This is a genomic window from Candidatus Poribacteria bacterium, assembly GCA_009839745.1.
Lineage (GTDB): Bacteria > Poribacteria > WGA-4E > WGA-4E > WGA-3G > WGA-3G.
Window position 1 is genome coordinate 1 of the sequence record VXPE01000050.1, and the last position, 57,671, is coordinate 57,671.

51 protein-coding genes and 1 tRNA gene (1 of these 52 running past the window's edge) are annotated in these 57,671 nt (G+C 49.6%); 39 read left to right on the top strand and 13 right to left on the bottom strand.

The window, feature by feature from the left end:
- Window positions 1-145 precede the first annotated feature (145 nt).
- From F4X88_08210 to F4X88_08360, 31 genes are all read left to right on the top strand, one after another.
- The gene (locus tag F4X88_08210) at window positions 146-586 is read left to right on the top strand and encodes an aspartyl protease (protein ID MYA56262.1); all 441 of its coding nucleotides are present in this window, start codon (window positions 146-148) and stop codon (window positions 584-586) included.
- Window positions 587-599: 13 nt separating this feature from the next.
- Window positions 600-2,000: an L-seryl-tRNA(Sec) selenium transferase gene (gene selA / locus F4X88_08215; GenBank protein MYA56263.1), complete on the top strand. Its 1,401-nt coding sequence runs from the start codon at window positions 600-602 to the stop codon at window positions 1,998-2,000.
- Window positions 1,997-2,803 carry a formylglycine-generating enzyme family protein gene (locus tag F4X88_08220; protein MYA56264.1) on the top strand — a complete coding sequence of 269 codons (807 nt, stop codon included), beginning with the start codon at window positions 1,997-1,999 and terminating at the stop codon, window positions 2,801-2,803. The genes selA and F4X88_08220 overlap by 4 nt, the downstream gene beginning before the upstream one ends.
- 183 nt (window positions 2,804-2,986) lie before the next feature.
- A complete protein-coding gene (locus tag F4X88_08225) occupies window positions 2,987-4,072 on the top strand; it encodes an ABC transporter ATP-binding protein (GenBank protein MYA56265.1) in 1,086 nt (361 codons plus the stop codon).
- Between the two features lie 254 nt (window positions 4,073-4,326).
- Window positions 4,327-7,872: an AAA family ATPase gene (locus F4X88_08230; protein MYA56266.1), complete on the top strand. Its 3,546-nt coding sequence runs from the start codon at window positions 4,327-4,329 to the stop codon at window positions 7,870-7,872.
- Between the two features lies 1 nt (window position 7,873).
- A complete protein-coding gene (locus tag F4X88_08235) occupies window positions 7,874-8,587 on the top strand; it encodes a hypothetical protein (GenBank protein ID MYA56267.1) in 714 nt (237 codons plus the stop codon).
- Window positions 8,588-8,696: 109 nt separating this feature from the next.
- Window positions 8,697-9,857 carry a Gfo/Idh/MocA family oxidoreductase gene (locus tag F4X88_08240; GenBank protein ID MYA56268.1) on the top strand — a complete coding sequence of 387 codons (1,161 nt, stop codon included), beginning with the start codon at window positions 8,697-8,699 and terminating at the stop codon, window positions 9,855-9,857.
- Window positions 9,827-11,575, top strand: a complete 1,749-nt coding sequence (locus tag F4X88_08245) for a CRTAC1 family protein (GenBank protein ID MYA56269.1) — start codon at window positions 9,827-9,829, stop codon at window positions 11,573-11,575. The genes F4X88_08240 and F4X88_08245 overlap by 31 nt, the downstream gene beginning before the upstream one ends.
- Before the next feature lie 101 nt (window positions 11,576-11,676).
- Window positions 11,677-12,183 (top strand): ImmA/IrrE family metallo-endopeptidase, encoded by a 507-nt coding sequence (locus tag F4X88_08250; GenBank protein MYA56270.1) that lies wholly within the window; start codon window positions 11,677-11,679, stop codon window positions 12,181-12,183.
- Entirely contained in the window at window positions 12,180-12,854 is a 675-nt protein-coding gene (locus F4X88_08255) for a DUF4411 family protein (protein MYA56271.1), read from the top strand. The genes F4X88_08250 and F4X88_08255 overlap by 4 nt, the downstream gene beginning before the upstream one ends.
- Window positions 12,761-16,027: an ATP-binding protein gene (locus F4X88_08260; protein MYA56272.1), complete on the top strand. Its 3,267-nt coding sequence runs from the start codon at window positions 12,761-12,763 to the stop codon at window positions 16,025-16,027. Before F4X88_08255 ends, F4X88_08260 begins: the two co-directional genes overlap by 94 nt.
- A gap of 97 nt (window positions 16,028-16,124) precedes the next feature.
- Window positions 16,125-16,382: a hypothetical protein gene (locus F4X88_08265; GenBank protein ID MYA56273.1), complete on the top strand. Its 258-nt coding sequence runs from the start codon at window positions 16,125-16,127 to the stop codon at window positions 16,380-16,382.
- A 37-nt stretch (window positions 16,383-16,419) separates the two neighbouring features.
- Complete coding sequence (locus F4X88_08270) at window positions 16,420-16,644, top strand: hypothetical protein (GenBank protein ID MYA56274.1); 225 nt, start codon at window positions 16,420-16,422, stop codon at window positions 16,642-16,644.
- Window positions 16,645-16,663: 19 nt separating this feature from the next.
- Complete coding sequence (locus tag F4X88_08275) at window positions 16,664-16,888, top strand: hypothetical protein (GenBank protein ID MYA56275.1); 225 nt, start codon at window positions 16,664-16,666, stop codon at window positions 16,886-16,888.
- A 3-nt stretch (window positions 16,889-16,891) separates the two neighbouring features.
- Window positions 16,892-19,678 (top strand): DUF1156 domain-containing protein, encoded by a 2,787-nt coding sequence (locus tag F4X88_08280; protein MYA56276.1) that lies wholly within the window; start codon window positions 16,892-16,894, stop codon window positions 19,676-19,678.
- 136 nt (window positions 19,679-19,814) lie between these two features.
- Complete coding sequence (locus tag F4X88_08285; GenBank protein ID MYA56277.1) at window positions 19,815-20,243, top strand: hypothetical protein; 429 nt, start codon at window positions 19,815-19,817, stop codon at window positions 20,241-20,243.
- Between the two features lie 114 nt (window positions 20,244-20,357).
- Window positions 20,358-20,735: a GIY-YIG nuclease family protein gene (locus F4X88_08290; GenBank protein MYA56278.1), complete on the top strand. Its 378-nt coding sequence runs from the start codon at window positions 20,358-20,360 to the stop codon at window positions 20,733-20,735.
- Window positions 20,736-21,093: 358 nt separating this feature from the next.
- Window positions 21,094-22,143, top strand: a complete 1,050-nt coding sequence (locus F4X88_08295) for a transporter substrate-binding domain-containing protein (GenBank protein MYA56279.1) — start codon at window positions 21,094-21,096, stop codon at window positions 22,141-22,143.
- Window positions 22,144-22,291: 148 nt separating this feature from the next.
- Entirely contained in the window at window positions 22,292-23,488 is a 1,197-nt protein-coding gene (locus F4X88_08300) for a Gfo/Idh/MocA family oxidoreductase (protein MYA56280.1), read from the top strand.
- Between the two features lie 99 nt (window positions 23,489-23,587).
- On the top strand, window positions 23,588-24,397 hold the full coding sequence (locus F4X88_08305; GenBank protein MYA56281.1) for a hypothetical protein: 810 nt from the start codon (window positions 23,588-23,590) through the stop codon (window positions 24,395-24,397).
- Window positions 24,398-24,621: 224 nt separating this feature from the next.
- Window positions 24,622-25,758: a mandelate racemase/muconate lactonizing enzyme family protein gene (locus tag F4X88_08310; GenBank protein MYA56282.1), complete on the top strand. Its 1,137-nt coding sequence runs from the start codon at window positions 24,622-24,624 to the stop codon at window positions 25,756-25,758.
- A gap of 63 nt (window positions 25,759-25,821) precedes the next feature.
- Window positions 25,822-27,012, top strand: coding sequence for an aspartate aminotransferase family protein (locus F4X88_08315; GenBank protein MYA56283.1), 1,191 nt, complete (start codon window positions 25,822-25,824; stop codon window positions 27,010-27,012).
- 1 nt (window position 27,013) lies between these two features.
- A complete protein-coding gene (locus F4X88_08320) occupies window positions 27,014-27,877 on the top strand; it encodes an outer membrane lipoprotein-sorting protein (protein ID MYA56284.1) in 864 nt (287 codons plus the stop codon).
- 9 nt (window positions 27,878-27,886) lie between these two features.
- Window positions 27,887-28,771: a 4-(cytidine 5'-diphospho)-2-C-methyl-D-erythritol kinase gene (locus F4X88_08325; protein ID MYA56285.1), complete on the top strand. Its 885-nt coding sequence runs from the start codon at window positions 27,887-27,889 to the stop codon at window positions 28,769-28,771.
- Window positions 28,772-28,775: 4 nt separating this feature from the next.
- A tRNA-Gln gene (locus tag F4X88_08330) sits at window positions 28,776-28,847 on the top strand.
- 76 nt (window positions 28,848-28,923) lie between these two features.
- Window positions 28,924-29,598 (top strand): 50S ribosomal protein L25, encoded by a 675-nt coding sequence (locus tag F4X88_08335; GenBank protein MYA56286.1) that lies wholly within the window; start codon window positions 28,924-28,926, stop codon window positions 29,596-29,598.
- Window positions 29,599-29,711: 113 nt separating this feature from the next.
- Window positions 29,712-30,899 carry a hypothetical protein gene (locus F4X88_08340; protein MYA56287.1) on the top strand — a complete coding sequence of 396 codons (1,188 nt, stop codon included), beginning with the start codon at window positions 29,712-29,714 and terminating at the stop codon, window positions 30,897-30,899.
- A 176-nt stretch (window positions 30,900-31,075) separates the two neighbouring features.
- Window positions 31,076-31,666: a GerMN domain-containing protein gene (locus tag F4X88_08345; protein MYA56288.1), complete on the top strand. Its 591-nt coding sequence runs from the start codon at window positions 31,076-31,078 to the stop codon at window positions 31,664-31,666.
- A 144-nt stretch (window positions 31,667-31,810) separates the two neighbouring features.
- A complete protein-coding gene (locus F4X88_08350; protein ID MYA56289.1) occupies window positions 31,811-32,392 on the top strand; it encodes an aminoacyl-tRNA hydrolase in 582 nt (193 codons plus the stop codon).
- 146 nt (window positions 32,393-32,538) lie between these two features.
- Complete coding sequence (locus F4X88_08355) at window positions 32,539-33,612, top strand: 3'(2'),5'-bisphosphate nucleotidase (protein ID MYA56290.1); 1,074 nt, start codon at window positions 32,539-32,541, stop codon at window positions 33,610-33,612.
- A gap of 50 nt (window positions 33,613-33,662) precedes the next feature.
- Window positions 33,663-34,628 (top strand): zinc-binding dehydrogenase, encoded by a 966-nt coding sequence (locus tag F4X88_08360; GenBank protein ID MYA56291.1) that lies wholly within the window; start codon window positions 33,663-33,665, stop codon window positions 34,626-34,628.
- 304 nt (window positions 34,629-34,932) lie between these two features.
- Here F4X88_08360 and F4X88_08365 read toward each other — a convergent pair whose 3' ends face one another.
- The gene (locus F4X88_08365) at window positions 34,933-35,982 is read right to left on the bottom strand and encodes a Gfo/Idh/MocA family oxidoreductase (GenBank protein ID MYA56292.1); all 1,050 of its coding nucleotides are present in this window, start codon (window positions 35,980-35,982) and stop codon (window positions 34,933-34,935) included.
- 217 nt (window positions 35,983-36,199) lie between these two features.
- On the opposite strand from F4X88_08365, the gene F4X88_08370 reads away from it, so the two are divergent.
- Window positions 36,200-36,838, top strand: coding sequence for a hypothetical protein (locus tag F4X88_08370; protein ID MYA56293.1), 639 nt, complete (start codon window positions 36,200-36,202; stop codon window positions 36,836-36,838).
- 30 nt (window positions 36,839-36,868) lie between these two features.
- Here F4X88_08370 and F4X88_08375 read toward each other — a convergent pair whose 3' ends face one another.
- The 8 genes from F4X88_08375 to F4X88_08410 all read right to left on the bottom strand — a co-directional run bounded on the left by F4X88_08375 (window position 36,869) and on the right by F4X88_08410 (window position 45,515).
- Window positions 36,869-37,357 (bottom strand): hypothetical protein, encoded by a 489-nt coding sequence (locus F4X88_08375; protein MYA56294.1) that lies wholly within the window; start codon window positions 37,355-37,357, stop codon window positions 36,869-36,871.
- Window positions 37,344-38,810: an AAA family ATPase gene (locus tag F4X88_08380; protein ID MYA56295.1), complete on the bottom strand. Its 1,467-nt coding sequence runs from the start codon at window positions 38,808-38,810 to the stop codon at window positions 37,344-37,346. Before F4X88_08380 ends, F4X88_08375 begins: the two co-directional genes overlap by 14 nt.
- 130 nt (window positions 38,811-38,940) lie before the next feature.
- The gene (locus F4X88_08385) at window positions 38,941-39,729 is read right to left on the bottom strand and encodes a LamG domain-containing protein (GenBank protein ID MYA56296.1); all 789 of its coding nucleotides are present in this window, start codon (window positions 39,727-39,729) and stop codon (window positions 38,941-38,943) included.
- 117 nt (window positions 39,730-39,846) lie between these two features.
- Window positions 39,847-40,617, bottom strand: coding sequence for a LamG domain-containing protein (locus F4X88_08390; GenBank protein MYA56297.1), 771 nt, complete (start codon window positions 40,615-40,617; stop codon window positions 39,847-39,849).
- A gap of 110 nt (window positions 40,618-40,727) precedes the next feature.
- A complete protein-coding gene (locus F4X88_08395) occupies window positions 40,728-42,362 on the bottom strand; it encodes a thiamine pyrophosphate-requiring protein (protein MYA56298.1) in 1,635 nt (544 codons plus the stop codon).
- 309 nt (window positions 42,363-42,671) lie between these two features.
- On the bottom strand, window positions 42,672-43,484 hold the full coding sequence (locus F4X88_08400; GenBank protein ID MYA56299.1) for a phytanoyl-CoA dioxygenase family protein: 813 nt from the start codon (window positions 43,482-43,484) through the stop codon (window positions 42,672-42,674).
- A gap of 26 nt (window positions 43,485-43,510) precedes the next feature.
- Window positions 43,511-44,323, bottom strand: coding sequence for a phytanoyl-CoA dioxygenase family protein (locus tag F4X88_08405; GenBank protein MYA56300.1), 813 nt, complete (start codon window positions 44,321-44,323; stop codon window positions 43,511-43,513).
- A gap of 157 nt (window positions 44,324-44,480) precedes the next feature.
- Window positions 44,481-45,515, bottom strand: coding sequence for a Gfo/Idh/MocA family oxidoreductase (locus F4X88_08410; protein MYA56301.1), 1,035 nt, complete (start codon window positions 45,513-45,515; stop codon window positions 44,481-44,483).
- A 196-nt stretch (window positions 45,516-45,711) separates the two neighbouring features.
- Here F4X88_08410 and F4X88_08415 point away from each other — a divergent pair, with 196 nt between their 5' ends.
- The 4 genes from F4X88_08415 (at window position 45,712) to F4X88_08430 (ending at window position 50,541) form a co-directional block, all read left to right on the top strand.
- The gene (locus F4X88_08415; GenBank protein ID MYA56302.1) at window positions 45,712-46,839 is read left to right on the top strand and encodes a mandelate racemase/muconate lactonizing enzyme family protein; all 1,128 of its coding nucleotides are present in this window, start codon (window positions 45,712-45,714) and stop codon (window positions 46,837-46,839) included.
- Between the two features lie 160 nt (window positions 46,840-46,999).
- A complete protein-coding gene (locus tag F4X88_08420; protein MYA56303.1) occupies window positions 47,000-47,800 on the top strand; it encodes a phytanoyl-CoA dioxygenase family protein in 801 nt (266 codons plus the stop codon).
- A 54-nt stretch (window positions 47,801-47,854) separates the two neighbouring features.
- Entirely contained in the window at window positions 47,855-48,925 is a 1,071-nt protein-coding gene (locus F4X88_08425) for a hypothetical protein (protein MYA56304.1), read from the top strand.
- 2 nt (window positions 48,926-48,927) lie between these two features.
- Window positions 48,928-50,541, top strand: a complete 1,614-nt coding sequence (locus F4X88_08430) for a Rieske 2Fe-2S domain-containing protein (protein ID MYA56305.1) — start codon at window positions 48,928-48,930, stop codon at window positions 50,539-50,541.
- Between the two features lie 101 nt (window positions 50,542-50,642).
- On the opposite strand, the gene F4X88_08435 is transcribed toward F4X88_08430, so the two are convergent.
- Complete coding sequence (locus F4X88_08435; protein ID MYA56306.1) at window positions 50,643-51,470, bottom strand: phosphoenolpyruvate hydrolase family protein; 828 nt, start codon at window positions 51,468-51,470, stop codon at window positions 50,643-50,645.
- 218 nt (window positions 51,471-51,688) lie between these two features.
- On the opposite strand from F4X88_08435, the gene F4X88_08440 reads away from it, so the two are divergent.
- From F4X88_08440 to F4X88_08450, 3 genes are all read left to right on the top strand, one after another.
- A complete protein-coding gene (locus F4X88_08440) occupies window positions 51,689-52,786 on the top strand; it encodes a hypothetical protein (protein MYA56307.1) in 1,098 nt (365 codons plus the stop codon).
- Between the two features lie 17 nt (window positions 52,787-52,803).
- Entirely contained in the window at window positions 52,804-53,184 is a 381-nt protein-coding gene (locus F4X88_08445; protein ID MYA56308.1) for a hypothetical protein, read from the top strand.
- Window positions 53,185-53,357: 173 nt separating this feature from the next.
- Window positions 53,358-54,989, top strand: coding sequence for a T9SS type A sorting domain-containing protein (locus tag F4X88_08450; GenBank protein ID MYA56309.1), 1,632 nt, complete (start codon window positions 53,358-53,360; stop codon window positions 54,987-54,989).
- A gap of 184 nt (window positions 54,990-55,173) precedes the next feature.
- Here the strand turns inward: F4X88_08450 and F4X88_08455 are convergent, their stop codons facing one another.
- The 3 genes from F4X88_08455 to F4X88_08465 form a co-directional block, all read right to left on the bottom strand.
- The gene (locus tag F4X88_08455) at window positions 55,174-56,235 is read right to left on the bottom strand and encodes a hypothetical protein (protein ID MYA56310.1); all 1,062 of its coding nucleotides are present in this window, start codon (window positions 56,233-56,235) and stop codon (window positions 55,174-55,176) included.
- 124 nt (window positions 56,236-56,359) lie between these two features.
- Entirely contained in the window at window positions 56,360-57,553 is a 1,194-nt protein-coding gene (locus tag F4X88_08460) for a hypothetical protein (protein ID MYA56311.1), read from the bottom strand.
- Window positions 57,554-57,556: 3 nt separating this feature from the next.
- Window positions 57,557-57,671: the 3' end of a hypothetical protein gene (locus F4X88_08465; protein ID MYA56312.1), read on the bottom strand. The gene runs 956 nt beyond the window's last position; 115 of the gene's 1,071 nt are visible here — the last part of the coding sequence; its start codon lies beyond the right edge, outside the window; the stop codon is at window positions 57,557-57,559.

Consider the following 57,671-nt stretch of genomic DNA (forward strand, 5'->3'; position numbering starts at 1 on the left):
AGAAGGTAGCAGACATCTCAGAATATGTCAACTTATTTTTGGGCTTCACTATAATGTTTATCGAATCAAACATCGTAGGGATGCCTATGATCGATAGAAAGATTATGTACTAATCAAGAAATCCAGAAACCTAAAAAACATAAAAATGGAACATACCACCCGAATTGAACTCGAAAATCTAAAAGACCTATATGCCGTAGAATTAGGTGCTATCAACTCCGAAGATGTACGCAGAATTACCATAGAAAACGCCCTCGTCGATACCGGCGCAACAGGACTCTGTTTACCTACATCACTGATTCACCAACTCGGGCTTACGCCGCTCCGAAACATCCGGGCACAGACTGCAAACGGCACCATAGATCGGACTGTTTATTCACAGGTCAAATATACGATGTTGGAACGAAGCGACTTCATCACAGTAACAGACCTTCCTGAAGACGCACCCGTTCTCGTCGGGCACATGGTCTTAGAAATGCTTGACCTCTGCGTTGACATACAAAACGGATTGATTTACAATCCCGCACATGACGGCGAATGGATGATAAAAATCCTCTTGAATATCCCGATCTCAATGGAGAAATAAGTTGACTCCGAACATGCCCAAAAACCTCCTACGGCATCTGCCTGCCATCGAAAAACTCCTGAACACACAGGAAATGCTTGACTTGCAAGCCATCTACACGCGTTCGCTTGTGACGGAGGCACTGCGCGCCGTCGTCGCCGACATCCGAAACGACATCCTGAGCGGAAATCATACGCAACTCCCAGAACACGCGGAATACGCCAAGCGGACACATCAGAAAATCCTGGAAAAGATAGGCGAGCGTATGCGTCCCGTCGTCAACGCAACAGGCACGGTCACACACACCAACTTAGGCAGATCGCTGCTAAGCACGGCTACCTGTGAAGCTATCCAGCAAGCCGCACAGAATTACGTCAACCTCGAATACGACATCGCAACGGGAAGACGCGGGCATCGAGATAGGATCACCGAACCCCTTTTACAACAATTGACCGGCTGTGAAGCTTCTACAATCGTCAACAATAACGCCGCGGCGGTTCTACTCGCACTTCAGACGATGGCACGCGGTAAAGAGGTCATCGTCTCACGCGGAGAACTCATCGAAATCGGTGGCGCATTTCGAGTTCCTGACGTGATGGCGGCAAGCGGTGCGATCCTCCGAGAAGTCGGCACTACCAATCGAACCCATCTCCGCGATTACGCCGAGGCTATCAATGAAAATACAGGCCTCTTACTCAAGGTGCATCCGAGCAACTACAAAATTCTCGGTTTCACTTCAACGCCTTCAATGGAAGAACTGACGGAACTCGGTGCGCAGCACGGCATCCCAACGATGGAAGACCTTGGGAGCGGTGCACTCATTGATATGACGACTTATGGACTCCCGCATGAACCGCTCGTCGGAGAACGCATCGCCAGTGGTGTCGACGTTGTCACCTTTAGCGGGGATAAACTCCTCGGTGGACCCCAAGCCGGAATTATCGTTGGTAAAACGGAATGGATCGAGAAGATGCGTAAAAATCCGATGATGCGGGCACTCCGCGTCGATAAACTCATCATTGCCGGTTTGTCAGCGACGTTGCAACTCTATCTCACAGCGGACGACGCCCTAACGGAACGGTTTCCGATGCTCAACCGCTATACCCGACCCATGGAGACACTCCACACCCTTGCGACCGAGCTCAAAGCGCAGTTAGAATCCCTCTTCGGAGAAAAAGTGGATATTCAGGTCTCAGACACCTATGGACAGATCGGGAGTGGGGCACTTCCTGTCGAGACATTACCGAGTATCGCCCTTGTCCTTGAACCCGCGGAAGTTTCCGCTGAAATGCTCGCTGCGCAGTTCCGAAACGCTACAATTCCCGTCATCGGTAGAATCAAGGAGGGTCTCTTCTGGTTGGATCTGCGGACAGTTTATGAAAGAGAACAGACGTGGATCGTCGAAACTGCTACACAGGTTGCAAAGGCGTTATGAGAGCCGTGGGGATCTTTCTCATTGGTATCATCAGCGTTGGCATGTCCGCCTGTGGGCAAAGCGAAGACGGTTCCTCCACGACTAAAAACGCAGCAGAAATCGTTTCTGGAGTCGATGGTGCAACAATGGTGCTGATTCCGGCAGGCACGTTTCAGATGGGTTCTACCATCGGGGATAGCGATGAACACCCCGTGCATACCGTCACCCTCGACGCATTTTACATGGACATCCACGAAGTAACGAATGCCCGTTATCAGAAGTTCGTCCAAAGCACAGGCTACCCTCAGCCACCGCTGTCGCATAACCCAAGATTCAATGCCCCCGATGCGCCTGTTGTTCGGGTGAATTGGCGCGATGCGGCTGCATACGCAGCGTGGGCAAATAAACGGCTACCTACCGAAGCAGAGTGGGAATACGCCGCACGCGGAGGTCTGACTGGTAAACGATACCCGAATGGTGATATAATAACCTATGCAGATGCCAACTTTGGCAATGTAGGCGGCGCGGATAGATGGAAATGGACAGCACCGGTTGGGAGTTTCCCACCCAACGGCTATAACCTCTACGATATGGCAGGCAATGCATGGGAGTGGTGCTTCGATGAATACAACAGCGAATTCTATAGCATCAGTCCAGAAAACAACCCTCGCTTCGGCAGAGAAATTGCGCCAGATACCGAAAATTTTCGTATCCTACGCGGCGGCGGTTGGGGTGGAAGTCCGGAAGACCTCCGTGTCGCAGACCGATGGTATCACCTTTCGTCTGGAAGCACTATTGGATTTCGATGCGTGAAAGATTTTTAATTTATGGGATTCTGGACTGCGCTCCGCTACGCTTACGCGCAGGTTTTCGCGTAGAACACAACCACAAGCCTGCAACAATACGCAAAAACACGCAGGGTTTTTGATAGGGTGTTTCTTCAACTCGAACACGAAAATCGTTAAAGCCTCAGACCCCGTTATTTATCCGCAAGGAAAATTAAAAGAATGGCAGTTGCAGTTCAATTAACCCATGTTACGAAGGCATTCGACACGACGATTGCGGTCAACGACGTGAGCTTGGAGATTGAGAAGGGGGAATTCTTTTTCCTTCTCGGTCCCTCCGGATGCGGCAAATCCACCTTCCTCCGAATCGTCGCCGGATTCTATAAACCCGACACCGGTGAACTCCGATTCGACGATACCGTCATGAACGACGTGCCACCACACCAACGCAATACAGGCATGGTATTCCAGAACTATGCCTTGTGGCCCCACATGTCGGTCGCCGAAAACATCGAATACGGGCTAACGCTTCGGAAACTCGAAAAAGCGGAACGCACCGAAAAAATCACGCGCGCACTGGAAATGGTCCAGATGGAAGATTTTCGGGACCGTGCTGTCAACACCCTCTCTGGTGGACAACAGCAGCGCATTGCCCTCGCCCGTGCCCTTGTGATTGAACCGAGTGTTCTCCTCCTCGACGAACCGATTAGTAACCTCGATGCCGCACTCCGACAGCAAATGCGCGACGAAATAAAGCAGATCCACGACCGCACCAATATTACAATGTTCTACGTCACACACGATCAGGTGGATGCCCTCTCTATGGCAGATCGAATGGCAATTATGCAGGACGGTGTTGTCATCCAAGTCGGCACGCCGCGCGAAGTATACCAGTTTCCAAAGAATGCTTTTGTTGCAAGCTTCGTTGGGGAAACCAATTTTATTTCAGGCAAGATCGAACAGGCATCAAATGGGAGTGCAACTATAGAAACATCCGCCGGCACCCTCCACTCTACGACGATTTATCACGAACTCACACAAGGGACACCCGTGCAGTGCTCCATTCGACCAGAGGCACTTGTGATTGACAACGGTCAGAATGGCGGAAACCCCATCGAAAACAGGATAACCGCGAAAGTGACTGCGGTCAACTATTTAGGCAGGGTAGAGGAATATCAACTGATGGTCTCCGAAGACCTTCCCCTTAAAGCCGTCCACCACAATCCCGGCACAGAAACAAAAAAGCCGGGAGACACCGTGCAACTGTCAATATCAGCAGACGCAGTTATCCCACTGCCCGATTTTTAATTATACCTTGCGGTTCGATAAGGAAGGTTGAAGAATCAACGATCCTTGACGTATATCCGCCTGCGTGTTTTTGCTTGGGGTTTTTGATAGGGGTCTTTGCTTGGGCATTTCTGCGTATTTCTGCGTATTTCTGCGTATTGTTGCAGGCTTGGCTCTTGACGCTATACTGTACATATCCTGATTTCAATCACGAATGCACCAGAAACCCGCTCGTAATGAAATGGAGAGCGGCCCAGAGGACCATAAATTAAAATATGCGACTAACATCCAGCCAACAAGATGCCCTTAATATAGAAAAACACATCTGCGTAACCGCTGGTGCCGGGTCTGGAAAAACCACGGTATTGGTCGAACGTTATCTCAAAATTTTGCGTGAAGGTAACGCCGACCCGCAAGAGATTGTCGCCATCACTTTCACTGACAAAGCCGCCGCCGAGATGAAGGAGCGAATTATTGAGGAACTCTCACTTCATGAAGAACGTGAACGTTCAGAACGGGACAATCCGCTACAAGGTCTCCGTGAAAAAATGAGCACGGCACACATCTCAACAATCCATGCGTTCTGCTCACGCATCCTACGAGAATTCCCTTTCCAAGCGGAGGTCCCAGCCAACTTCAGCATCCTACAAGGCATCGATCAGAAACTCTTACTACAGGAAACCGTGAAGCAAACCCTCAGAGACATTGCTACAGACGAGGAAGATAAACATCGGGACGCGTTTACCCGTTTGCTACAACGCTACGGAGGGCAGCAGAAACTGGTCGATCTCCTCTCCACTATGATAAATCAACGTGATGTCCTCGAACACCTCATGCAGGAAATCTATAGGCATCCAAACGATACAGAGATACGTGGAGCCTTACAAAAACGGGTTCGTGAAAGACAACAGGAGATTCAGGAAAGACTCATGTCAACAATTGACATCCCTGAATTCATCCGATGCTTAAATACCGTTTTGCAGATTGCAAGCGGCAAAAATGCAGCGGCAGTCAAAGACTTGACGCAACACTTAGAAACACTACATGGGCAAAACTTAGACCCATCTGACGCGTTGAACCTACTTACAGATACTGCATATCTCATTACAACGGCTCGCAATGACATTGCGAAAAGAGACTTTCTGGGGAGCCGCGTTACAACAACAGGTATTGAGGCTGAAATCAATTTTCTCGTATCGACTGCGAAAAAGATTAAAGCTGCACCGCCTATCAAAGACAACAAAAATACAGCAGATGAAGTTGAAACCGATGATGATTTTCTGCTTAGCACTATCCACGACCTACTCAAACTATACACCCGAATCTCAAAGGCATACAGAACCGCCAAACTCTCTCAAGGTAAACTCGATTTTACGGATCTGCAGCTGAAAACCCGCGATCTCGTTCGCGACAACGCAGAAATCCGACAGAAACTGGTGTCCCGGCACAAGTACTACATGGTAGATGAATACCAGGATACAAACGAACTACAGTACGAATTGGTGATGCTGCTCACGAACGAGCTCACAGCAGCGAATCTTTTTATCGTCGGTGATCCAAAACAGAGCATTTACGCATTCCGTGGCGCAGATGTCCGTGTATTTACAAAGACGAAGGAAAAAATCGTCGATAATGGAGGAGATGATATCCGTCTCACAGAGAATTTCCGATCCTTACGGGATACTGTCGGGTTCGTCAATTACTTTTTCAATCACTTGATGGGGGATGGAAAAGAGACCGAATTTGAAGTGGAATATGAAGCCCTTACCCAAGCTCGACCCGTCAACACAAACGGCAGCGTTGAAATTCTGCTCGGAAAACAGGATGAGGGTTTAGCAGATGAATACTCACTGATCGCACACCACATCAAAAGCATGAAAGCAAACGCAGAAACCATCTATAAGCGAGGCGCCAGTGAAGAGGGCAGGGGACAGGAAGCGGAACATCCGATTGAATATGGTGACATTGCCATCCTCATCCGCAGTAGAAGACATCTTCCGGATATTGAAAACGCCCTGCTTGAAGCCGACATCCCGTATCTCACCACTGGGGGTGTTGGTTTCTATCAACGACAAGAAATCTACGACATCTGGAACTATCTCAACTTCCTTAACGATCCAAAAGAAAACGAAACATCTCTTGCTGCTGTCCTTCGCGGTCCCGCTTTCGGTATCTCCGACACCGAACTCTACGAAATTTCACTCCAAAAAGGAGAAAATTTTTGGGAGCAAGCGCAGAACTATCAAGATCGGTCCCATAACCTCCGCACGGCGATAGCCACTTTAAAAAAGCATAAGCAATTCGCGCACCGAATGCCTGTAAACCAACTCATCGTAACCATCGTTAATGAAACAGGAATGATTGGGACACTGAAAACCGGAAAGCAGGGACAACAACGCTGGGTAAACTATCAAAAACTTTTAGAACACGCCAGAAACTTTGATGGCGATGAAACCAAGCAGATTCTTCCAGACTTTATCGAATTTCTGGATATTCTGATTGAGGAAGAGCGACGGGAGGGACAGGCACCCGTTGAGGCAAGCAGCGGCGCAGTAGAAATTATGACCATTCATGCCTCCAAAGGGAAACAGTTTCCAGTCGTCATCCTCCCAAGGCTTGATCGGCAAGGGCAAACAGACAGAGAGCCTTTCATTGATGAGGCATTCGGTATCGGTTTCAGTCCCCTTAATCCCGATAAAGACTACAACAAAACTGAGCCAGACATTGTTACACACATGAAAAACCGGACAAACGAGAAAGAAATAGCGGAAAAGAAACGCCTATTTTATGTCGGCACAACACGGGCTTGCGATCGGCTCATCTTATCAGGCACCCTTTCAGACAGCGGAAAACCACAGCAAATCCTTGAATGGCTCTACAAATATCTCGATATTGATGAAGAGGATCGTTTACTGGAACTGCCCGTCTCATTGGAAGTATTCACAGCAAACAGCAAAAACACTGAATCCTTCCAACTCCAAATCCCGATCCATCAGGGGGTTACAGAGACTGAATCCATAGATGAAATCTCCGATGAAACAACACCCGTTGATTTCCCTGAGCTGCCACGAAAACCGGAACTGACTGGGACTTCCGCAGCTTTCTCTGTCTCTGAACTCGCGAACTATGCCCGGTGTCCGCTACGCTATCAGTTACAAAACGTCCTACAAATTCCAACGAACGGGCAAGAAACACCGGATGTGGACGAAGACGAGATCAATGCCGCGCTCCGTTCCACACTGGCACGAATCAGGCAACAGTCAGATATAGAAGAACTTGACACTACGATTGACAAAGTTCTTGAGAATTATCCTGAAGTAACGACTGAATCGAAAATCGGGAATCAGAGTTCTCTCCTACAGCACGTTAACAATTTCATCAACTCGGAACTCGGTGAAACGGCATTCTCTGCATCCACGGTTCAGGTTAACCAGCACATTCACGCAGACATTAACGGGCATATCGTTGATGGCACGTTCGACAGACTCTTTAAAGACGAAACAGGAAACTATCAGATAATCAATTTTAAAACCGACGCGGCTCAAAATTTAGATACACCCGATCCAGAAATGGAACTTTACAGTCTACTCCTGCATCGGTGTTATCCAAATCAATCGACTGTGACAATTAATATCTTTTTTACCGAACAGGGTCAGTCGGAACAGAGGCACTTCAGTCCAGCACAATTGCAGGAACTCCAGGAACAGTGGGAGAAAAGAATCTTAGCACTGCAGGGCGGGGTTTATGAAAAGAATCTCGAACACTGTTGCTTTTGCCCCTATGCAGCTTCAGATGGACAGTGCATAATCACGGAGGCTTAAAATGAGAAAATTAACACCCATACTCGCGATCACTACAATCATCTGCCTTTCAGTCCAAGCATGGCACCCTGTCTTTGCGGGGACGTGGCGAGACGATTTTGAAGACAAAGACACCCGTGAATGGAAAATTTTTAATATCGACCGACAGGTTGAAAAATGGTGGGTTAGCAACGGCGAAGCAGTCGGAGAAATATTTTTGCCCGGTTTCATGAGCCTCTGGATTACCGGTGAACTCACGTGGAAAAACTATTCGTTCTCCTGCCGTGCAAAGTTAGTGGAAGACAAAAACGAACCTCCAAGTATCGGATTGACACTTCACGACAGAGGTGAGGAAGATACCCGTTACCTCTTTTTTATCGACTACGTTTTCGGCAACGCCAGAATCGTCAAAGCACTCCCAGACGACTGGTCCAGCGTCATCTTTGCTTTTGATGCCCAAATCGATACGTGGTATGAACTCACTGCCGCCGTCCACGAAGACGGCACACTTGAATTTAAAGTGAACGACGAAGTATTCAGTATCATTGACGACGATCCCTTGAAAGGTGGACAAGCCGGACTCGTCATCGCAGACGGGCAAGCCCACTTTGACGATGTCGAAATCACAGGTCCGAATATCAAGAATGGGGGCCCCGGAAGGGCACGTCCTGTCAACCCAAAAACCAAACTCGCAACCACATGGGGACAACTCAAGACAGGGAATCCAATCAGATAGTAGCATAGGCTGTTAGCCTGTGCAATGAGAAGGGTCCCGTTTTTTTATAGGGATCCGCCTAACAGAGCGTCATATCGCCAAAATTGCGCAAGACCTGTATAATTAAAAAATGGAAAAGAACACAATAGGCATTGGCATTATCGGCATGGGATGGATGGGCATGACACACGCCCGGGCATATCATCAGATCACGGATCGGTTCCACGACAGTCCGCTCCATCCGAGACTTGTCACCTGTGCCGATGATGTCGTCGAACGCACAACCGAGGCGAAAACACGTTTCGGGTTTGAACGCACAACCACCGATTTTCGACACATCATAGATGACGCAGATGTAGAGATCATCAATATCGCCGCGCCGAACAGCATGCACCTTGAGATCGTCGAGGCAGCGACAGCCGCAGGAAAACACGTCTTCTGTGAGAAACCCGTCGGACGGAACCCAGCAGAAACGAAAGCAATCTACGCAGCGGCACAGCGGGCAGGTGTAATCACCTGTGTCGGCTATAACTACAGATGGGCACCCGTCGTTCAATACGCACATCAATTGATTTCAGAGGGAAAACTCGGTACTTTAACCCACTATCGCGGTAGATTTTTCGCGGGTTACGCAAGTCACCCACGCGCGGTCCTTTCATGGCGTTTCCAGAAGGAAATCGCTGGATTAGGAACGTTGGGTGATCTACTTTCTCACGTCATTGACATGGCACACTTCATCGTGGGTCGTATTGACAGCGTTGTCTCACAACACGAGACCTTTATCCCGGAACGTCCTGTAGCAACAGCAGGCACCGGCACACACTTCACCCTCGGAACAGACGGCGAAACCGCTGCCGTCACGAACGAAGATTATGTCGGGGCATTGGTCAGGTTTGAGAACGGGGTCAGCGGCTCACTGGAGGCGTGTCGGATTATCACCGGTCCAAAATGCGAAATGGCGTTTGAGGTGCACGGGACAGCGGGTGCCTTGCGCTGGAACTTCGAGCAGATGAACGAACTTGAGGTGTACCTACCCGCCGAGGAGGGTTACCCAGACGGATACATCCGCGTATTAAGCGGTCCGAGCCACCCGTTTCACAGCTATTTTAATCCCGGTCCCGCCGTTGGATTAGGTTATGATGACCTGAAGACAATCGAAGCTTACCAGTTTTTGCAAGCCATCCACACAGGAAAACAGGGCAACCCCAGTTTCCGAGAAGCCGCCGCAGTCGCTGACGTGCAAACTGCCATCCAAACCTCATGGAAGGAGGGTCGATGGATTCTCATCTAATGGTAAAACAGGAACTATACTACGCCAAAAAGTTTGCAGGTGTACTAAAATCCGTAAAGTTAGAAAGTTGGTTTAATGCTGTAGCACTTTTAGCACACTTGATAACTTTCCTGATTTTTTTTTCTTTCAACGCCCTTGCACAATCCCTGCCGCAATTCACCGACATCACACACGAAGCAGGCATCGACTTCGTCCATAACACGGGTGCCTTCGGCAAGAAATACCTCCCCGAAACCATGGGATCCGGATGCGCCTTCATCGACTATAACACCGACGGTTGGCAGGACATCCTGCTCGTCAATGGAAAGGATTGGGAAGGCAAGGCAACCCAGAAGCGGCAAACCATGGCACTCTACCGCAACGACCAAGACGGCACCTTCACGGATGTCACCGAATCCGCGGGGCTCGCGACACCGCTTTACGGGATGGGGGTTGCCGTCGCGGATTACGATAACGATGGCGATCCAGATATCTATATTAGCACCCTTGAAACCGATCGGCTCTTCCAAAACAGGGGTGACGGCACCTTTGTCGACGTTACGGAAGCCGCTGGTATTGATAACCCCGGTTTCGGCACAAGCTGCGCGTGGTTCGATTACAACAAGGATGGACACCTGGATGTCTACGTCGCCAACTATGTCGAATGGAGCATCGAAAACGATCTGTTCTGTACCCTCGACGGCATCAATAAATCCTACTGCACCCCCGAATCCTACACAGGTCAATCCAGCAAACTCTTCAGAAATCGGGGCGACGGCACCTTCGCGGATGTCTCCCGTATCGCACGGATTGAGGACAATACGAGCAAATCCCTCGGTGTTTGCATCTTCGACTACAATGCCGATGGCTTACCGGACATCTTCGAGGCGAACGACACACAACCCAATAAACTCTATCAAAACAACGGCGACGGCACCTTCATCGAAAGCGGAATGCTTGCGGGAATCGCTTATAACGAAAGCGGGGTCGCAACCGGCGCAATGGGTATCGACGCCGCAGATTATGATCGCACCGGCAGAGAGAGCCTCGTTATTGGCAACTTTTCCAATGAGATGCTCAACCTCTATCACAACGAAGGCGACTTTTTCATCGATGATGCCCCTGCCGCGCATATCGGAAATGTCACCTTATTGACGCTCACCTTCGCATGTTTCTTCTTCGACTTCGACCTCGATGGCAACCTCGACATCTTCACCGCCAACGGACACGTCGAAACCGACATCAACGCCATCCAGACGCAAGTTACCTACGCCCAACCCCCGCATCTATTTCATAACGACTCCCAGGGCAAATTCACTGATGTGCTTCATCAAGTCGGCACGGATTTGGCAAAGCCAATGGTTGGCAGAGGGGGCACCTACGGCGATATCGACAACGACGGCGATTGGGATCTGCTCGTTACGACCTCTAACGGACCCGCACACCTCTTCCGAAACGAGGGTGGCAACCGCAAGGCATGGATTAAGATTCAACTCGTCGGACAAACGAGCAACCGCGACGGCATCGGCGCGCAGATCCGCATAACCTCTGCGCTCGGAACACAGACCCACACCGTCAAAAGCGGATCCAGTTACTGCTCACAGAGCGAACTCACTGCCATCTTCGGTATAAACGACGATACCATCATTGAAACAATTGAGGTAACGTGGCCCAGCGGTGCTGTCAGCACACGCACAAATATCAAACCCAACCAACAGATTCGCATTGAGGAATTTTAATTTTACCTTATTGTCAAAACCATCCTTTGACAATTCAGGTTTTTTGTGGTATACTTTAAGTCCTTTTTTTGAGTAGGATACGTTAAGCATATTTCGCCACTATTACCCTTATTCACGAATTGGTGCATATTGCACTCGGTGAAAGTGTTATCCAGAATACAGGTTTTGAAGCAACTCTCCCCTCCAATTTGGATCCAATTGAGGTTTTCTGCAATCAGGTAGCTGCCGAGGTTTTAGTTCCTGAAAATGAATTGTTAGAGATAGTAAATTTGGAGATGTTTAAAGAGGAACTACCCAGAATCACTAAGTTCTTTCATGTAAGCCCTGAAGTTATCATGCGTAGATTGTTGACACTTGGAAAAATTACACGACATGACTATCGAACGTACAGAAACCGCCAATTGGCAAAGTACAAGGACACCCCAGCGCGAACAGGTGGAGCCGTCCCTTATCATAATCGGCTTCTCAATACCTCCGGTGAGTACTTCGCACGAACTGCTTTTACAGCTTATTATGAGCAGAAAATCACACGTGCCGAGTTAGCTTCCGTTCTTTCCAATTGTGACACAAAACACCTTGCTAAAATTGAGGGTACTATCTTCGCATGAATTCATTTCTTAATCGTGATCAGATAATTTACAGTCTTGACACGAGCGCGTTAATTGCTGCCTTTCATGAACGATACCCAATCGAAAACTTCCCATCTTTGTGGCGTAAGATTGAGGAATTGATAAAAAACGATCGACTGAAAATGTCACAAATTGTTTTTGATGAAGCAATGAGAGATACGGATATAAAACAATGGTGCGACGAGTATCAATTAAAGCCATACTTTCAAGTACCAATCGATGAATTCGTGCAGGAGCAAGTCAGCAAAGTGTTATCGGAATTTCCAAGGTTGGTGGACAACCGAACTGGAAGATCAGGGGCTGACCCGTGGGTTATTGCTTTGGCGATGATTACTCAAAACTGTATCGTTGTGACAGAGGAAAATCCCACGAATAGCGAAAATAGACCAAAAATTCCCGATGCCTGTGCCCATTTTAACCTTCAATGCATCAAGGTAGTCGATCTAATAAAAGAGAAAACTGGATCTTTGAATAGACAAGGAGCAATCCCGCGCTTGACCGAAAACCGAAAACCTGCTATACTGCTGAAAAATTACGGAGACGGAGTTTCAAATACGTGGATTCGCCTAAACGTCCAAACCAAGACGCACTCTATCAAGCACTCAACATCTACCGCGATGCCATGCGCCCTTTTATTCTCAGAAACCTGAAAACAGTGCAAGGTTTATCCCCAGAAGATCGCTTCCAAAACGAAGCAGCTATAGATATTGGCGATTTCCCACACCTCTTCAGAAGATATTGGCACAATGCCTTTGAACAACGTTTCGATCCAGATCGCGATATTCGGAGTGCCGTCGGTATTGTAACGGAAGCACGAAATCAGGTTTCGCACCCTGGAACGGAAGACATCGATCTCAGCTACGCCCTTTCACGACTCCACGACATTGCAGATGTACTTGGGCAAATCAACGCCCCCGACCAGAAGCGAGAAGTTGAAGCCATTCGCGACACATTACTCACCCGCGCGGCATCAACTGTAGACCCGAAACCGAAACTACCGCGTAGAAAGACATCCGACCTCAAATCATGGCGTGATGTCATACGTCCCAATACGGATGTCATCGAAGGCACCTTCCGAAAATCGGAATTCGCCGCCGACCTTCAAGAGGTTTTTGAAGGAAACGCGAAAACGCCAGAATACGGTGAAACCGAAATATTCTTCAATCAGACATACATCACCCCCGGACTCCGAGAATTGTTAGTCAATACCTTAAAACGCCTGGGTGGCAAAGGCGGTAATCCGGTTATCCAACTCAAAACCGGTTTCGGGGGTGGCAAGACGCATAGTCTTATCGCCCTCTATCACCTTGTTACTGGGATTAACATCCTGAGAGAACTTCCAGCAGATGGCGATTATGCAAGACTGCGGAAAGAAATAGAGGACATTCTGGAAGAGGCAGAATGGGAACACAACGCGCCGCTTAATGCGAATGTCTCTGTCCTCGTCGGCACTTATCTCTCGACCACAGATGCAGATGAAACCCAACAGGGAGACCCGCTCAACACCCTTTGGGGCATGATGGCGGATCAACTCGGTGGGCAAGATGGGTATAATATCGTAAGAAAAGCCGCACGCGAAGGCACCGCCCCCGGCGGAAATCAATTGGACGCGCTCTTTGAACACGTTGGACCCTCTGTGATTTTGATAGATGAACTTGTCGCTTATGTGAGCAACGTCCAAGGTGTCACACGAGAAAGTATCTACACCTTCTTTCAAGCGGTTACGGAGTCCGTCAAGAGATCTGAAAACGTTACGCTCATCGCTACCTTACCAGAAGGGCAGACGCACGCAGGCGGAGAAGGCGGGTTAAGTGTCCTTGAAGCACTCGAATCTATCCTTGAAAGAGTTGACGCTGTCTCAATACCTTTAGAAATGGACAACGCTTATGAGGTTGTGCGGAGGAGATTGTTCGGGAGTGTAATTGATGAGACAGAGCGAGACCTAACTTGTGAAGCGTTTAGAAGGATGTACCAGAACTCGCGCAACGAATACCCCGAAGGGGTCAATGATCAACGCTACTTACAGCGTATGAAAGACTGCTACCCGATACACCCAGAGGTATTTGACCGGCTTTCCCAAGACTGGGCAGTAATTCCTGGATTTCAACGCACCCGCGGCGTGCTGCGGATGATGGCAACCTGTATCTCCCGGCTCTACCAAGAACAGGATCCTTCTCTGCTGATAATGCCCGCGAACCTCACACTTGACGATCCGGCACTCGCCGATGAATTCACGAGACTGCTTGCAAGATCCGGTGGACATTGGGATCCCATTGTCCAAGAGATAGACAGCCACGGTTCCCGCACTGAACAGATCGATAGGAGCTCTCAAAGTTTCATTGAGATAGGCAATGCAGCACGCCGAACCGCACGCACCATCTTCCTTGGAAGTGCCACAGGGGGCGCGGTCAAAGGCATCACGAATCGTCAAATTCACCTCGGGGTTGTTGAACCCGGACAAGGGGTCGCCGTTTACAATGATGCCCTCAGCAGAATGAGTGGCAACCTCTACTTCCTCTATAATCTTGACGATAGATATTACTTCCACACCCAGGAGAACCTCAACAAGGTCGCTATAGATCGCGCTGCGGAATATACCGACACAGATATCTATGCTGAGATCGTTTCACGGTTGGAAAGAGCCATCGGACGCGATCCGAGTGTGAACGTCTGCCCAACGTCTCCAAGTTCCGTCAAGGACTCCGAAACGATTCAATACGTTATCCTTCACCCACAGGCATCCCTACCAAGCCGCGAAAAGGAGACGGATATAGCCAGTGATACAGCACGCCACATCCTTACATACAGCGCGGAGGATGATCGACAGCGCACCTTCAGGAACACACTGCTCTTCATTGCCCCACGGCGAGACGCTATCCGAGACCTCATAAATCTTGTTAAAAAGTACCTCGCGTGGAACTCTATCATGAACGGGGATGTTCTAAACAGTGCTCTCACCACGCTTGAAGGAGCAAGGTTAGACCAAACCACGGAAAACCTCGAATCCGCTGAGGATGCGGTAACAACGGCGATCTTCAAGGCATACCGATGGACACTCGCTCCCACGCAAGCAGACCCGCAGAAGAACATCTACGGCTTCTCTATCGCTGATGCAAAAATTGATGATCGTAGAATCATCAGTCGGCTCCGTGACAAATTTGTTGAAGACGACGCAATCATCACAAAAATAGCGCCTGAAATCTTCTCGACACAATTGCAGCAATACATCTGGAGCAGCGATACCTATCAAGAGCACATCAGCATAGATACACTCTGGGAACTCATGGCACAAAACGTCTACATGCCACGGATGAGGGACCGAAGTGTTTTAGCAACGTGCATTAGAGAGGGAATTGCAGCAGGTGTATTCGGATATGCAAGTGCTTATGAGGGGAACGACTATCGCAACTTCCGTTTTGAAGAACAGATTGGTGGGCTCCGAGTGGCTGAAGGTAGCACAGCCGTCCTCATAAACCCTGAGATGGCAAAACTGATTAAAGAGGAACAACCCGACCCCGTCAAGCCACCGTCCCCGAAACCGGGTCCAGATCCAGAACCTATAGACTCACCTCCCGATATTGAGGAAACACCCCAAGGCCCCACGCACGTGGTTGTTACCAAAGCCTTGCAGTTAGAATTACCCTTCATGGACGAAATAGAAACCTTACAGGACGAAATCGCTCGCACCCTCCAAGCCGATGGCGGAAACGTGAAAATCGAAATCACCGTTACTGCCAATAAATCGGACGGCTTTTCCGAAAACACCACCCGCGCCGTAAAGCAAAACAGCGAACACCTCAAAGCCGAATTCGAGAGCAACTAAAAGTCTGTAGTTTTTGTAGCATAGGCTGTTAGCCTGTGCCATTTCACCATCTCAAATTCGCTTGACATTTTCCACCGCTTTACGGTATAATACAAGCATGGCACAAGACTACGACAATCTGGGAAAAAGTTTATGGACAGATCACGCCCTCGACCTTTCGAGATTTGTTCTTGGCGAGGAAGATGTTGAAGTCCTTGAGGACCTTGACACCGAGCAACAGACAGTTATTTCTCGACAGACCTATATCGTAAAACGCGTCCGCGTCAACAATCAACAGGCAATCCTACACGTCGAATTGCAACTCCGCGACAGCACTCGCAAACCGAATCTCTGTCTTTGGTGGGATCGTCTATAACGCTGAATTGTTAGACCGACTCATACCGGAGGAACTTATGCAAGAATCTAAAACCTACCAACGCCAAATGGAAAGAGCTGCCAGACAAACTACCATCGAAAATACTCTGGCTTTGCTTAAAAAGCGGTTCCATACAGAGGAGGTGAGTGCCTTAACACCTGCACTCCAGAATATTAATGATTTGGAACGCCTCAAACAATTGTTAGTCGCAGTACCCGATATGCAAAGCCTTGAAGCCTTTGCACAGATGTTACACGAATAGAAGCATGCAATAGGAACTTATGCAAGAATCTAAAACGTACCAACGCCAAATGGAACGAGCTGCCAGACAAACTACCATCGAAAATACTCTGGCTCTGCTTGAACTGCAATTTCACACAGAAGCGGTGCGTGCCTTAACACCTATGCTCCAAAACATTGATGATTTGGAACGGCTTAAGGAACTCCATCTCGCAGCACCTCGGGTGCCGAACATCGAAACTTTCGCGCAAAAACTGATTGACTGACGTATGCCCAATTACCGAAAAAAACTCATCGAGGTTAACATCCCTCTCCAAGCCATCAACGTAGAGTCCGCAAAAGACGCTTCCCTCACACATGGTCACCCATCCACACTCCACCGCTATTGGGCACGCCGTCCTCTCGCTGCATGCCGTGCTGTGATTTTCGCCAGCATGGTGGATGACCCTTCCGAATGCAAAGACGAATTCCCAACCGAACCCGAACAGAACGCCGAACGCACCCGACTCCACAACCTCATGAAGCGACTCGTGGTCTGGCAAAATAGCAAAGACGAAAACCTATTGGCAGAGGCACGCTATGAAATCGCATATTCTGTCGCCCGCAACAACGGAGAAAATCTAACGCTTTTTCGTAAAAAATTTAAAAACGACCCAGATGCAGTCCTAAAATACCTCCGCGACCATTGCCCTCCTGTCTACGATCCATTTTGTGGCGGCGGCTCCATTCCGCTTGAGGCACAACGTTTGGGATTACGCGCCCGCGCCTCCGACCTAAACCCGCTCCCCGTCTTGCTTAACAAAGCAATGATTGAACTGCCCCCAAAGTTCCACAACCAGAAACCTGTCAACCCTGATGCTGATCCCATGGGAATGTTCACCGGCACAGGTAGCAGGAGAACGCGCGTCCCGTGGAAAGGCACTGCTGGTTTAGCAGATGACATCCGCTACTATGGCAAGTGGATGCGTGAGAAAGCGTATGAACGCATCGGGCACCTCTATCCAAAAGCACAATTACCAGATGGCACCTCTGCCACAGTGGTGGCGTGGTTGTGGGCACGCACGGTGCCGTGTGCCAATCCTGCTTGCGGTCTCCAGATGCCCCTGATGAAAACGTTTCAACTATCCAAAAAGAAAGGCAACGAGCATTGGGTTAAACCCGTTGTTGATAGAGAATCAAACACAATTTCATGGGTTGTGCAAACCAATGATGAAGGAGTCCCGAAGGCCGGTATAGTAAACAAAAATGGTACTTCCTGCATCGCTTGTGGCAGTGCAGTCAAATTGCCTTATGTACGTGAACAAGCAAAAGCAGGCAAAATGAAAACAATAATGACAACAGTGGTCGCTGAGGGTAATCGCAGAAAACTGTTCTTGCCACCCACGGATGAGAATATTCAAGTAACACAGTCTGCCGAATCCTCTTGGCGACCGAAGGGTAAACTGCCAAATCAAGCTTTGGGATTCAGGGTCCAGGGGTATGGAATCACACAATGGCATCAACTTTTTAGCGAACGTCAGTTAACTGCCCTGAAGCTCTTTGGCGATGCTCTAGGTGAAACTCATAATCAAATGATGCGGGATGGTGCTTCTTCTGACTATGCCTCTGCAATTTGTATCTACCTGTCTCTTGCTATTGGAAGGTTGGCTGAGAGCGGATGTTCCTTTGCTTGGTGGCAAGATACAGATGAGGTAGTTAGGACCATTTTCACGCGTCAAGTAATTAACATGAGTTGGAGTTTTGCCGAAACAAATCCATTCTCTAAGACAACACAGAATTGGATGGCACAAGTGGAATGGATTGCAAAGGTGATTGAAAACTTGACTACTTCCGCAAACGTGGGAGAGGTGTATCAGGCAGATGCTGCCACATTGCAGGCTACCCATAGACCCGTTATCGTTACGGATCCGCCCTACTACGACAACATTGGCTACGCTGATTTGTCCGATTTCTTCTATGTTTGGCTAAGGCCTGTGCTTCGCGATATATATCCACATTTGTTTGCTGGCATGATGACCCCAAAGGAGGAAGAAATAGTTGCCGCGCCGCGGTTTGAAGATGCCAAGCGACACTTTGAAGAATTGCTGAACAAGACACTACTGCGACTGCGCTCATACTGCTCCAACGAGTTTCCTACTTCCATCTTTTATGCCTATAGACAACAAGAAGAAGATCAGGATGGAAAAACCTCCACTAGATGGGAAACAATGCTCACAGCAATTGTCAATGCAGGTTTTCAAATCGTTGGCACTTGGCCGATGCGCACAGAACAACCCAAAGCACTTAAGACAAATAAAAACGCACTCGCGTCTTCTATTGTTCTCGTCTGCCAACCGCGGTCTGAAAATGCCCCTGCTATAACCCGTAACGAATTCCTACAAGAACTGAAAAAGGAGATGCCACCGGCACTTGATAGCCTCACACGCATTGCCAATATCAGACCTGTTGATCTCACACAAGCCGCCATTGGTCCAGGCATGGAGATCTACTCCCGCTATAGTAAGGTAACACGAATCAATGGTGAAATTGTCCCAATACGTGAGGTGCTTATGCACATCAACACCGAAATCTCGGCATACCATGAAAAGGAGACGGGTGACCTGGATCCCGAGAGTCAGTTCTGTTTGACGTGGTTGAAGCAACACGGCTACACAGAAGGCAATTTCGGAGACGCACAAGTATTAGCAACAGCAAAGGGTGTGGACATCAACACCATGCACAATAAAGTATTGCTCAGAGGCCGTGGTAAGGTTCGGCTCCTGAAACCGGAAGAATACGCAGAGCGTGAAAACAGCGAAGAGATGACAGCATGGGAGGGGTGCCTGCGGATGATGTGGCATCTCTCAGGTGGAGAAAACAGCGGCGGCATCTCGGGATGCACCACCGTTGCCCGTTCCATGAACGACTACGAATCCGCAAAACGTCTGGCACGTCTCCTATACGCCTACTATGAATCCCGCGGCGATGCCGAAAGCGCAGCACACTATAACAACCTCGTAACCCAGTGGCAATACATTTCGCAATCCATGGGATCACCGGAGCAATTAATGTTGTAGCATAATCTGTGAGAATGTAGTATAATTGAATTATGGCAAAATCTGAAAATACAAGGACAGTCTTCAGGAAGGAAAATCTGATCTCCCGTTGGTGAGGTTTCTAACCTCGCCTCTCTGCAATCTACAGGTAATTCCGATGAAAACCATGCTTGCCCTCTCAATACTCTTCTGCACAATCGCGTCCCCCTTACGCGCCGAAACCGCTACGAGCACTCTTGAAACCGATATTGCCGTGATGAAAACGGATATCCGGAATCTAAACGAAAAAATTGACACCTTCGAAAAAAACGTTAACGCACGCTTCGAGAGCCTCGAAAAAAACTTTGACAAACGTTTTGAGAGTCTCGACAGACGCTTCGAAGGTCTCGAAAAAAACTTTGACAGACTCAACAACATCATCATTGCCTGCATCGGTATTCCGTTGGCGATTCTGGCGATAGGCGCGACCGTGTGGGGCATCTTAGCACACAAGCGAAGCAGAAAAGAGGACACTCTCGAAAAACAGATTGAAACGCTCACACAGGAAATCGAAACACTCAAGCAACGGCAGATTGTCAGTCCCTAACGCTGCTCCTTTTGCCCACCCAAGCAAGGGAATAGAGAGACTTCGTAGGGGCGAGGTCTCCTCGCCCGTCTTTCTTGGATTACTTCATCCCATTCAGACAATGGAAAACATCCTATGTCCGACCCTGTTACCCTCTACGTCCTCCAATATCAACTCAAGCGCAACCTCCGTCCCTTCACGCGCGAAGAGATCCAGCAATTACCGACCGGACGCAGCGGGGTATACGTGTTATGGCGGAAAACCGGCACCGAGGGACGAAACGAATGCCTCTACGTCGGAGAATCCACAACCTGCGTGCGGAGGCGGTTGTTGCAGCACCATTCAAACGCACAGAATGACGGACTCCATTCACAACTTCGGATGTTTGGGCGGATTATCCAATTTTCGGTAGAATTCACAGAGGACGCACAAGAAACAGTGGCACTGGAAACTGAACTCATCCGCGAGTGGAAACCGAAAACCAATCTGAAAATGAATCCCGACAAATCCTAACAGGAAGGGTGTGTAAAATAAAATGTTACACTTTCCCACTAAATTATTTTTTTTACATCCGAAAATCAGAAAAAGAAAACCTCTGAACCCTTACAGTTACTGGGTTCTCTACCGATCCCTTCGTCCACCAAATGTTACACCAAGTGTAACATTTTTAAAGGGTTGACCGCTCCTTCAGACAGAAAACATCACACATTCTGTTATACATATTTCAACATATTGATATTTTCACAGTAAACCCCAAATGCCCGCACGCCACCGATACCCGATAAATCCACACTGGGACTGAGTTTCTAAAGGTTAATTCAAATGTCACAATCCTAAATATTATCACGGAAAGTAACATAGGAGGATTTCAATGCGTTTCCGACTTTTTATCTTACTCATATTCATAACAGCGATGCTTTCAGGGTGCGAGCAGGCGCGACACATCGCTACACCCCAACAGGGAACAGCCACAGGCACGTGTACGGACGGAACCCGCGTGTTGAAGGTCGGCTTTTATGCCCATTTCGCACCTGTTAGTTACAGTGCCGAAGAAGACCCTACTTCGCCTGCGTTCAATACACATCTCGGTTATGAAGCCGACCTGTTGACTGCACTTGAAGCGATGGAAGGGGCGGGTTTGATGTTCTCTCGAACGGCTATCACCGAATGGGACGGCATCTGGCTGAAGTCCGCTGAACCCACGTATGATATTATCGGAGGCGGCATTACCATTCTGGAAGCTCGGAGGCAAGATGCCACAGGTATGCCTGTCGTCACCTTTACATCCGGACATATCAAGTTTCGACAAACGCTTTTGGTTCGTGCTGAAGACGCGGAACGTCTCTCCACGCATGTTGCCCTTAACAGTGAAGTTCGCGTTGGGACACTTCCTGGGACAACGGGCGAGGCGCGTTTACTTCAACTTACTGGGTTCGTTGATGCTGACGGTGTCCTTTTATCGGGCACCCGGGTTGAGACTCGTGATAGGACTGTCGTTGCCGATGGCACAGCGGCTTACACGATTACGGCTGCCGGTGCCTCTCCGAACCTGACGGGTAGGCAACATCTCTATCCACCTACGGAAACTCTACCGCAGGTCATCTATCTCGGTGATGTCTTGGGAGAGTCAGAGCTGCTTGAGGCACTCATTACGGGCCGTATTGATGCGATCGCGCGGGGTGAGGTTGGTAGTCAGGAAGCCGCGCACGCCTCACAGGGCGAACTTGTCGTCACCGCCTTTGATGAGCAGATAGAGTATGGCGGATTTACGCTCGCTCTCGAAGATGTCGATCTCGCCGCCTGCATTGATGAAAAACTTGACTATCTGACAGATAACAAAAACATCGGTTATGGAGAATGGTTGCAGGATCCGTCGGTATTCATGAAACGTGCCGAGCAGTGGAATGCCACAGTAGAATAAACGATTTTAGGTCTCGTATAAAAAACTTGACAGCAGACGCAAAATAGATTAATATTATCAAATCACTGTCAGAACCAGTACGAGACTTCAAGTACAGAAACGTACAAATTCGCAGAAGCGTCACGAATTAATCAAAAACCTGCGCGTAATGAAATGGAGCGCAGTCCAGGAGCACATAGTTAGAAAAATGAAAACGTATCGCGTTGCCATATTGGGGTGTCGGAGTCGCGGCACCTCGGCAGCAAAAGCATATCACGCACACCCACGCACCGAAATCGTGGCACTCTGCGACCTCGTCCAAGAACGGTTAGATGCCCTCGGCGACATCGTGAACGTCTCCGCACATTTCACCGATTTAAACGAGATGATCCAGCAGACAGCCCCCGATATTGTCGCAATCCCTACAGCAACAGAGGCACACTATCCGCTCTGTATGCGTGTCCTTGAACACGGCGTGAACATTGAAGTAGAGAAACCGCTCTGCATTGATCTGGTTCAAGCGGATGAAGTATTGGCGAAGGCGAAAGAGAAAAACGCTCGCGTCGCTGTGCATCATCAACGCCGCACGAGTCCCTCAATGCAGGCAGTCGCCAAAGTCTTAGACGCAGGCAAAATCGGCGATCTCCGCTACATCTACGCCTCTGGAAAAGGCTACTACGCCGGTTACGGACTCATGAACATCGGAACACATGTCGTCAACAACATGATGCGCTTCGGTGGGCGTTGCAGAAGCGTTGTGGCACAGGCAACGACAGGCGGACGCGCCATCACACACGACGATGTTCTCCCCTCACCCGCTGGCATGGGAACAGTCGCAGGCGAATACGCCACAGCGACACTCCAATTTGACGGAAACGTCACCGGTACCCTTCTTCAGCACCGATTTCCGAAGGTAGACACCGATGCCTACGTCATGGAACTCTACGGCACTGAAGGCAGACTCTTCTGGTCGGAACTCAAAGGTTCGTGGTGGCTCCCTACACCGCATTTCGTCCCTGACGGCACGCACGACCAATGGGAGGCACTCGCCTCTATCTATCCAGACCATTTTGACCCCGACAAGGGCGCAAATGCTGACGATTACTGTTTCGTTGACGAATATGTGAAGGCATTGGACGAAAACCGAGAACACGAATCCAACGGCGAAGAGGGTCGCCATGTCATCGAGATTCTCATGGCAATCTTTGAGTCGGCTATCTACGGCACACGTGTGGAGTTGCCCCAGAAAAACCGAGAGCACCCCTTACTAAAATGGCGTGCTGAAGCCGGTCTGGGTGAAATACGGGATATGCCTCGTGATTACGGCACCTGGTTATCATTAGAAGACGAACGCCTCTACAAATGAATTCAACACTTTACCGAAGACGTTGGATACACGGAACCCCAAAATCCGCGAAATCTGATAAATCCGCGATAATCCGCGATTCAGACGATGAGGAAAATTATGCCGAATCCTACGACGAATGCTGATAATCTACCACCGATCCCACTCACGGAAGAACAACGTTTCCTCTTTGATACCCGTGGATGGCTCCTATTCCCAGGTGTACTCAGCGAAAATGAGATTAAAGAGATGCGTGAGTTCTGTTATCAACTCAAACAGGAACCCGAATCAATCATTCCTGAACACCATCGCTCTCCCATCGGGGGTCCCCTTGAATCGCTAACCGATCACCCAGTCGTGCACGGGTTTATGAACGAATTCCTCACGTCGGCTTATGCGAACGAGAACTGTTACGGATTCAGATTAGAGGGCACGTTCCTAACGATTCGTCCGAACGGACATGACAACTTCAGTCCACACGGCGGGCGTGGGATGCTCAACTTTCCCGGCAACTCACACACCTATCATCTACACCATGACAGTGCACACAGCGGACTGACGCGTGTCGTCTGGGAGCTCAATCCCGTCGAGGAAGGCGGTGGTGGAACGATGTTCCTCACGGGGAGCCATAAAGGGGCATTCCCCGCACCGAAATCAACAGAAGATCGCAATTCACCGCTGTGGGAAGACTATACCTGTCCGGCTGGCTCCGTGCTTATCTTCACAGAGGCAATCACACATACCGGTGCAAGATGGACCGATGAATCCGTTGATCGGGTCGCGCTGTTCCACTGCTACAACACAGTTGGAAACAAATGGCACAAGTGGGAACCACATCCGAAGCACGTCGAAGAGATGCCGTTCAAACGCCAGACGCTCTTCCGTCCGGTCCACTGTCAGGACAACACGCCAACATTGGCTGCTGTGTAGTCAGTCAGCTGGGGTGAGCAGAGTGAATCTATGGATCTCAATTTAGGCAAGGTAAAGTGGGATTACAAACCTCGCCAACAACAAATGGGTTTTCGGTATAGGTGCAAGTTTTATTTTTGCTTTTTAATCAAAAACGCAGCCTGCAACAACGGCGCAGGCGGACCCACGGGGAGGCACGTCAACATCCAAACCCTCCTCACCGAACCGCAAGGAACAATTAAAATATGAAGATTACTAAAGTTAAATCGTTCGTTTCAGCAGATGGACACTTCTTCGTGAAAGTCGAAACCGATGCGGGTATCTATGGTGTCGGCGAGGGTGGACTCCGCCGTCGCTCGCTCGCCTTAGCCGAAATCATTCGCTCGTTTGAACCCTTTCTCATCGGTGCAGACCCGTTCCGAATCGAACACCTATGGCAAGTGATGTTCCGCGGCGGCTTTTTCCCCGGGGGTGTCGTCCAATCCTCCGCAGTCAGTGCCGTAGACATCGCACTCTGGGACATCAAAGGAAAAGCCTTGAACGTTCCGGTCTATGAACTTTTGGGCGGACGCACGAGAGACAAAGTCGTCTGCTACCCGCATAACGGTGGCGGCTCAATTGATGCAATCATCGAGAGCTGCAGGCACACCTACGAAGCCGGTTGGAAGTTCGTCCGCTGGAGTGTGGTTGACCACTCTGACAGTGGCGGGACGTTTGAACCCAGACGCGCCATCCGAAACACCGTTAAGCAGGTGGAAACCGTGCGTCGGGAATTCGGCGATGATCTCGAAATACTGATCGATGTGCATACCCGTCTCGATCCAGCAGACAGCCTCGATTTCTGTAACAAGGTTGCACAATACAATCCGTTCTTCATTGAGGATCCACTTCGAGCCGAGAACCCCGCGAGTCTGAAACGGCTCCGGCAGCAGACTTCGGTGCCACTTGCCATTGGTGAGCAATTCGACAGCAAATGGACATTCCGAGAAGTCATTGAAGAAGACCTCATGGACTACTGCCGTGTCGATCTCTGCATCGCCGGTGGGTTAACAGAGGCGCGTAAAATCGCGGGATGGTGCGAAACGCACTACATCTATATAGCACCCCACAACCCGTTGGGACCCGTATCCGCTGCAGCAGGTCTGCATCTCTGTTTGTCTTCGTCACTCGTCGGTGTGCAGGAACTCCCACGTGCCCCGATGTCCTCGCTAACCGACGTATTCCCGGTGCAAGTGCCGTGGGAATCAGGGTATCTCCTACCGCCTGAACGTCCGGGACTCGGTATCGAATTCAACGAAGACGCACTTACCAACGTCTCAACACAAGAGTATGGACCGCCTCACGGCTACCAACGCGATGACGGTGCCTACACGAATTGGTAATATCAACTCTGGTAGGTGCGGTTTCCAACCGCACCACACCCCACATCGAAGGAGAAACATTGAATGACAACCGCTGAAATTAAAGAGATGGCGACGGAATATATCATCAATACCTACGGTGACAGAAGCCTTGCATTCGTCAAAGGCGAGGGTCCCTACCTCTGGGATGCCGATGGCAAAAAATACCTCGACTTCCTCGGCGGACTCGCCGTCAACGGGTTAGGACACTGCCACCCGAAGGTCGTTGCCGCCATTCGTGAACAGGCAGGCAACCTGCTGCACACATCCAATCTCTACTATATTCAACCGCAGGCAGAACTCGCGAAACTACTGATCGATAACTCCGACATGGACCAGTGCTTCTTCTGCAACAGCGGTGCCGAAGCGAACGAAGCGGCAATTAAATTGGCGCGGAAATACGCCAAAGACAGCGGTAGAACAGATGCCTACGAAATCATCACAATGGAGAATTCGTTCCACGGACGGACGATGGCGACGATTACCGCTACGGCACAAACGAAATATCACGTCGGATTTGAGCCGATGCTGGAAGGCTTCAAATACGTCCCTTTCGATGACCTTGAAGCCACCGAAGCCGCCATCAGTGAGAAGACATGCGCCATTTTAGTCGAACCGATCCAGTCGGAAGGTGGCGTAAACATCCCCAGTGATGGGTATCTCCACGGGTTACGAGAACTCTGTGATAAACATAACCTGCTACTCATGTTCGACGAAGTTCAGACAGCGATGGGGAGATTAGGCACCTTTTTCGGATACCAAAGCTACGGCGTTGTGCCAGATGTAATTACGATGGCAAAGGCGCTCGGTAGCGGTGTCCCGATCGGTGCGATGTTGGCGAAACGACACATAGCAGAGAGTTTCGTCCCCGGCACCCACGCCGCGACATTCGGCGGAAATCCGTTAGTCACGGCGGCAGCAGCCACAACCGTCAGAACCATTCTGGAAGAGAACCTCGCCGTAAACGCCGTTAAAATGGGGAATTACCTTGCCGGTGGACTGATGGAACTAAAGGATCAGTACCCGATCAAAGAAGTCCGCGGGAAAGGCTTGCTCCGCGGCTTAGTGATGGACGTCGATGCGACACCGATCGCTGCACAGTGTATTGAAAACGGACTGGTCACCATCTGCACCAACGATTATGTCCTTCGGTTCTTACCACCGCTCAATGTCAATGCCGGTCACGTTGAGGAAGCCGTCAACATCGTCGAAAAATCGATGTCTGAAGTTCTCTAAGATGTTACACATCGCAAAGCGCAACACCGCTGCATGGACAAAAATCTATGTGTTCTGTCTTCTCCTTGCTGTCGTAGGATGCACAGGGAGCACGCCCACAATTGAATTGTCACCTGCGACCCGCACGGAATTGGACGCTATTCTCAACACACTGCAAGCGAGATACGATCTGACCGGTTCTTTAAAGATCACCCGAATGATGGTGAGGATCAAGGAAGGCGAACGGAGTGAAGAGCTCCGAGAATTGTTGTGGTATAAAAAATCGGAGAACGGCGGAGAATTGCTCCAGATTCAAGCCTTGGGACCCTACAATGAGCCACGCGGCATCGCAATTGCCAATCAAGACAAGAATGAGTTTCTACTTGCCCTACTGAACGAACAGAAAGCATACGTCGGACCGTTATCCGATGGGGTTTTGCGAGAAATTTTCGGCGTGGATTTACGTGTGTCAGATGTGTTAAGTGCCATCTTCGCCAATCCGTTTCTTGACGGACGCATCACTAATTTCATATCCGTTGAAAGCTCAGGGGCAAAATTCATCATTAAGCGTCCGAGTCTTCAAACTGGATACGTGGAGACTATCACGCTCTTTATTCGTGAGGGTGAACCCCGAGTTACAGAATGGCATATCCACGATGAAAATGGCACGCTTGAACAACGTGCCACTTTCGCTGACTACCGTGAGGTGAGCGGTATCCTCCGACCCCACAAGGTGGAAATCGAACGTCCACTCGAGCAAACACGGGTCGCCGTGACAATCGCCAAAGTTGAACTGAATGTCGAGATTAAAGACAGCAAGTTTGACTCCGAACCCTTCTTGGGCGAGGACATCGAAATTATCCCGCTGTCAGAATTACGGGAGTAGTGGGCAAAAATCGTGCAAGAGATAAGGGTCGGCGCGCATGCGAAAATTAACCTCTATCTGGATGTCGTAGGCAAACGCGAAGATGGGTATCATAACCTCGAAACGATCTTCCATTCAATCGAGTTGCACGATGACGTTATCCTCCGCAAACAGAGGGCAAAAGGCATAACAGTTTACTGTGAACACCCAGGGGTCCCGCGTGATTCACGTAATTTGGCATATCGTGCCGCGAATCTCCTCAGTGATTCGGTAGGCGGTGTTGACGGGATTGGGATTGAGATCCATAAGCGGATTCCGGTTGCGGCTGGACTCGCAGGCGGAAGTGCAAACGCCGCTGCTGTCCTCCACGGTGTAAACGAACTCTTTGCACTCGGTCTTACACAGGAAAACCTCATGCAGTTGGGGGCACAGTTGGGGGCAGATGTCCCGTTCTGCCTGCATGGCGGTGCCGCGTTGGGACTCGGCATTGGCGATCAGTTAACACGCCTTCCCGCGCTCTCGGATGTCCCGCTCCTCCTTCTAAATCCCGGCATCGAAATTTCGACAGCGACTGTATTTAAGAAATTGAACTTTTCCTTGACAACACGAGAAAAAAGAGGTATAATTATAAAGGCTTGTTTGGAGAAGGGCGACCTCGCCGGTATCGGGCGTAACCTATACAACCTACTTGAGGTTCCGGTTTTTTCCGAGTATCCCGAAATCGCCGTGCTAAAAACTGAGTTATCTACGCAGACTGAGGTTTGTGGCGCGCTGATGTCGGGGAGCGGTGCTACGGTATTTGCGGTGATGCAAAACGGTGGCGCAGCGCGTCGGTGTGCGTCATACTTCAAAGACAAGGTAAGTTTTTGTACAACCACGGTAACCAGTCCCGTCGGTGTATCTGTATATGAATGATTAAAGGGCGGTGGCCAAGCGGTAAGGCACAGGTCTTTGGAACCTGCATGCGTAGGTTCGAATCCTACCCGCCCTGTCTCTTTTCTGACACGGTTACTGAATCTATGAAGGCAAAAGTTTTTTTAATGATTAGGTTAAGGTATAATTAAAAAATGCAACAAGCGAAATTAGAAGCACAACAACGCAACACCTTTGGAAAACAGAGTGCCCGGGACCTTCGGAAAGAGGGTGGGGTCCCTGCTGTGCTATACGGTCGCGCACAGGACACGTTGGCGATCCAAGTCAACGCGCGAACTTTCAAACAATTCCTACGAACCTACGGTGAAAACGTCATCATCAATATGGAAATTGGTGCAGGCGCCCCTGAAACGGTCATTATCAAAGAAATTCAGCGTCATCCGGTAGATAAACAGACCTTACTCCATGCGGATTTCATCAGGATCTCTCTGGATGAACCCGTGACATCAGCCGTCCCAGTGATTCTCGTAGGCAACCCACCCGGTGTTCAACAGGGTGGCGTCCTTGAATCCCCGCTCCGCGAAGTGAGCCTTCATTGCCTACCGATGCAAATACCGAACGAGATTACGATTGATGTCGGTCATTTGGAAATCGGGGACTCCGTCCATGTGAGTGATTTAACCTTGGACGAGGAAATTGACATCTTAGATGAACCTGAACGGATTCTTGCAATGGTGAGCCAACCGCGCATCCACCTTGAGGATGAATTAGCAGAGGATGAAGAGGGCGAAGGAGCAGAGGAAGACGCCGCTGAAGAACCTACGGAACCAGAAGTTATTTCCCGTAGGCGCGATGATGACGATGAATAACGTTGTCTACACGCAAAAACCACACCACCCAATGAAATCCAAAGCGCGCAGCTTGGAACGCGCAGGGGCGAGGTTACCTCGCCCGCACAGAAAGCGGATATACGGAAAGGAACGTGAAACCTCTAAGTTTACCTAACCGAACCGCAAGGAACATTAGAAAAACGGTTTGCGCGCTTTTTTTCAGTGTCCTCGCGTGGATTATCGCACTCAACTGTATTGCCCAAGAACCTTCCGTTCGCTTCATTGATGTTAATGGAGCAACCATCGCCGAGGTGACTGCCCAACTCCAAGCAGAGCAGATTTACCTCCCCGTTGATGCCGTCAGACAGGTTTTCGATCCCGATATGGCGGATCAATACAATCATCCGCGAAAACGACTTACCCTGAAAATCCAAGACAAGCAAATTCGTTTACAAATCGGGAACCCTATCGTCGGTATCGATCCCGGCGGGATGACCCGCAACCTTCCAACGCCACCGATAATCATCGCGCAACAGCCGATGTTGCCCATCGCCTTTTTTACGCAACTCTTACCAGATTTCTATAATCTCGAAGCCCTCTATAACCCCAACTTGAAAAGGGTCCAGCTGAGACCCAAGGGAACATGGACACCAACACGAACAGATAATTCCGTGAACTGGACAATTATCATCGACCCAGGACACGGCGGTGCAGATGACCGCGGATGCGAAAGTAGCACAGGACTCCTTGAGAAAGATATCGTCCTTGCACTCGCAAAACAACTCTCCTCAATCAGCAAAGCGCAAGGCATACAGGTCTATCTCACACGCCAAACAGATACGAAAAAGACGCACTTTGAACGCATTCAGGTGGCAAAACGGAACCAAGGACAACTTTTTCTCAGTCTACACTGTAATGCCTCTTTTTCACCACATGAAAAAGGAATTAAGATTTACCTCAACAATCTCAAAGGGTATTTTCGATTTCCAAGCAGTAGAGGCGGGGTTGCCCCGCCCTTACAAACAGGACAACGGTTAAAAATCCTGGCGCAAGCCGATTTTCTAAAGCAGAGCCAAGACTTCGCACACGCGTTGCAAACGGAATTGAATTTTCTAACGGAAACGCCCGTGGAAATTATCGAACTCCCACTGGTAGCGTTATCCGAAACCTATATGCCAGCGGTTCTTTTGGAACTCGGCTATCTCTCCAACGTGGAAGATTTAGAGAAACTCTCTAATGTTGAATATATCACAGGCGTTGCCGAAGCAATTGTCCGCGCTTTCCAACGATACATTTCTTCTATCAGTCCGTCTCCAACAGCATTAGAACAAGCACAGTAACACATCAATCGGTTCAGGACTGACCTGGACTCGCAGCTGACAGCCGATAACTATTAGAACAAAAAACGCAGCCCGTAACGAAGTGGAGGGGTTTTTGCTTGGGTGTTTCTTCAACTCGAACACAAAACGCTTATAGTCTCAAACACCGAAACTTATCCGCAAGGAAAATTAAAAAAGTGAAACATAACAGGAGTGCAGGGTTTTCAAGACTTTTAGTGATATGGGGCATAACCTTGGTCCTTATCGCAGTGGGTCTCGGTATGACGCTATTTCTAATTGAACGCTCAAAGCAATCGGCGATTCCGATAGCCCCACCCCCATTGCCTATCGCTGCGAATCCGTCAGACATACCCCCACCGCCACAAGAGGTCAACCTATTTCTCCTTGATCCCACTGCCCTGACGCTTGTCCCAGTTAAAATCGAACGCAGGCTCCATGCCGAACTCACCAAACGCCTAAGCCAGATAGTTGTAGCCCTCATTCAGGAAACACCTCCTAACTTTAGGAACACGATCCCGCGCGGAACCCTCCTGAACGAAACTTACATCGATAGCCAACAAACCGCATACTTGGATTTTTCAAACCATCTTACCGATGGGCATATCGGTGGGACAACAGCCGAACTTTTGACCGTCACAGCAATTCTTAAAACTGTTTTCGACGCATTTCCTGAAGAAATTAAACAGGTGCAGATTTTAATTGATGGCGAGGAAGTGAAAACCCTCGCGGGACACCTCAACCTTTCACAACCTTTACATCTGTTTTAATAGTTATCAGTGCGAAACTCTGTTCCACAGAGTTTCTTTCAGTCGTCGGTCATCAGTTAAAGAGGGTTTCGTTTAACAAAGGTTTCCTCTTGTAACTGATAACTGATAACTACTTCCTCTGACGACTGAAAATTATTAAAAAATATGGACACGAAAGTAAAACTTATTGTTGGACTCGGCAATCCGGGGAGACGCTACGAGCAGACCAAACATAACGTCGGTTTTCGCGTGATGGACACCCTACAGACACGGCTCTCCGCTGGAAAGCTGCCACGGAATTTAATTTGCAAATCACTCGTTATGCAGGCGACATGGCACGATCTCCCTATTATCCTTGCCAAACCGATGACATATATGAACAACAGTGGCATCGCTGTCGCGGCACTCATCAGACAGTTCGAGATTCCTCTCTCGGAATTGTGCATCATCTATGATGATATTCACTTAGACCTCGGTGTGCTTCGGATGCGGCAGAAAGGGAGTGATGGCGGACAAAAGGGAATGAAGTCTATTATTCAGCATTTGGGCACTACCGCATTTCCGCGTTTACGCATTGGCATCGGCGAACCCATCGGTAACTTAACCGATTATGTCCTTACAGATTTTACAGAAGACGAAGAGATTGAAATAGCGCATACCATCGACCGCGCCGTTGGTGCTCTTGAAACCTTCGTCAAAGATGATATTCTTACAGCAATGAACCAATTCAACGCTTCTAATTATTGAATCTGGGCATCGTTCCACTTCGTTTCACGATGGTTTTCAGTTCATTTCAACCGGAATAGGGATATGAACGATTTTAGGGGTGTAGAGCAAGCCACCCTGACACCTGATACCTCTTCTCTGGAACTTTCAAACCAAACAGGACACTGATGACAAACCAAAAATCTTCTTTGCTGACGGACACTGAAAGTCCGAAAACCAAAGTACAAATTGCCATTGACGCTGTCATAAAAGCCATGCAACTCTGTGAGCAGGTGCAAGCTGAGATGGTATCAACAGATGCAATCCAAAAGACAGACCGAAGTCCCGTAACCGTCGCCGACTTCGGATCACAGGCACTGATATGTAAGGCAATCGGCGACGCTTTTCCCAAAGACGTTATCGTCGCTGAGGAAAGCGCGCAGGCACTGAAAGAGAACGCTCCACTTTTAGAACGTGTCACAGCTTACGTGAACGGATTTTACAAAGATGCCCCGCCCTCGGCAGAGACCGTCTGTGAATGGATTGATCGAGGAAGTGGTGAAGTAGGACCGAACTTCTGGACACTTGACCCAATTGACGGCACGAAGGGCTTTCTGCGCCGGGATCAATACGCGATCGCCTTGGCTTATATCGTCGATGGCACAGTTCAACTCGGGGTTTTAGGCTGCCCAAACCTGCCATACCGGTTGGCAGAGACACACCCTCACGATGATCGGGATCGTGTGCCCTCCGAGAACGATGGAGACGCGGAACCGGGCGGTCTCTTTGTCGCCATCCGCGGTGAAGGCACGCGTCTCTACACGAAAGCGGGGGACTTCATAGAGCACGTACACGTATCGGGAACGACTCAGCGCTTTGCAGAGAGCGTCGAGTCCACGCACGGGGACAGTGATGCGCACAGTCGCATTGCGAATGCCCTCGGGATTACAGAATCGCCTGTCCGCATGGACAGCCAAGCGAAGTACGGGATCGTTTCCCGTGGTGAAGCGTCGCTCTATATCCGTCTTCCGAACCCGGCTTATCCGGATTACCGTGAATGCATCTGGGACCACGCTGCCGGACTGATCGTCGTCGAAGAAGCAGGAGGGACGGTAACAGACGCGAACGGGAGTCCCCTCAACTTTTTGACAGGAAAACGGATGCATGAGAATCGAGGTATCATCGCAACCAACGGAAAACTCCATCAACACGTTTTAAAGGCGTTAACACGGAAAGACACGTCAAACTCGAAACCGACTTGACCGAACCGCAAGGAAGAATTAAAAGCCGAACCGCAAGGAAAATTAAAAATATGAAAGCTGGGCAAATCGTTGCACCACGTCAGATCGAAATTGTTGACATAGAACAACCGAACCTCGCCGATTACCCCGATGGCACAGTGATGATAAAAACTGTCCATAGTGCCATTTGTGGGACTGACATGCCGTCGTTCGTCCTCGAACATCCAGCGGACAGTTATCCACTTGGACCGGGACTGTCAATTCACGAGGCAATCGGCATTGTTACAGAAAGCACATCCGATAAATTCAAGGCAGGAGACGAGGTCCTCGCGCTGCCACGCTACATCGGTGGACTTTCAGAGTATTTCCTATCGGATGAAAGTGTTACGTTGCCGTTGACGGATTTCCCGCGAAAGGACTGCATCCTCATGTCCCAACCGCTCGGCACAGTTGTTTGGGCATGTCGAAAACTGCCGAACCTACTGAATCTCGACACCGTCGTTATCGGACAGGGACCGATGGGGCTCCTCTTTACACATATATTGAGCAATCTTGGCGCGAAGACAGTGATTACGACAGATCTGGTCGATTTTCGACTCTCGGTTTCCAAGAAGATGCACGCCACACACACGATTAACGCTGCTGAGGAGGATCCGGTCGCTGTCGTTGAGGAAATCACGGAAGGCAGGATGGCGGATCTGGTCATTGAGGTTGTTGGACACCAAACGGAAACCATTAACGAGTGTCTTTCACTTCTGAAGCGCGACGGGACACTTCTCGCCTTCGGGGTCCCGGACGACCAAATTTACGATTTCCATTTCGCAGATTTCTTCCGGAAAAATATTAGATTCATCGGTTCCGTCGGACCGGATGCACCGAACGACTTTCCACTGGCGATGGACATGATTGCCCAAGGACGTTTAGATGTGTCCCCAATTATTACGCATCATCTGCCCTTTACGGAAGCACAACTCGGATTTGAGATGGCACTGAATAGGAAGCATGAGGCAATTAAGATAGTTTTTGACTATGAATAGGGGTCAGTCAGTTCCGTAGGTTGGGTAGAGCGATAAAGCCCAAGATCTGTGGACTTATACCCAAAGGTGTTATATCAGGGATTTAACCCCTTGTTCCCCCTTATCAAGGGGACTTTAAGAGGAAATGTGTAAGTCCTAAACTTATAACTACATGAGTTTGAAAAAAGAGACTTTGTGCTTCTCGTAGGGGCGAGGTGACCTCGCCCGTAGGGTTAGGAGACCTAACCCCTACGAAAATCTTGATATATGCTTAGAATTTGCTATATATCAAACTCACATTATAACTTATAACTCATAACCTTTATCACAACGGCAATTCAACGGGACATCCTTCACGGCTGGACTGATAGATAGCGAGGATAATCTCAACGGCTTTGCGTCCCTCGCGTCCATCAACGAGATGCGAGGCATCGTGTTCAAGACCATTAATGAGGTTTTCCATCTGTCGTCTATGATTGGCATGGTTAATGGCTCTGGGGTCGGATGCTCCACCGCCGGTGTCTGTCCTTTGGGCGAATTTCTCTCGGATCTCCGCATCTTCCGGGAGTTCCGGGTCGAATTCCCACGTCACAATGTCCTCTTCCGCTAAGACGATAGTCCCCTTCGTGCCGGAGATTTCAGTTTTCTTGAGCATGCCGGGGAAAGCGGCGGTTGTGCCTTCAATGACACCGAGTGCCCCGTTTTCAAATTGGAGTGCGGCGACAGCGGCATCTTCGACCTCTATCCGCTCGTGTGCCAAGGTATCGGTAAACGCTTGCACAGATTTAACGGGTCCCATAAAATACTGGAGGAGGTCAATGGCGTGGATGGACTGGTTCATGAGCGCGCCGCCGCCATCAAGATCCCACGTGCCTCGCCAACCCCCACTGTCGTAGTACTCTTGGGAACGGTACCACTTGATGTAGGCATCGCCTAAGGTTAACCTACCGAACCGTCCGCTCTCAATTGTGGATTTAACGAGTTGCGTACTTTCGGTGAAGCGGGAATTGAAGATGGCACAGAGCCGGACACCCGATGCGTCACACGCTTCAATAATCTGATCGCACCGTGGGAGCGTGATTTCCAACGGTTTTTCAACGATGACGTGTTTACCGGCTTCTGCAGCGGCGACAGCGGGTTCCAAATGCGCACCGCTCGGCGTGCAGACGCAAACAATATCTAAGTCGTCCCGTTTGAGCATCTCCGCATAATCGACGTAACTGTCAACGTTGTAACGATCGGTGAGCCGTTTGGCGTTCTCAGCATTCCGTGAACTGACTGCGACGAGTCGACCGTGTTCTAATTCAGAAATTGCGGCGGAATGAAAATCGGAAATCATTCCGCATCCAATAATACCAAATCCGTAAGTCTTCATATTTTTAATTTTTCCTTGCGGAGTAATGACGTACGTTAGATCTATGACGCGCGTTCCATTTATCCGCTCTCCATTTCATTACGAGCTACGGTTTTTAATTCCATCTTTAACGCTGTAACTAAAGACAGCAGCCTGCAACAAAGGCGCAGGCGGATATAAGAAAAGCGTTTATTAAACCAATCGCTTGATTTAACGCCTTGCGAATAATTTAAAAATTATGACATCCAACGAAAACCAAGTTTCAGAGCACGCCTCTACAGAGGAACAAGACGCTGAGCAGACACCGACGAATAAAGTTTTCAGAATCGTCTGCATGACGTTTTGCCTTGCAGTAACGGTGTTGTTCCTGTGGGTCTGGCATCACCAAACCCAGTTCAACGATCATTACCGGAAGGCAACTTTCCTGATGCGCAACGGCGATGCCAAAGCAGCAATCGGAACGTATCAGAAGGCAATCAAAAACAAAACGCGCACCCTCTTTTTCACCGAAGAACCCTCGGTTTACAATAACCTTGGGCAAGCCTATCTATACGATGCACAATATGCGCCCGCTGTCGAGAATTTTAAGAAAGTGATTGCGATGGCACCGGACATCGCGGAAGGCTACGTTAACCTGACAACCGCCTATCTCCGGCAGAATTTACCAACCAACGCGCGTGAGATATGCTTACACGCCCTCCAAACTTTCCCGAAGACTGCCCTACTTCATTACAATCTTGCGTGCGCTCACGCGTTAGAGGGTGCCTCACAAAAATCGGTAGACTCGCTTACGCAAGCCGTAACACTCAACCCGGACCTCAAAGCACTCGCCCAGCAAGAGGGTGCGCTTAAGGAGATCGTGTCTAAACTTCCTTGAATTCCATGTGCTTTCATACAAACCAACAGATCAAGGCAGAACATCTACTAACTTGTCACCACAGCGCGCAGTCTTAATCTCAAACGACTTGCCCCGGAAACGGACTCTTGATTGACTCTTGTTGAGTTGTCTGACCTCCGCCCTACTAATCCCATTATGAAATAAAACGGGATGGCAGACGCTCTTAACACTCCGGGGTGTGTAATCAATAGCAAAAGCAGCTCCGGTCTTTAACTGTTTCACTGCTTCTGATGCGCCAACATTACCGCCCCCCTTGAGTTCTATTGGAACTACAATAAAGTTTTCTGCATCATCAAAGTAGAAGAGAACACACTCACACTGATTTTCCCCTTCTTGCCCACTCGGAAATACTTTGTCTAAATCCACAACAACTCGATCCCTTTCTGAGACACCAGTTAGGTCCGTGCTACATCGACCGCGCCTAAATGAATTTCCACCAAAAAGATTCTCTTTACCTATCCGATCTCGGATATCTTCAAGAATTTCACTCCTGTTCAACCTCGGTGCCTCCTCCTACCTCCTCAAGTTGAGTTCGGAGGTCCACCGAACGATTGTAGAGTTCCTCAGCTACCTCTCCATACTCCTCTGGTTCTATACCAGCGATGTGTTTAAATGGAATTTTCTGCACGGGTTTGTCCGCGCGGAACCACCAAGCCCCAACCTCCTCTTTGGTCAACCAAGTCGCCGGTTCCGTTTTATTTTTTCCCAGTTTCATCACTTCACCCTCGCGAACCAAATTGCCAATTTGCTCAAGGAACCAGTCGCTATGCGTCGTGATAATCACACGGACACCGGTTCGAACCAAACGAGCAAGTGTAAGAGCCATCATAGTCTGCGCTCTTGGATGCAAATGGGCTTCAGGCTCTTCAATGATGAACGTATCACCTGGTTGAACAACACCACGCAGGAACAACACGAGCGGCGCGAGTTCTGATACCATCGACGAAGATCGGCTCATACGTAGAGCCTGTTCCGCTTTCCGGGGTCGATAGCGAAATTCCGGATATTCTGTTGCAGATCGTCTAACTTCTATCTCTCCACGTAGTACCTCGTCCTCCAGAACTTTGACAATTCCACTCATTTCATCTGAAAACCAGCGACTTTCATCGTAATTAATGATTTGCTTCAGAAAATCCGCTATCATCCCGGAAAATACGGGAATTTCAGAGAATTGTTCCAACCCAACACGGGTCGCGCGATCTACAAGCGAACTGGCAATCATACCGTGGCTTTGCATGATACCACTTCGGGCAGCAGGCAAGTAATAAGATTTTGCAGGTGCCATCCAATTAAAACCGCGCACCGGTTCTTGCCTCCAATCTCTGGTGTCAAGTGTCTCTCTTAACGCCACTCTATCGTCGTGCTGCAGGACTGTATCTTCACTTACAGATCCATCCGTAGTAACTTCGGAGCCAGAGTTATAGATGCCAAATGACCAGAGGATCTGGTTTTCCTCGCTCACTTCCAATAAGACCCTCATTGCATCATGCCGACTTTCCGTGAATCTTATGAGTTCTAAAGCGGACTCAAGATCGAAACATCGTCTGAGTTCATCTCTAAACCTTTCAGAATTCACCAAATCCAACTGCAACCGGTCCCGTAACCACTGCGGTGAATCAGAAAATTTGAATGGCTGTCCAGTCATATTTAATTTTTCAAGCACCTCTCGCGTTTCCTCTGATAATGCTTGAGTCGAGACGATAGGATGTCGCGAATAGTGAACACCGGCTAATTGAAAAATACGATGAGGCAACCAAGGAACTCGTGAGATTCCATAAAAAGCACGCTGCAATGCATAAATGAGCGCGGCGAGATACGTCTTACCGGTGTTGCTTTCACCCACAAACACAGTCAGCGGACGCAGATCTATCTCTGCCTTCTCTATCGGTCCGAAATTCTCCACTGCTATTTGGATGTCTGGGTGCTTTAGTACCCTTTTGGTTTCGTGCATTGTCTCTTCCCCACCAGTGATGATTTTAAACCAATTATACGCCTATTCCTATCCATTTGCAATGAAAAATGGACGAGAATGATCCCGTCCATCTTAGTCAAAACAGGCAGTGAATAAACACATACCACCTCTATCTTTTTAAATTACCCCATACCGTTGCCAATTTGCCGGGGGCAGAAACGTCAAGCGTATCCTTGACGATTTTCTGGAGATCGGCTTCGGAAAGGGCATAATTGGCTAACATCAACTCATCAATACGTCCCTGAAAGAAACGGGGACAGCATCCGTTATTCTCGCCGCCGAACCGTAAGGGTTTATCCGCCCTACTCAGACCCGGTCCCTTCTGTGCGATAGCAGTTCCATCAGATTCCCCATTGATATAGAAACGGGCTTCCTTCCCATCCCAGACAATGGCAATATGGCTCCACTCTTCCGCCTTCACCTTGCCATCAGAAATATGGTAACCGGGACTACTGGTCTCATAGAAATAGTAAGCGAGCTTCCCCTCTCCAGGTTCAATTTGCAAATAATAGGTGTTCTTGTAGAAGATGGTAAATTTGTTCGCCTGATCACCCGCTGGGAGTTCATCAGGATAAACCCATGCCATCATCGTGATTGCTTCGTCTATATCAATCTCATCGGAATGTGCGACCTCTATGAAATCGGCTTTACCGACCTTGCCCGCCATTTGCACAGCGTCTCCCGAAATGCCTTCAGCCCATTTTATATTGCCGGTGAATTCACCGACCAAGCCGGCAGTTTCATCCTTCGCCTGTTTTCCTGTGCCTTCGTCGAAATGCCAGACATATAACGTCTCGCCGAGTTGCTTCACGTTACCTTTTCCACCTGCAGCATAACCCGCAAAGCAGAGAGATAGACTTAGAAAAACGCATAGCATCATCAGAATCTGGATTCTCATCAGTGGTCCCTCCTTTTAGAATGAACAAAAGGGCGGGTCAAAACCCGCCCCTTTCGTAAAACTTGGCAACAGGCAGACATTGTGGCACTGCCGCTATGACAGAAAATATTGATTCAGTTACATTTTCAGCTTGCCCCATGTTGTGGCAAGTTTATCTTTGGGAGACACAGCAAAGTAAACCCCGTTTTCCATATCCTGATTAATCTCGTCAACGGTAAGGGCGCGGTTATAGATGGCAACCTCATCGACCCTGCCAACCATACCGGGTAACCCCGTTTGTGCCTTACCGATACGGAAGACGACTTCAATGCTGTTAATTTTACCCTTCGGTGGCGCGAATTCGACATCCAACTTTCCATCAATGTATTGACGGATCATATCGCCATCGAAGGTAGAAGATACGTGGTGCCACTCCTCCAAGTCAGGCTTAATGGTCTGTTTATTCCGAGAACCTTGCCACCCGCCGATGTTAATCCAGGTCTCAATTTGCGGGGACCCCGTAAATTGCGCGCTCCACTGGAGACAATAGCCCCCGACGTTTGCGCTACTTCTACGCCCCATCAGGTTCGAGTCGCCCTGGGATTCCTCTGGGAAAAACCACGCCTGAATCGTGAGCCCATCGGTAATGTCGAGTTCAGGAACTGCGTCAACCTCTACAAACTGCTCAGAATCTTCAAGGTGGACAGCACCACCAATCTTACCGTCTTTCGACCAGACCGAGCCTTCAAGAGTGCCTTCGATGTTATTGCCACTTACATCCGTCACTTTGCCACCCTCGTCTTCATCGAAAGTGAAATACAACATGAGCGCCTTGTCATCGTTTAACGCCCACGCATTGACACTCAGCGTGAGTGCAATGAGGCAAAAAACTGTGATAATCGATTTCATGATAGGAACTACTCCTTTTTTTATGGCTGTCAGTCGTCAGCAGTTGGCACGCAGCCACTGATATGCCCGCCGATAACCGACAGCCGATTGCTATTCCCATCGATTGCCATTTAGAAAGAAGAAATCTGAATTTCTTTCGCTGTAATAAACTCAAGCAGGGCAGGAACGCCTTCTTGCGTTTTTTGGATGCCACGCTGAATAGCCGGAATAATCTGGTCAGGCGTTTCCACACGCTCACCGTAGCCACCGAACGCCTTCGCCATGTCTGCGTAGTGGCCAGAGATGTCCGTGCTACGGAATTTTTCGGTAGACACAGGCATAATCGGGATCTCAATCGCCATAGAGAAATTGTTGAAAAGCACGGAGAGAATCGGGATTCTTTCCCGCACAGCCGTCTCGAAATCCATACCAGTGAATCCAATAGCGGCATCACCCCAAACGTTAACACAGAGTGCCTCCGGTCTGGCGAGTTTCGCCCCCATGGCGAGTCCGAGACCGTACCCCAGCTGCGTCGTTTTGCCCCAACCGATATAAGTAAGCGGTGCGACAGACTGCCAGAACGGGGACATCTGGTCCCGCGGACTTCCCGCATCGTGCGTAATAATCGTGTTTTCGACATCGACAGTGTGCAGTAAATCCGAGATGACGCGATACGGGGTCATCGGCACCTCATCCGAGGTGAGTTTCGCCTTCCACTGGTCAAGCCATTCCGCTTTAACCGCACTAATTTCTCCAGTGACGGCAGCCGTTTGCTCTTCGGATGCCCCGTTAGAACGATCTCGGACGGCTGCTACCAAACCCTCTAAAATCAAACCCGCATCGCCGACAAGTGCCGTTTCAACGGGCACATCTTTGTTGATATCCGCTGGATCCAATGTCGCGTGAATCACCCGTTTTCCTTCAGGAATCCTGACTCCGAAGCCGGTCCGCGTGAAACTGCACCCGATCCCCAAAATCAGATCCGTTTTTTGGAGGAAGTGATGCACGGGTTTCGGAATCGCTCGTCCGCCGGACCCCAATGCTAATGGGTGGTCTTCAGGAAACGCGCTTTTGCCTCCTAAACTCGTCGTTACGGGTGATCCGAGGAGCTCCGCCAATTCTTTCAAAGAATCCCACGCTTGGGCGTAATGTACCCCTTGTCCTGCGTAGATAACAGGACACTCGGCATCCAGCAGTGCCGCTGCAGCGGCTTCAATCGCCGCGCTGTCAGGACCGTAGCGCACGGTAGGCACGGGTGTCGGATCAAAGGAATCGGAAATCTCTTCACCAAAGATATCCGAAGGGAATTCCACAAGTGCGGGACGCGGTCTGCCGTTTCGGACTTGTGTAAAAGCACGCCGCATCGCTTCTGGAACGGCTTCAGGCATCGTGACCTGCTCACACGACTTCGTTACATGCCGATAGTTCAGGGCAGAATTGAAATTCGGTTGGATCTGGGTTACGCCTCGAGAATAACCACCCGGCAGAACGACAATCGGTGCGGAATCGCCATAGGCTTGGGCGACACCCCCGAAGGCGTTTTCGGAACCGGGACCGCTCTGCATACAGAACACGCCAATCTTCTCGCCGGAGGTTATACGGCTCATCGCGTCTGCCATGTGCAGTCCAATACGTTCCTGTCTCACAATAATCGGACGGATGTCCAATTTCGCCGCCGCCTCGATGATCGGGTTAACAGGATAGGCGAAGAGGTACTCTACGCCTTCTGCTTTAAGGACTTTTGCAACTGCATCAACAACTTTCATATTTTTAACTTTCCTTGCGGTTCGGTTTTTTATATTTCCTTGCGGTTCGGTCAGTCGAGTTTGGATTTGAAGGTGCTACCCCGTAGATATAGGGGAAATCCGCAGAAATACCCAAGCAAAAACACCCCTCCATTACATTACGGACTACGGTTGTTGAAGAACACAAACGCAGCTTGTAAGGAAATGGAAAGCAGATCTATGGCGCAACGTTTTCAATCATCAACATCACCTTATCAAACTGCAAAGTAATATAAAATGCCATTACATTATGGACTCTGTTTTTGGTTTTTTTCATGTAATAAAAAAGACTTATACACTGGGACTCGTTGGTTTCCCAGCATCCATCACGAGTGGAAAATGGTCGCCTGCTAATTTATCGCCATCATTGACGGTGACAAAAGGTTTCATAACATGGGTTCCGCTGGCATCATATAGTGTTTCGCCTGTCATATAATGCACGGCAATCGCACGTCGAGGACTATCGCTGGCGTTGTCGTGCGATCCGTGCCACGTCAAGGAATGATGGTAATGGACATGACCCCTTGGTACAGGACAAAGCTCCACCTTCAATCCATTCTCTTCAAATTGATCCGGCATCGAATCAATGTCTTTGACGGAATGGAGGAACGGAATCTGATTGCCCCAATGATGAGAACCGCGGACCATCCGCATACACCCATTACTTTCATCGACATCATCCAACGCAACCCAAGCCGATACCTGACTCGTTTTTGGGGTAAGAATGGGCCAATACGGTGAATCCTGATGCCACATGTTGACACCCCCGACTTGCGGCGGTTTATATTGGATCTGGTCGTGCCAGACGCGCAACTCTGTTGCCGCCATCAATTGACCAATTTCCTCAACGATAATCGGGTTATAAATGAGTCGGTGGTAGGCCGGACTTGCTTCCCAAATATTAACGACTTGCCAGACCGGACTCTCCTCTCTGCGACCGAGATTGGCGATGTGTACCGGCTGCGGAACATCGGCTTTCTCGTAATCATCAATAACGCGTGCCAACTCCTCACGCAACTCCTCAACCTGTTCATCACTTAAAACACGGTTCCCGAGGAGAAAACCCTTCTCACGAAATGTGTCAACCTGGGTTGGGTTGAGCATATCTGTCTCCTATAGATAGCAAAGATTTATATATTGGCTTTTGTCGGCTTCCCATCATCCATTACCAGCGGAAAATGGTGACCTGCCAATTTATCACCACCATTAACGGTAACAAAACGTTTCATGATGTGAGTGCCATCTTCATCGTAGAGCGTTTCACTCGTCATATAATGCACCGCAATCGCACGCCGAGGTCCCTCACTGGTATTGTCATGCGACCCGTGCCACGTTAAGGCGTGATGATAATGGACATGCCCTTTCGGCACCGGGCAGAATTCTACCTCCAATCCGTTACCTTCAAATTGATCCGGCATCGTATCGATGTCTGGGACCTCACGCAAGAACGGCATCTGACTGCCCCAGTGATAGGAGCCACGGACCATCCGCATACATCCGTTGCTTTCATCGACATCGTCCAACGCAACCCAAGCCGATACCTGACTCGTTTTCGGGGTGAGAATACCCCACAACGGCGAATCCTGATGCCAACGATTCACACCCCCGACTTTCGGCGGTTTGTATTGGATCTGGTCGTGCCAGACGCGCAACTCTGTCGCCGACATGAGCTGCCCAATCTCTTCTACGATGATCGGATTGTGAACGAGTCGGTGATAGGCAGAACTCGCTTCCCAAATATTGACGATCTGCCAGACGGGACTCTCTTCCTTGCCACCGAGATTGGCGATGCGCACGGGTTGTGCGACATCGTCCCTTTCATAATCATCAATAACACGCGCCAATTCTTCACGCAATTCGTCAACCTGTTCATCACTTAAAACTCGGTTTCCGAGGAGAAAGCCTTTTTCACGAAATGTGTCAACCTGAGTTTGCTCAAGCATATCTTTTAAATTTTCCTTGCGGTTCGGTGAGGTGAATTGATAGTTTGACGTTCTTCTCCGTAGAACCGCCTGCGTGTTTTTGCGAATCAACGGTATGAATGCCGTGTGGCATTCCCCGGGGTATTTTTGCGTATTGTTGCAGGCTGCGGACCCAATTTTACGCACCAGTCACCCTATTTTTCAGTTCTACCCACTCTTCATCGGAGAGTTTCGGGGGCCATGCAATCCGCTCGCCGATGAGTGCGGAGCGATACGCCGCCATAATCAAATCAAAACCGAGCAGGGCATATTCCAATCTGTTCCGATGCGGTTGATTTTCGTCATCCAACCATGTAGCAACCGCTTGGGTAAAGTCGCGTTGCCCGAATTTGTCATCTTCGCCGAAGTGGGTTTTCTCGACAAAGTGCTCCGTCATACCGTCAAACTGATAGCCCCATGAACCGTTTTCTCGCCACCACATTCTGCCTTTCGTCCCCCAAAAATCGAGGTTGCACCGCGGATTACTGTCGGGGAAATCAATGGTTCCAAAGGCTGTCCGTGCGGACTCAAAAAAGACGCGGGCCCCGTTCTCGAACGTATAAATCGCCATCAAATCTTCGGGGCATTGCCGATGCGGAATGTGATAGGTTTCTGCGCCTTGAACGGCACCCCACACATGCGTAATCGGGATGTCTTTTAGTGCGAAAAGCACGACATCCATCAAGTGTGTATCCATATCGGTAATGTCGCCCTCGGTGCAGGCGCGGATGAAATGTATGTCGCCGAGACTATCGTCAGCAAAAAACTCCAGCAGTTTTTCAGCGAAAGGTAGATACCGCCGTTGATGATTGACGATAATTTTCAAACCTGTCTTCTCATACGCGGCAGCGAGTGCCTCTGCTTCGCTGGGTCTCAGCGCGAGCGGTTTTTCTATCACCAACGCCTTAACGCCTGCTTCGGCGGCAGGTTCTACCCAGATATGCCGTGGCACCGTCGGCTCTGTGACGGCATGGACAATATCAGGTTTCTCCTTTTCCAACATCTCGACGTAGTCTGTGTAACCCGGGACGTTCAGTTCTTCCGCCGCTATTTTTAACCGTTCCTCGTCGATTTCGCAGATGGCAATTACCTTCATATTTTCGATGCCTTCATAACGTCGGGCATGGTGTACACCCCGCCTCCCACCAACGATCCCAGTTCGATACATCGTCATAACGTGCCTCCTCGTTGAAGCGTGCAGTTTGTCGGTTTCCGAAATTTGCTATTATATTAGCACGCGCACAAATTTGTGTCAACCGTTTGATTTGGAAGTCAGAGATATTCGACTGTCATGTTTTCTCTATTGTCAAATTCGTGTGCTCGTGATACAATGCAACACAGTAACATAAAAGCCAATTCAGGAGGGCTACATGAAGATTGATAAGGTTGAGTCGTTTTTTATCAGGAACGGCTATGTGATCCGGATCCATACAGATACGGGCCTCAGCGGTGTGGGACAGACAGCGTGTTGGGGGTATCCAGAAGCCGTTGATAGCATTATCAATACGTTTAAGAAACACCTCATCGGACAGAACCCGCTGCGGATTGAACATCACTGGCAATACCTCTATCGCATGGGACCGTTTCGTGGAACCGCGTTGAGCGGTGCTATTAGTGCGGTGGACATCGCCTTGTGGGACATCAAGGGCAAACATTTCGGTGTCCCGATCTGGGAACTGTTAGGTGGCAACTGCCGTGATAAGATTCGATTGCATCTTCTCGGTGGCGGCAGCACACCCGAAACGATGTATGACGCAGCGAAAGCGGCTGTTGAAGAAGGTTTCACGGCACTCAAATTTGACCCAGTGGTCGGTGGTTTCCAAGATATGACCGTCGATCGACTCGTCAAGACTGCCCGTGACATTGTCGCTGCTGCACGTGAAGGCGGTGGACCGGATCTCGATCTGATTGTTGAAGTGCATCGGAAACTGACACCGATGAACAGCATCGTCTTAGAATCCGCACTGGCACCCTTCAATCTCTATTTCATCGAAGACCCGATCCAGATAGATACGATTACAACGCAAGCGGAATTAGCGAAACGGATGACAACGCCACTCGCTATCGGCGAACGCAATGTCAGTATCTGGGAATTTCGTGAACTCTTGGAGGCAGGCGGACCGCAATACGTCCGTCCGGATCTCGGTTTGGCAGGCGGTATAACACATTGCAAGAAAATCGCGGCACTCGCGGAAGCGTATCATAGTGCGGTTGTCACGCACAACTTCCTCGGACCGCTTATTACTGCTGCATCACTTCACTTAGACACGAGCATCCCGAACTTCATCACACAGGAGTATACGAAAGGTGATGAATCCGAAGACTTCGCCGTTTACAAAGTGGCGTATCAGCGGGAAGGCGGTTACATTCCCATCCCTGAAGCTCCGGGTTTGGGTATTGAACTTGACGACAGTTTAATCGAGGAGAACCCTTATCAACCGATGAATACCGGCACGACACCTTTGCGTGAGGACGGTTCTGTTGCCTACGCGGTATAAGCCTATAGTTGTCAGTTTTCAGTTAAGAGGTTTTCGTCTAACACCGTTCCTTCTTAGGATAGCACCAAATCCGAAGCCTGCAACAACGGCGCAGGCGACTCGAACACGAAAACCTTCAAAGCACGAACACCGTTACTTATCCGCAAGGAAAAATTAAAACATGAATGCTGATGAAAAATATCTATTCGATCTGAACGGCTACCTTGTTATCAAGAACGTGCTAACACCTGAAGAGGTAGCCCTCGCCAACGAAGCAATCGATAGACATAGCGACCAAGCGCGTATCCGTCCACGTGACCAGACGCTCGATGGCGGCTCCCCAGAACTGAAAGGTGAACAAGGCAGAGGCGAACTCGGTGGCATGCTCGGCTGGGAAGAGCCGTGGTGCAATCCGTTCCGACACATGCTCGCACATCCGACCCTCGTTCCTTATCTCAATGAGATATTGGGAAAGGGATTCCGTATGGATCATCAGATGTTCCTGCTCTCAATGGACAAAGGGGCAGAAGGCTTCATTTTTCATGGATCTTCGGGGCCCGGTTTTGATCCGAACCAGTACTACATCTTCCGTGATGGACGCATGCACAACGGCTTGACTGTCGTCACATTCCAATTGACGGACGTGCCACCCGGAGCGGGTGGATTAATCGTTATACCCGGAAGCCATAAGAGCAACTACCCGTGTCCGAAAAATATGCGGCTCTACCAAGAACACCAAGAGCACATACGACAGCTCGTCTGCAACGCTGGGGATGTGTTAATCTTCACGGAGGCGGTGACACACGGAACGCTCCCGTGGACTGCTGAACATCCGCGCCGCTCCATTCTAACCCGGTATACCGCAGGTAACATGGCGTATGTGCCCGCCTATGAAATACCGGAATGGGCGACTGAACGCCAGCGCGCTGTCATGGAACCCCCCTATCATTCGCGATTAAACCGTCCGACCTTGGAAGTGTAGGACGAAAACTATCAAGAAACAAACCGTTTCATTTACATGCAAGGAAAGTTTAAAATGTCTACTTCAACGAGTGCAATCTTGGGTCTCATTTTTCTTGGACTCGCGAACGCCTCTGTCTTTTTAATGTTTAAGTTATGGGGTTACCCATTCGACAAAGAGACACGGACGAGTGCCGCGCCCCCTTTCTTGATGCTGCTTCACCGGCTCATCGGCTATGCGTATGCGATCCTCTACGTCTTTATGATGTGGCACATGGTGCCACGCTTGTGGAATTACCAAGTCGAACTACCGTCACGAACCGTCGCCCACCTGATGCTCGGTATCACTATTGGCGTGTTAATCCTCGTCAAGATCGCCATTCTTCGATTTTTCCGCCACTTTGAGGAATCGATGCCGTATATCGGTACGACCCTGCTGATTTGCACTTATCTATTGATTGGATTGTCGGTTCCTTTCACATTCCGAGAAGCAGCATTGCGAACACAAACAATGGCATTTAGCGATGAGGGGATCGCGCGAACCCGTAAGCTGCTTGAAACCGCTGGATTGCCAACAGCAGCACCGATCGACCAACTCGCATCAAAACGAAAATTGCGGGAGGGGCAGCATGTGTTACAGCGCAAATGCGTTGTCTGCCACGACCTACGCACCATTCTCGCGAAACCACGCACCCCCACAGATTGGGTCCGTCTCGTCAACCGCATGGCGATAAAGCCAATGATCGGTGAACCCATTTACACAGAAGAGGAATGGACGGTCTCGGCGTATCTCATCGCGATTACACCTGATATTCAAACTTCGGCTCGGCAACAACGGCAAGAACAGATGCGTGCGGACGAAGCGAAAGCAGCTGCCCAAATTGCAACTTTCACTATGGAAATGGATGTAGAAGTTGAAACGGATACCGCGGAAACCGATACCTATGACGCAGTAGAAGCGCAAGCACTCTTCGAGGACAGATGCTCTCAATGTCATCCGATTACCGATGTTGAAGACTATCCGCCTCGCTCTGAAGAGGAGACAATCGAACTCATAGCACGGATGGTAGAAATTGGGCTTTACCTTGAAGAAGAAGAGATCGAGTTGATTACGCGCTATATCAACGAAAACTATCTGGAACCATAAAAATGACGAAAACAAAAATCGCTGATCTCAGCGAACTCAACGACCGCGAGCCGGCTTATGCTCTTGTTGCCAATGTCGATCTCGTGGTCATCCGGTATGACAACGAAGTTTCTGTGCTTTACGGGAGATGCCATCACCGAGGGGCTTTGCTCGCAGACGGGTATATTGATGGCGAAAACCTAATATGCGGTGTTCACCACTGGGATTACCGTTACGATACCGGTATCAGCGAATATCAGAACACCGAACGTCTCGCCAAGTTTAATGCATGGATAGAAGACGATACTGTCTATGTTGACGGGGATGAAATCCGAGCGTGGGAAGGTCAGAACCCACAACCTTATCATCGAGATGAGTATCAGGGAACGTATCAAGACACCCACGGCACCTCAGAAGAACCCTACGTCGCCCAAATTCAGGAATTGGCACGCCACGGACTGCGTAAAGTCGGGCACCACGGTCAAACCGAGGCGATGGGAGTGCTTCGGGAGAATTTACCGAATTGGGACGCACTGCAGTTCGTTGTTGCGCAACTCCACAAAACACCACATCTTGATGACCAACCGGTCGGGACAGAGATGGTGATCGGCCCGAGAGCGAAGAAACCGCTAAAACTTGATATACCGATCTTTGTCTCCGATATGAGTTTTGGCGCGCTGTCGGCTGAAGCGAAAACCGCATTAGCGAAGGGCGCAGAGATGGCGGGCACAGGCATCTGCTCCGGTGAAGGCGGTATGCTATTGGCAGAGGCGCAATCAAACAGTCGCTATTTTTACGAACTCGCTTCCGCACGGTTCGGATTCTCTTACGATAAACTGGAACACGCACAGGCATTCCACTTCAAGGGTGGACAAGGAGCAAAGACGGGAACAGGCGGCCATCTTCCAGGCGACAAGGTAACAGCGGAGATCGCAGCCGTCCGTGGGTTGCGTCCAGGGGAACCCGCAATTTCACCCGCTCGGTTTCCCGATTGGGAAACATTAGACGACTTTGCAAAGTTTGCTGAATTGGTGCGAAAGGAGACTGGGGGCATCCCGATCGGGTTTAAGCTCTCCGCACAACATATCGAGAAGGACATTGAAGCCGCTCTTCACGTCGGTGTGGACTATATTATTTTGGACGGTCGTGGCGGTGGCACTGGTGCCGCACCACTTCTATTCCGAGATAACATCTCAGTCCCAACGATGCCAGCCTTAGCGCGGGCACGAAAATACCTCGACGACACTGGCAACAGCGATGTCACGCTTATTATTACCGGCGGTTTGCGAACACCAGCTGATTTCGCCAAAGCGTTGGCACTCGGCGCAGATGGGGTCGCGATTGCGAATTCAGCGATGCAGGCGATCGGTTGTATCGGGATGCGCGCCTGCCATACCAATAACTGCCCTGTCGGTATCGCAACACAGAAGGCGCATCTGCGTTCTCGACTCAAGGTGGAAGTCGCAGCAGAACAGCTAAATCGGTTTCTCGGTGCCTCTGCGTCCCTCATGCAGGTGTTAGCACGTGCCTGTGGACACACGCATTTAAATCAGTTCAACGCTGACGATTTGACAACATCGGAACGCGATATCGCCTATTTGACAGGTGTTAAATACGCCGGCGTTGTGCCGTTGTAAGCATTTGTTGGCAATGTGGAAACACATCTATCGGATAGAAAGAAACCGCCGATAGACCGGCGCGGTTGGAAACCGCGCCTACCGGATGAATGGACGCGGAACTATAACCGAATTTTCTTGAATTCTTCAATTTGCGCCGTAATCGCGCGTTCCGTCGGGAGACGCTCGGCACTTGACGCGCCGTAGAACCCTACGACCCCTTCGGTGTTCTCCAGAACGTCCGTTGCGTCCTCTGGCTCAGCGATCGGACCCCCGTGACAGATAACGAGAATCTCCGAGTTAACCCCTTTTGCGGCATCGTGGATGGCTTGCACCCGTTTGGCGGCATCCGCAAGCGTGAGAGCGGTTTGCGCACCGATAGACCCCTTTGTTGTCAATCCCATGTGTGCGACGAGGATATCCGCACCCGCATCCGCCATCTGCTCTGCCTCGGTTTCATTGAAGGCATACGGCGTGGTGAGCATTCCCATCTGATGCGCCGTTCGGATCATCTCCACTTCGGGTCCGTATCCCATATCGGTCTCCTCAAGCAGTTGACGAAATGTGCCGTCAATCAGCCCTACCGTCGGGAAGTTTTGTACCCCGGAAAATCCGATCGCATCTATCTGACTCAGAAAGACATCCATCAAGCGAAATGGATCCGTCCCACAGACCCCCGCGAGGACGGGTGTGTCTGGAACGACGGGTAGCACTTCGCTCGCCATCTCAACGACAATCTGGTTCGCGTCGCCATAAGGCATCATACCGGCGAGGGAACCTCTACCCGCCATTCTGAATCTGCCGGAGTTATAAATAATAATCAGGTCAATGCCACCCGCGGCTTCGCACTTTGCGGAGATACCTGTGCCAGCCCCTGCGCCGATGATGGGCTTGCCTGCGTCAATGTTGTTGCGTAATTGCGCTAAAATTTCTTCGCGTTTGAATTTCATGCGTGGTTATCCTTGCGTATGATAATTGGGTGTAGTATACTATACCCATTATAGCAAAGTATTAGATTTTGTCTAACACTTTTAACCGGCTTCATTCCACTGTTTTTTTACAAGGAAACCCCTTTGACAGAGCAATGTTCATGAATCTGTATAACAAACCCACAAGCTGCGTTCTGATAAGTCTTTTCGCTTTATTTATAGGTGTTCTTTGCCATCCTGTGGAGGCTTATATAGAGGGCCCCTGGCTGTGGATGCTTACGAAAGGCGCGAATATCCATAGCGACTATCTCGCGGTAACCAGCCAAGGGGCTCTGACCGAGCAGTCCATCACTGAATACGGCATAAACGAACATACACCCGTGGGACAATTGCGATGGACACGTGGGCACATCCGCCCGACTGTGGACTGCCTGTTCTGGATTCTCGGATGTTATTCTAACAATGTCAACGAAGTCGTCAATAGGATAGGACTCAGTCGCAATCCGAATCTGGATTACCATACGGTGTATGCCTTGATTAACGTTGTCTCACGCCGCACCCAGAGAAATGTTCAGATGGGTGTCGGCAGTGATGATGCCGTCAAAGTCTGGCTGAACGGCAAAGTCGTCCACATCAACAATGTCGACAGAGGCACAACAGGTATTCAAGACACGTTTCGTGTAGATTTAAATGCTGGGAATAATCTCCTCTTGGTCAAGGTGAGTGATAATCAGGAGAATTGGGGCATGTTCTTTGAAATTTATCTGGATACCGCGAACTTCACGACCACGCTTCCGACACGCAGTAGACTCCTGCCGACCGTCTATCCACGGGTGAGCCTCGCCACACAGATGTTTGATAGATACGGGAAGACCTTTCAACAACCGAGAATTCAGACAGCAGTGCCGAAGATTTTAGAATGGCTGGAGGTGCCTGAAAATCGGAACCACTTGACACCAGAGTTGGTCGAAACCGTGGTGGCTCACCCTGAACTCCTCAGAACGTTTGGAATGGATAGGGAGTCTGTGGATTATATTAAAGAGACACCGGAGATCGGATATTTCTTCAAAGACCCAGACTTCCAAACTTTGATCCACGATAAATCGGCACTCACGGAATTCACAACACTCGTTCAAGGCGAGGGAACATGGAATGTCCAGCGCCCAGAAGATGTTAACAGAGACGGCACTGTCAATATCCAAGACCTCACGTTCATCTCAACACATTTCGGGAAAACCGGACAGCACCGCGCGGATGTTAACAGGGATGGCGTGGTTGACATCCGAGACCTCGTGCAGGTTGCCTCTGCCCTCACAGCCGAGACATCAGGGACCTAACAGTTGAGGAGCCGAAAATGAAAAGCTTTAGCACTTATGGGTGTGTTCGTCCCGAGCAGCACTATATTGTTTCACGCACTGAAGAGGTCGCCGATTTCATCAGTCGCATCAAAGCGGGCAGATATGTCGTGCTCTTTGCACCTCGTCAAACCGGCAAGACCGCCTTTTTTCGATTAGCACTTGACGCCCTCGCAACCCAAGACTCACCCTATTTCCCGATCCAGTTGGATTTCCAAATCATGCGCGATGCCGCGCCTCCCGTTTTTTATGAGCAACTCTACACGCACAATCAGCGGAAATATATCGTCGAAACGAAAATTGGGAGAGGCAACCACGGCTATCAGACAGGCAAAAGGCAACTCGCCGCCTATCTCAAATTAGAAGGCATGGAATTTTAGTGGGAGGCAAGCACAGAACCTTGTGACTCCACTGTAACTGCTCGCCAACTTGATACGTTAACGACTATCAGGTAGGCAAAAGGGAACTCGCCCTGAACCGGCTCAATAAATCAAATCAACGATCCGGATGCTATAGAGCACTCGCAAACAGAAAAAATTAAGAAAGGAAATAAATGTTTCAGAACCTTAGATATCAGATGTCTATACATAAAGTATTTGTGTCCGTCACACTCATTATCGCTCTGATTACGCTGACACCCGCTGCAGAAGCACACAAAGACGACAGAGCACATACTCAGGATGTTAAACACAGCTGTTTAAACACATCCGATGGTACGTCTCACTATCATGATGAAAATGGCAACATGATAGACTGTACGCCTGCCACTGATGATGCCGAAAAGATCAAGGCACATGAGCAGGAGATGCCTGAACATGAGCATGGCGGCGTGATAGATGGTGAGCGTGAAAATCCTGGCACCCATACACATGGAGGGAGTTCGATACAGCACAGCCATGTAATTTCAGGTCTTGAACACCTCGGTGAAAGGACACATTTTCATCAGGACAGTGTGCATACACACGGCAGAGCTGTTGATGCTGGAATACCGAATCATGAGACGAGCATTGTACGAGAAGATCATGAGCATAGCGATGCTGACGGCGGCACGCATACGCACGGTATACAGCATACACACACTGTCAATAGTATCAACAATGTAGAGCATACCCACGCTGCTTACACACATACACATTCTGCTGCAGAGGCGCAGCAGCGTCAAGCCGAAACGGAAACGCCAACGGCATCCTTTTCTGCACACGTACGCACGCCGTTCCCTCATTCAGCCCACGAGGCTGATGGATACCATGTTCACGAGGGAGAAAAACATTCACACCTCCCGTTTGGTGTTCATGTCCACGCGGTGTACGGTCATGTACATTTTGATAGCCAGAATAGCCAAGATAACCAAGATAGTCAAGATAACCAAGATAGTCAAGATAATCAAGATAGTCAAGATAATCAAGATAGTCAGACGAACACGCCACCTACAACGCCGTTGGGTTTATCAGACCCGATAACATCGAAAACCCTCACAATCACGTTAGTCGGTGAACGAATAGGGAACCAGCAATTCATTCGGATATTTGCCGAGGAAAATGGCAATCCCCCAAAAGGTGGGCTGACGGTGAAACTCTCCGGCGTTACGGCCCCGGCAAGAGTCCATATCCGTGCTGGCATCGGGTCGTCTCTTGTTGTAACCGCTACATTACCCACCGCGTCAGACGCCCACACTATCTCAGCGAGCATCAGTGGATATACTTCAGCTTCAATAACAATACCTGCCAGTGGCACTGCGGAGGCACCGACAAACGTTGGGATAGAGCCGAGTGCCGCACAGATAGAAGGTATCCAAGAACAGATCGATCTATTGATTGGGACAGGTGATCATTCATCTGATGCGATGCGGACGTTACACTATCTACAGCAGCTCCTTGCGACACTGCGTCCGGATCAGACGCGGTTGCTCGCGAACTATCCAAACCCGTTTAACCCAGAAACATGGATCCCGTATCAATTGGGGGCGGATACAGATGTGCGTATCACGATTTACAATGCACAAGGCGTTGTGATCCGGACGTTGGCACTTGGACAGCAGGCGGCTGGCTATTACACCGATCGCGAGCGGGCGGCGTATTGGGATGGACGCAATGGCCTTGGTGAACACGTCGCAAGTGGAATTTATTTCTACCAGTTGGAGACCGACGACATATCCACACTCCGCAAAATGGTAATATTGAAATAGATCTCTGAACGGCTCCACAAGATTGTTCAAAGCGGATTTATGCGGTGGGCTTCCTGTCTGCCGCATTTTCTTACGGAATTAGTCGTTTTGGACTTTGAAGTTTTCATTTTTCAGATTTCTCTGCTCATACACAGTGTTGCGTAAAAACTGAGACAGAAAATCCGAGGCATATTGAAGGATCGGATTAAAGGCGCGCATGCTGTGATTCCGCAGGGGCACGGTATTCGACATTAAGATGCGGTGTTTCCAATCTGACATGCCCTTGGATACGCGAGGTTAGACAACTCTCCAATGTACCACTTACTAATAAGGTCCGCTCCGCCGGGTATGGTGCAACACCTGTTTCAAAAAGTTCCTCAATCTTGGCGATAAGACATGCAGAATAGGTGACGTTCGGGGTTGGCGTTAAGAAAAACTGCGTTGACACCGGCACGGGTGCGTCCTTTAGTTTCGCAGCGAAACAGTAATCCCGCACCGCACCATTGAGCATCAGCAACGTTGCCCTCAACCCATCGTTATATTCAATGAAATAGGCAGCGGGGTTTTCGACAAGCCGGTAGATTTCACCATTACTGATCATATCTTGTGTTCTACCGTCTTCATCCGTTAAACCGCACGGCGTATCACTTCTCGAAAGTGCCGCTTCCAACAATTTCATAGACCAGCGTCCGTCCTTGCCTGCCTTCCAGACCTCCTCACCCTCTATTAATTGGACAGCAGCGACCCCTGTCTCGCCTCCTTTTCGGCGTTCTATCATACATTGCATCGCCTCCAAGGCGTGGTAGTCCATCGGATCCGAGCCTCCAACACCTACCATGAGTGCCTCCCCTATCTCACATTCCAACGGCAATTCCACATCCGGTAACCGCCACGTGACGGGTAAAGACGAACCCGAGAGCACCCCAAAACCGAGACGATGCCCATCGTCCACCATCTCTTTTGCTTTTTCAAAACTGTAGGAGAGATGCTTGTCGTTGAAGATAGGCACGGCACGTCCATCTTCCTCAAAGACTTTGACACACGCTTTGAAAAATTCATAACGTGGATACAGCACCTGGTTTTTCTCATTGTTCGGATAATCGCCGTGTTCACCAATCGAAAGAACCGCATCCACAGCGAGTTTATCGCCACCGCACCTCAGTGCTTCGGCAATCGTAGGGTACACAGAGAAACCGAACTCTCTGGCACGGTCAAGGCTTTGGTCACCTTCTGGTTTCTGATCGACAAACAGGGAAACGACTTTCATATTGGGACGATGCCATCTGCCCTGTCTCGGATAACCAACAAGAAACCGATCTGCAAAATGCTGCGCATGCGATAGGTAACGGTAGATAGTCGTGATAACGGCAATCCTTTTTGTTTCCATAACCTCAGGTCCTCCAGAAAGTTGATTCTTTAGTGGGTTGATACGCAATGTCTAAATGCGGTGTCTCCTGCGGCGTGCCCTCCGTAAAGAGACTGTCAACACCTGCCGCAACAAGCCCCGTTGTCAAGAGTGTGCGTTCAACGGGATAGGTTGCCTCACCTGTCAGGAACATTTTCTCTATATTGTTAACCAGCGGCGAGAAGAAGTTCGCCAAGGTCGTCCGTGCGGGTGGCATCGGGAGATACATCTGTGTCGAAAGAATCTCGTTGTCCGTCCCGATATAAGCGGCAAAGTTGAAATCTTGGACCAACCCGTTCATCAGAATCATGGTAGACGTGAGTCCGTCTTCGTGTTCGTACTGATACGCTATCGGGTCTTTCACGATCTCCTTCAACTCATCAAGATTTGGAAACGGGTTGTTAAACCCCTGACGTGAGGGTGTGAGGGTATGACTCCGACAGAGCGCCGTTTCAAAAAGTTCCCGCGACCAGCATTCGGTGTGATGTGCCTCCCAGAACGCATCACCGCGATACGCTTGTAGCCATTTGACCCCACCTTCACCACCTTCGCGCCGCTCTACCATACACTGTAACGTCTCTAAAGCGTGGAAGTCGTAACTGTCCACACCCCCGTATCCGACACATACCGCCTCGGAGACAGGGACACCGAGCGGCATGTCAATAGAAGGTGTGCGCCACGTAACCGGCAAGGATGAGCCTGCCATAAACGCGAAGCCCATAGATTGAGAGATGTCGTACATTTCGCGCGCCCACTCCCAGTTCCATGAGAGATGTTTGTCGTTAAAAGTTGGCACGCCGCGACCACTTTTTTCATAGACCTCAGCGATTTGCATGAAGTGTTCATAGCGTGGATAGAGACGTTGTCCCTTTTCGTTGGTGGGATATTCGCCATGCTCACCGATAATTAGGACACCGTCGACTGCGAGTTCCTCACCGCCGAGGGTGAGTGCCTCCGCAATGGTGGGATACCCCTTCATTGACGGGAAACGTTCCAGTCGTTCGCGACTGAGGTCGTTGTCCTTAACCTGTTCAACGAAAAGAGAGACGAGATCCATCGGTGGGTGATGATGTCGGCTGTTCCAGCCGTAGCCTTCCAAGAACCGATCGACGATGTGCTGCGTGTGCGAGTACTTATGATAAATCGTCGCAATCGCAGCGATTTTAGGTCGTTTTTCCATCTTTTAATTATTCCTTGCGGTCTGTTTCTTGAGTTCCCCCCAGCGTCCCGGAAGTTTGCCTTTTGGGTTCACCGCCAGAAAGCCGGTGTCATATGCCTCAACGATTGGCGAAAATATA

Excerpts from the sequence above, each read along its gene's own strand:
- F4X88_08210 (MYA56262.1), top strand. The coding sequence starts at position 146 with ATGGAACATACCACCCGAATTGAACTCGAAAATCTAAAAGACCTATAT.
- selA (MYA56263.1), top strand. The coding sequence starts at position 600 with ATGCCCAAAAACCTCCTACGGCATCTGCCTGCCATCGAAAAACTCCTG.
- F4X88_08220 (MYA56264.1), top strand. The coding sequence starts at position 1,997 with ATGAGAGCCGTGGGGATCTTTCTCATTGGTATCATCAGCGTTGGCATG.
- F4X88_08225 (MYA56265.1), top strand. The coding sequence starts at position 2,987 with ATGGCAGTTGCAGTTCAATTAACCCATGTTACGAAGGCATTCGACACG.
- F4X88_08230 (MYA56266.1), top strand. The coding sequence starts at position 4,327 with ATGCGACTAACATCCAGCCAACAAGATGCCCTTAATATAGAAAAACAC.
- F4X88_08235 (MYA56267.1), top strand. The coding sequence starts at position 7,874 with ATGAGAAAATTAACACCCATACTCGCGATCACTACAATCATCTGCCTT.
- F4X88_08240 (MYA56268.1), top strand. The coding sequence starts at position 8,697 with ATGGAAAAGAACACAATAGGCATTGGCATTATCGGCATGGGATGGATG.
- F4X88_08245 (MYA56269.1), top strand. The coding sequence starts at position 9,827 with ATGGAAGGAGGGTCGATGGATTCTCATCTAATGGTAAAACAGGAACTA.
- F4X88_08255 (MYA56271.1), top strand. The coding sequence starts at position 12,180 with ATGAATTCATTTCTTAATCGTGATCAGATAATTTACAGTCTTGACACG.
- F4X88_08265 (MYA56273.1), top strand. The coding sequence starts at position 16,125 with ATGGCACAAGACTACGACAATCTGGGAAAAAGTTTATGGACAGATCAC.
- F4X88_08270 (MYA56274.1), top strand. The coding sequence starts at position 16,420 with ATGCAAGAATCTAAAACCTACCAACGCCAAATGGAAAGAGCTGCCAGA.
- F4X88_08275 (MYA56275.1), top strand. The coding sequence starts at position 16,664 with ATGCAAGAATCTAAAACGTACCAACGCCAAATGGAACGAGCTGCCAGA.
- F4X88_08280 (MYA56276.1), top strand. The coding sequence starts at position 16,892 with ATGCCCAATTACCGAAAAAAACTCATCGAGGTTAACATCCCTCTCCAA.
- F4X88_08285 (MYA56277.1), top strand. The coding sequence starts at position 19,815 with ATGAAAACCATGCTTGCCCTCTCAATACTCTTCTGCACAATCGCGTCC.
- F4X88_08290 (MYA56278.1), top strand. The coding sequence starts at position 20,358 with ATGTCCGACCCTGTTACCCTCTACGTCCTCCAATATCAACTCAAGCGC.
- F4X88_08295 (MYA56279.1), top strand. The coding sequence starts at position 21,094 with ATGCGTTTCCGACTTTTTATCTTACTCATATTCATAACAGCGATGCTT.
- F4X88_08300 (MYA56280.1), top strand. The coding sequence starts at position 22,292 with ATGAAATGGAGCGCAGTCCAGGAGCACATAGTTAGAAAAATGAAAACG.
- F4X88_08305 (MYA56281.1), top strand. The coding sequence starts at position 23,588 with ATGCCGAATCCTACGACGAATGCTGATAATCTACCACCGATCCCACTC.
- F4X88_08310 (MYA56282.1), top strand. The coding sequence starts at position 24,622 with ATGAAGATTACTAAAGTTAAATCGTTCGTTTCAGCAGATGGACACTTC.
- F4X88_08315 (MYA56283.1), top strand. The coding sequence starts at position 25,822 with ATGACAACCGCTGAAATTAAAGAGATGGCGACGGAATATATCATCAAT.
- F4X88_08320 (MYA56284.1), top strand. The coding sequence starts at position 27,014 with ATGTTACACATCGCAAAGCGCAACACCGCTGCATGGACAAAAATCTAT.
- F4X88_08335 (MYA56286.1), top strand. The coding sequence starts at position 28,924 with ATGCAACAAGCGAAATTAGAAGCACAACAACGCAACACCTTTGGAAAA.
- F4X88_08350 (MYA56289.1), top strand. The coding sequence starts at position 31,811 with ATGGACACGAAAGTAAAACTTATTGTTGGACTCGGCAATCCGGGGAGA.
- F4X88_08355 (MYA56290.1), top strand. The coding sequence starts at position 32,539 with ATGACAAACCAAAAATCTTCTTTGCTGACGGACACTGAAAGTCCGAAA.
- F4X88_08360 (MYA56291.1), top strand. The coding sequence starts at position 33,663 with ATGAAAGCTGGGCAAATCGTTGCACCACGTCAGATCGAAATTGTTGAC.
- F4X88_08365 (MYA56292.1), bottom strand. The coding sequence starts at position 35,982 with ATGAAGACTTACGGATTTGGTATTATTGGATGCGGAATGATTTCCGAT.
- F4X88_08370 (MYA56293.1), top strand. The coding sequence starts at position 36,200 with ATGACATCCAACGAAAACCAAGTTTCAGAGCACGCCTCTACAGAGGAA.
- F4X88_08380 (MYA56295.1), bottom strand. The coding sequence starts at position 38,810 with ATGCACGAAACCAAAAGGGTACTAAAGCACCCAGACATCCAAATAGCA.
- F4X88_08385 (MYA56296.1), bottom strand. The coding sequence starts at position 39,729 with ATGAGAATCCAGATTCTGATGATGCTATGCGTTTTTCTAAGTCTATCT.
- F4X88_08390 (MYA56297.1), bottom strand. The coding sequence starts at position 40,617 with ATGAAATCGATTATCACAGTTTTTTGCCTCATTGCACTCACGCTGAGT.
- F4X88_08395 (MYA56298.1), bottom strand. The coding sequence starts at position 42,362 with ATGAAAGTTGTTGATGCAGTTGCAAAAGTCCTTAAAGCAGAAGGCGTA.
- F4X88_08400 (MYA56299.1), bottom strand. The coding sequence starts at position 43,484 with ATGCTCAACCCAACCCAGGTTGACACATTTCGTGAGAAGGGTTTTCTC.
- F4X88_08405 (MYA56300.1), bottom strand. The coding sequence starts at position 44,323 with ATGCTTGAGCAAACTCAGGTTGACACATTTCGTGAAAAAGGCTTTCTC.
- F4X88_08410 (MYA56301.1), bottom strand. The coding sequence starts at position 45,515 with ATGACGATGTATCGAACTGGGATCGTTGGTGGGAGGCGGGGTGTACAC.
- F4X88_08415 (MYA56302.1), top strand. The coding sequence starts at position 45,712 with ATGAAGATTGATAAGGTTGAGTCGTTTTTTATCAGGAACGGCTATGTG.
- F4X88_08420 (MYA56303.1), top strand. The coding sequence starts at position 47,000 with ATGAATGCTGATGAAAAATATCTATTCGATCTGAACGGCTACCTTGTT.
- F4X88_08425 (MYA56304.1), top strand. The coding sequence starts at position 47,855 with ATGTCTACTTCAACGAGTGCAATCTTGGGTCTCATTTTTCTTGGACTC.
- F4X88_08430 (MYA56305.1), top strand. The coding sequence starts at position 48,928 with ATGACGAAAACAAAAATCGCTGATCTCAGCGAACTCAACGACCGCGAG.
- F4X88_08435 (MYA56306.1), bottom strand. The coding sequence starts at position 51,470 with ATGAAATTCAAACGCGAAGAAATTTTAGCGCAATTACGCAACAACATT.
- F4X88_08445 (MYA56308.1), top strand. The coding sequence starts at position 52,804 with ATGAAAAGCTTTAGCACTTATGGGTGTGTTCGTCCCGAGCAGCACTAT.
- F4X88_08450 (MYA56309.1), top strand. The coding sequence starts at position 53,358 with ATGTTTCAGAACCTTAGATATCAGATGTCTATACATAAAGTATTTGTG.
- F4X88_08455 (MYA56310.1), bottom strand. The coding sequence starts at position 56,235 with ATGAAAGTCGTTTCCCTGTTTGTCGATCAGAAACCAGAAGGTGACCAA.
- F4X88_08460 (MYA56311.1), bottom strand. The coding sequence starts at position 57,553 with ATGGAAAAACGACCTAAAATCGCTGCGATTGCGACGATTTATCATAAG.